Source organism: Gelidibacter sp. (assembly GCF_039916245.1).
Classification (GTDB): domain Bacteria; phylum Bacteroidota; class Bacteroidia; order Flavobacteriales; family Flavobacteriaceae; genus Gelidibacter.
On the sequence record NZ_JBDSLS010000173.1, the window covers coordinates 1 to 52,145 of the forward strand.

A 52,145-nucleotide genomic window follows, 5' to 3' on the forward strand; every position below is an offset into this window, starting at 1 on the left:
TAACCGCAAAGCCCTTTTCTTTTAAGATGGCCATGATTTTATCGCGATAATCGCCTTGAATCACTATTTTATCATCTTTAAAACTCCCACCAACACTGAGTTTGGTTTTGAGTTCCTTTGCTAAAATTTTGAAATCTTCAGTAGCTCCCGTATAGCCTTCTAAAATGGTCATCGGTTTTCCTTTTCGTTTTTCATACTTGCAAATAATAGGTTCGTCTTGCAACCAGATATTTGAACTTTCAACTTCAGGAGTTTCTTCAGGGATATGTTCTGGGAATAAATTTTTGAGCTGGTCTTTTAAATCCATTTTTTTCGCAGTCTTCAGTTTTCAGTCTGCAGTCTTCAGAATGAGTTGCATGACTGCCAACTGCCAACTGAAGACTGCCAACTGAATCCTATTTCTTAATCAATCCTAATTCCAATAAGCGTTCATGTAAAAATTCACCAGCTGTAATATCTTCATATAACTTAGGATGGTCTTCATCAATACAGCTTTCTAAAACATTCAGTTTCATTTCACTGACTGGATGCATGAAAAATGGAATAGAATAACGTGAGGTTCCCCATAATTCTTTCGGCGGGTTGACCACGCGATGGATGGTAGATTTTAACTTATTATTGGTGTGACGCGATAACATATCGCCAACATTGATCATCAATTCCTCAGGCTCTGCAATAGCGTCAATCCATTCACCTTTATGATTTTGCACTTGCAAACCACGTCCTTGAGCGCCCATTAAAAGCGTAATCAAATTGATATCGCCATGTGCTGCGGCACGAACGGCCTCTTTAGGTTCGTCTTTAATTGGGGGATAATGGATAGGTCTTAAAATAGAATTGCCATTATGGATATAATTATCAAAATATGTTTCTTCTAAATTTAAATGCAAAGCCAAAGCTCTTAACACATATTTTGCGGTTTTTTCAAGCATGGCATAAGCTTCTTTACCCACAGCATTAAACTTTGGTAATTCAGAAACCATCACATTTTCAGGATATTCTTTAGCGCGAACAGGATCATCTTCAACATACTGACCAAAGTGCCAGAACTCTTTTAAATCGCCTTGCTTTTGACCTTTCGCACTCTCTTTCCCAAAGGATACATAGCCACGTTGGCCGCCAATACCAGGGATTTCATATTTCTGCTTGGTTTCTAAAGGTAATGAGAAAAAATTCTTTACTTCACTATAAAGATCATCTACTAATTTTTCATCTAAAAAATGGCCTTTAAGAGCCACAAAGCCAATTTCCTCATAGGCTTTACCAATTTCATCAATAAATTTCTGCTTTCTTACTGGATCACCAGAAACAAAATCCTGAAGATTTACACTCGGTATCACATTCATCTTTATACGTACGTTTTTATTGTTAACTGTCTTTATTACAAAAGTAGCGAAAATAGTGATGATTGTAATTGCTTTATTACGCTAAAAAAAATACGGTTTTGCTCCAATCTCTCTAATTTTATCTACATTTGAGTTTTAAATTTAAAACCTTATGTTGACATCTACCAAGAGCCCTATTCAATACGACAAAAAAAACCTTGACGACAGGACCCTTCTTCAGCTTTATAAAAACATGTTAAAGCCGCGATTGATTGAAGAAAAAATGCTCATTCTTTTGCGTCAGGGCAAAGTTTCCAAGTGGTTTTCTGGGATCGGCCAGGAAGCTATTTCGGTGGGTGTTACCATGGCTTTGCAAAACAATGAATACATCCTACCAATGCACCGAAATTTAGGTGTTTTTACCACTCGGGACATTCCGTTAAGTAGGTTATTCAGTCAGTGGCAAGGAAAAGCAAATGGCTTTACAAAAGGTCGCGATCGATCTTTCCATTTTGGTACTCAAGATTATCATATTGTAGGCATGATTTCACATTTAGGTCCGCAATTGGGGGTCGCTGATGGAATTGCACTAGCAAGCAAACTTCAAAACAAAGGTCAGGTCACCGCAGTTTTTACAGGAGAAGGTGGAACTAGTGAAGGCGATTTCCACGAGGCATTAAACGTTGCAGCGGTTTGGCAATTACCGGTTATTTTTTGCATTGAAAATAACGGTTATGGCTTATCAACACCTACGCATGAGCAATATTACTGTAAAGACTTAGCCGATAGAGGCAAGGGCTATGGTATAGATTCTTTTATTTTGGACGGTAATAACATTCTGGAGGTTTATGAAAAAGTACTAAAGCTGGCAGAAAGTATGCGTAAACGTCCACGTCCAATTTTAATCGAGTTCAAAACATTTAGAATGCGCGGTCACGAAGAAGCCAGCGGCACTAAATACGTTCCGAATGAATTAATGGCCGAATGGGAAGTGAAAGACCCGATCAATAACTATAGAAATTATCTGCTCAAACTAGGCGTATTAACTGCAGCCAAAGATGAGGAATTACATCAAACCATAAAGACTGAAATTGATGAAGCTTTACAAACGGCAGGAGCAGAGGAAGCGATAGTTGCCAATGAAAGCACTGAGTTAAATGATGTATATAAACCTTTTCAATACCAACATTTTGAGTCAAAGTCAAAACCAGAAGAAATCCGTTTCATTGACGCCATTTCTCAAGGATTAAGACAAAGTATGCAACGTCACAAAGACCTCGTTATTATGGGTCAGGACATCGCCGAATATGGAGGTGTTTTTAAAATTACCGAAGGCTTTGTAGAAGAATTTGGAAACCAACGTGTGCGCAATACGCCTATTTGTGAATCGGCCATTGTTGAAACAGGCATGGGCTTATCTATTGCAGGCATGAAAGCTGTAGTTGAGATGCAGTTTGCCGATTTTGCAAGTTCAGGTTTTAATCCGATTGTCAATTATTTAGCAAAATCCTATTACCGTTGGAATCAAAAGGCCGACGTCGTCATCCGAATGCCTTGTGGCGCCGGAGTTGCAGCGGGACCTTTCCACTCGCAGACCAATGAAGCGTGGTTTACAAAAACGCCAGGGTTAAAAGTGGTCTATCCTGCATTTCCTTATGATGCAAAAGGGTTGCTGGCAACTGCCATCAATGATCCAAATCCGGTAATGTATTTCGAGCATAAAGCGTTGTATAGAAGCATACGTCAGGAAGTGCCATCTGATTATTTTACGATTCCTTTCGGAGAAGCATCGCTTTTAAAAGAAGGTAAAGCGGTTAGCATCATAACTTATGGTGCCGGAGTGCACTGGGCCTTAGAGATTTTAGCAAAAAACGAAGATATCGATGCCGATCTTATCGATTTAAGAACCTTGCAACCCTTAGATACTGAAGCTATTTATAAATCGGTTCAGAAAACAGGTCGTGCAATCATTTTGCAAGAAGACTCCATGTTTGGCGGCATTGGCAGTGATTTGAGCGCCTTAATCATGGAAAACTGTTTTGAATATTTGGATGCACCTGTAAAACGTGTGGCAAGTATGGAAACACCAATTCCATTTATCAATCAGTTGGAAGATCAGTATTTGGCGAAAGGGAAATTTGAAGCGGCTTTAAGAGAAGTTTTGGAGTATTGATCCTTAGTTAGAAACAACCTTACGAAAGACCAATTCATAAATAATTTTTTTTTGAATGCTACTGTTAGTGGAAAACACCAACAGTAGCATTATTTTTTTTATGAACTAAAGCTAAACTCCTATTTAAAAACTCCTTTATCCTGACCTTTATCAATATTATTCTTAACTTAGAGAGATAAACCTTCATTTTAAAAACAGAACATTATGAGCGATTACAAAATATATTCAGGAACCTCTCAAATCAGAGCCATGGAAATCAAAAACATCCTAGAAAGCGAAGGCATTGAATATTATGAATTGAATAAATTAGATTCTTCCTATACAGGCATCCTTGGCGAATTGCAACTCTATGTTTCGGAGGCTGATTCCGAAAAAGCACAACAATTAATGGAAAGCATCGAAGATGAATAAAAATGTTTACTATAAATAGAAAAAGTCCGCATATCGCGGACTTTTTTAATACCAATCATTACGAAATTTAACTCGCCATTTTCTTAGCTACCTCTTGAACATTATCTAAAACACGCAACAAATTGCCGCTCCAAAGCTTTCCAATTTGCTCTTCGGTATAACCGCGTTTCACAAGCTCTAAGGTCACATTAAAAGTTTCGGAAGCATCATTCCAACCTTCAATACCACCGCCGCCGTCAAAATCACTGCTGATCCCCACATGGTCAATTCCTATTTTGTTGACCATATAATCAATATGATCTACAAAATCCGCCACGTTCACTTGTCCTGGAGCATCTTTAATAGTCTTTAATTTGGCGTCAACAATAGGGCTAACCTTTTTTATCACATCAGAATAAGCTTTACGTTCCGTTTCGTTTAACTTTTGACGGTCATTCCAATCCAAGAAAGCAACATTCATGGAATCCATAACAGTTAAGGTAACCTCTTTTTTAAAATCTCCGTATTTTTTGCTCTTCTCAGTGTTTAAATACGCGGGAAATGCAACTGCCTGCGCAACACCGCCGCTTTTCTTGATCCATTCTAACTGTTCATCATCCAAGTTTCTACTGTGATCGCACAAAGCTCTTGCTGATGAATGCGAAGCAATTAGTGGCGCTTCCGATATTTCCATCATATCACGCATCGCTTCTTTACTAGGATGTGACACATCAACCATCATTCCCAAACGATTCATTTCTTTGATGACTTTTTTGCCCAATTCACTCAATCCATTATGCAACCAGATAGAATCTCCTTCACCTGTGTTACTGTCACTCAATTGGCTATGGCCATTGTGAGCTAAGGACATATAACGTCCGCCCAAATTATAGAACTTTTCAACGTTGGAAATATCCTTTCCAACAGGGTATCCATTTTCAATACCAATCATGGCCACTTTTTTCCCTGATTTAACAATACGTCGTACATCATCTGAAGTAAGTGCTAATTCAATTTGATCTGGTGCGATTTTTTCGACCAATTTGTGGATGGCAGTAAATTTATTCATCGCCTCTTGATAAGCTTTCTTAAAACCTGCATCAGTCAACTCTTCCTGTCCTGTATAAGCAATAAACCAAGCCACATCCAAGCCACCTGCATTCATTTTTGGCAAGGTTACCTGAGATCCTAAATCCTGAGTGTAGTTGACCGCATCTGTGAAGTTTTCTACATCAATATCACAATGTGTGTCCAACGTGATCACACGCTCATGAATGCCTCGTGCTCGCTCTATGAGCGCTATCGAATCTTGTTTTGGATCGTTTTCTGTCATTGGTTTTTTGTCGTTTTTACAGCTCATAAAAAGCGCTAGTAAACTTAGGGAAAGCATAGTTTTATTCATTATAAGGTATAGTTTTAGTTTGGACAAGTTACAAAAATGAATTAATGTTGCTTTAAATTGTATATTTATTTTATGCATTCACATTTTTTAATCGCGCTCTTGCTGTTGACGAGCTGTAAAGAAGAACCGAAAGAGGACTCTGATTTTTTTTGGGATTCCGTTACGGTCACGGCAAGCGCCTATAACTCAACACCGCGGCAAACTAGTGCCAATCCGCAAATCACTGCTTTTGGCGATACCTTAAAACCAGGCATGAGATATATTGCCGTGTCTCGCGACTTATTACGAAAAGGACTTAAATACAACACGCCCGTGGTCATTGAAGGTTTTGAGGGCTATTTTTTGGTCAAGGACAAAATGCATAGGAAATGGAAGAATCATATTGATATTTATATGGGCATTGATGTGGATTCAGCAAAACAATGGGGCAGAAGAAAGGTCTGTATTGATTATAGATTGCCTGAAGAGGCCTATGATTATTAAAACACGAAGCGACCTCGATTAGACGGCTTCGTGTCTCAATAGTTTTACTTTATTTGAGCTTCCGAAGGAACAAAAGGATAAGCTTCCTTGATTTCTTTGATTTCAATCGCATTTAATTGGTCTGGCGATTTTCCAAAAACGGCAGAAACATAAACTTCTCTAAGTTCATAGTAAGCTTTAGAAAGCTCATGCTGAACGGCCATAATGGTGGCCTAACAGGTAAAAATATAAGATGTGTTTAACACTTTTTAACTGTCAAGCCGTTAGTTCTAAGTAGATTAAAATGTCAAAACGGCATATTTGACGTAAAAAATGTCATAAATGCCGGCACTTTCCACTTTGGTATTTATTTTGAAATGTATCCATCGAAATAATAGTCTAACTTAAAAATTTGATACACAATGAGTACATTAGCAACCATGCCAAATAACGGCAACGACGTTTCAACAAAAAGAAACACTTCTACATTACCAGGTTTATCATCTTGGGTTGATAATTTGTTTGAAAGCGGAATGGGAACAGGATTCTTATCTAATTTCAACACTGGCATGACACTTCCAGCGGTAAACATTAAAGAAAATTCGGATGAATTCTATTTAGAAATCGCTGTCCCTGGAATGAAGAAATCAGATTTTAATATTGATTTAGATAATAAAATCCTTTCCATTTCTTCAGAAACAAAAGAGGAACATGAAGAAAAAAAAGATAATTACACCCGACGTGAATTTGGTTATTCTTCATTCAAGAGAACCTTTACCTTACCAGACACTATTGAAGCTGATAAAATCAAAGCAGAATATAAAGATGGTATTTTAACGGTTCATTTACCAAAAAGAGAAGAGGCTAAGGAAAAACCTGCAAAACGTATTAGCGTTTCTTAAGAAAGAAGAAACCGAAAAGTCAAAAAGAGAAACCTGAACAGTTTCTCTTTTTTTTATTAGTATGAAACATGCATGAAATTAATTTAAGTATCAGAAAATCATCATATAAAACAGTGGGGCTATTAATTTTTATCAACAATAGCCAACATTAACTTTTATAAAACCTTAACTTTGGGAAAATTTTTTTGACGAGCCCTTTTTATGACAGAAATAGTAGAGCAATTTAGCAATCCAAAAGCCAAAAAGGATCTTTATGATTATCAGCTAGCTGATCTCAATAAGATTTTTGAGGTGATTGACACCGCTCCGGATAATTTTAATTTACTGTACCAACTTCCGACAGGAGGAGGGAAGACGGTGATATTTTCTGAGATTGTCCGACGCTATATTAAAAAACATAATAAGAAAGTAGTTATTCTTACCCATAGGATAGAGCTGTGCAAACAAACCTCAAAAATGTTGACGAGTTTTGATGTGCATAACAAAATCATCAACAGCCATGTCAAGGAACTTCCAGACCAAGATCAATATCAATGTTTTGTGGCCATGGTGGAGACCTTAAACAACCGTCTCAATGATAAAAAATTACGGTTGGAGGATATCGGCTTGGTTATTATTGATGAGGCCCATTACAATTCGTTCCGAAAGCTTTTTAAATTCTTTGAAAACTGTTTTATACTCGGCGTTACGGCAACCCCGTTAAGTTCGAACATCAAATTGCCGATGAAGGACAATTACCAGAAACTTATTGTGGGTGATGACATTTCGACCTTGATAAAAAATGGGTTTTTGGCTGAAGCAGACTTGTACAACTTTGATGTGGAATTAAACACGTTGAAGATTGGGATCAATGGCGATTATACCGTTAAATCATCAGAAACGCTCTACACAAATTCTTATATGTTAGGCAAGCTTGTATTTGCTTATGAAGAGATGTGCAAAGGCAAAAAAACTTTGATTTTTAATAACGGAATTAACACCTCGAAAGAAGTTTATTACGCCTTCCAGCGCGCAGGTTATAACGTCAAGCATTTGGACAATACGTGCACCAAGCAGGAGCGAAAGGATATTTTGAAATGGTTTAAAAACACCCCTGATGGTATCTTGACCTCTGTAAGTATTTTAACCACAGGATTTGATGAACCAACAGTGGAATCGGTTATTTTAAATCGTGCCACACGTTCGTTGACCCTGTATTTTCAAATGATAGGAAGAGGTTCACGTATTTTAAAAGACAAGAAATCATTCTTGGTTTTGGATTTAGGGAATAACGCGGTTCGTTTTGGTCCGTGGAATCAATCGGTAGATTGGCAACACATTTTTAAATACCCAGACCTTTATCTTGAGAACATCCGAAATGACGAAGATATTGAGCGCGATTTTGTTTATGTGATGCCAAATTCAACTAGGGAACGATTCGGTAAATCTGATAGTGTCGATTTTGATATGAAAGCAGAATACGAAAAAGCAATTTTAGAAGGCAGAAAATCAATTACAGCCATTGAGCGCTCTATTGAACAGCATTCTCAAATGTGCATAACCAACGCTGAAACTATTTTTGAAGCCAGGGATTTGACTAAATTCCTGCACGACGATATTTCATACAGAATCAAACAGTATTCTTATTGTATGATGAACAGTACTCAGAATTACAAAGATTGGCTCATGGAAGAGTATATAAGAAAACTCCGCATAAGTTTTAATGGCAAGTTTTAACGTTTCCTTTAAAATTATAGTCAGAATTAATTGGTAGTTTCGCTAATAGGTATGGTTCTTGATTCTCAGAATCCAAATCAGTTTTAAGCTTATGAAATTTTTCAAATATAAACTTTTAGGCGTTTTTTTTCTTGTGACTATGTTTAAGGTAGAGGCGCAGGAAATCCCGATTAGGAGCATTCCGATTCCTGCCGTTGAAAAGAAAGACGAAAAGAAAGAGCCCGCACCTACGCCTGTCAAAATCGAGCCTGTAAGCAAAGAAGAGCAACCTACTACTGAAAGTCCCATCACATTTAAAAAAAAGAACACTGAGTTTTCAATGTTTGACGATAGCACCTTACGTGACCCTGGAGAAATCTTTGATCAAAAATGGAACAAGAAAGCTGTGGAGCAAGGTTTTAAGATGCCAACCATGGAGGACCAGTTTTTGGGCAACTTCGCAATCACAGGACTTAAAGCCAATATCAGATGTAGAGACCACGAATATCCAGATGGCGACCGCGTTCGGGTTTTTGTCAATGGCGTCGTTTTTATAGTCGATTTATTATTGACAGGAAATTTCAAGAGTTTTGCTGTGCCTTTGGTGGAGGGGATCAATAAGATAGAATTTGTCGCGCTCAACCAAGGCGAATCTGGCCCCAATACAGCGGAGTTTGAAGTGTATGACGATAATGGCATCCTTGTTTCTTCAAAAAAATGGAATCTTTTAACGGGTGTTACGGCAAGTATTATTCTTATTAAGGATAAGTGATTTACTAAAATAAGGGGAAGAAAGGTCCTTTAGCAATCACATGATAATTCCATTCATTGGCGGCACTCTGTATTTCGCTCACCTTCACAACGCGATCGGTATGGACGGTAAACTCTAAAGGGAAAGTATCTGCAAAAATCACTTTTACCACACCTTGAACTTTTAAAATTGCAGCTTCCAATTTTGTTTTTTCAGAGGCTTCATTTACATCGGTTGTAAATGTTTTACCGTGATTGCCAGGGATTATATTATCAGTGATATAGGTCATAGTATGAAGTGATTTTAATAAGGTTATTAATATAAATTTAGATAATTAATTGCACTTCACCTAATTGAAATATTCTAAATATTATGTTTTGATACCTGACGATGTTAACTTCTTAATTTAAAGTTTTTTGTAGCGTCTATATAAATAAATTGCCTCTTTAGGCTGAACAATCAATAAGCTGTCAGAAAACATGTTGTGATTATTAACGAAAACACCCTATAATTGCAAGAATAGTAGTTTGGTAGACAATATTTGAAATCTATCTCTTATATTTGTAAGATGGATATGAAATTAATGACTAAATTCTTAAATTCATAAACCCTATTTTAAGTACTTCCTTAGGCTTTGGACATTTACAATTCTAAAAAATTGAATATTCAAAGAATTTTTAGTATTTTCAATATTAACCTTTAAAACATATTTAAAAAAAAGAATGGCTAAGTCGCAACAGACCTTTAACAAAATTGAAAAAGAAAAAGCACGTGCTAAGAAACGTGACGAAAAGAAAAAGAAAAAAGAAGCCCGTAGAGCGGAAGGTGGAACCGATGGGATCCAGTTTGCTTACGTAGATGCTTACGGTAATTTAACAGATACCCCACAGGATCCTGCAGATAGAATCATTGTAGATGCTGAAGACATTGTTTTAGGTGTTCCTAAGAAAGAAGAAGGTGAAGAAGAAGATCCTGTAAGACAGGGTAAAGTTTCTTTTTATGACAATTCTAAAGGCTTCGGGTTTATTATTGATATCGAAAACAATGAAAAATACTTTTGTCATGTGAGCGGACTCTTAGATGATATCGCTGAAAACGACAAAGTGACTTTTGAGTTGGAACGTGGTATGAAAGGTATGAACGCGGTGAAAGTAAAGCGCGTTTAATCTACATTTAATTCCTCAACCTTAATAACTTCTCCAGGTTGCATTTTGTTCAAATAAATGTGACCTACACGAACACGCACCAATCTCAAGGTAGGAAAACCAACGGCAGACGTCATTTTACGTACTTGTCTAAACTTTCCTTCATTTATTGTAATGGAAATCCATGAGGTTGGTCCATGACGTGGATCTCTAATACTTTTTGAGCGTTCTGAAAACTCAGGAAGTTGCTCCAATTTAAAGACCTTACAAGCTTGGGTGTCATATTTGATGCCCTCAAAACCTATGGTTACACCTTCTTGAAGTTGAGCTAGTGCAGCTGCGGTAATGTCGCCATCCACCTGTGCATAATATTCTTTTTCAATAGCACTACTACAAATGGTATTGCTTAAAAATCCATCTGTAGTCAACAATATAAGTCCTTCTGAATTTTTGTCCAAACGGCCAATAGGCATAACACCTTCTGGAAATTCAAAAAGCTCACCTAAGAACTTTTTATTGCGTTCATGCCTGGCATTACTCATAAATTGACTAAGGTATCCAAAAGGTTTATTGAGCAGAAAATGTACGTGTGTCAATGGTTTAGATGTCTCCATTTAAAATGCTGTAAACCAATTCTTTGCTCATTTTTTTTCCTTCAGATTTTCTTCGCACATCATCAAAAGTAAATCGAAAGTCGCAGCCTTCTTTAAAATGGCTGCAACCATAAGCGGTTTTTCCTTTTATGACGGTTCCTTTCTTGCATTTTGGACAAGTCAAGCTGTCTGGAACTACTTTTTTAGCCGATTTTTTTGGCTCCAATACCAATTGGAAGTTGTCATCAAACCTCACCAGGCCTTCAACTTCTCCAACCTCAGTTTTAAATCCTTTAAGATTGACGGTGGAGCCTTTTTGCAGCAGTCGGATAAATTGTTTTTCCGAAATGGTTTTATCACTAAATTTAAAAGGCAAAACGAAACGACAGCCATTTTTAAAATCGCTACAGCCATAAGCGGATTTACCTTTAATCAAGTGTCCTTTTTTACACTTCGGACAGATTTCTGAGGTTATTCCTTCCTTTTTCTTGATTTCTTTTTTAATGATGGCCTTTTCTTCTGTTTTTTCATGGGAGATATTGGCGCGCTGGGTTTCACTGCGTACTTCATAAACCAAAGCATCCACCATTCTTTTCATATTGGCGATGAACTGGGCGGCGCTATAGGTGCCTTTCTCAATATCTTTCAATTGCTTTTCCCACATTCCGGTCAATTCGGCCGACTTCAATAACTCATTTTGAATGGTATCAATCAGTTGAATGCCTATTTGCGTTGGTAGAACTTGCTTTTTATTACGCTCAATATATTTACGTTTAAATAAAGTCTCGATAATATTGGCGCGTGTTGAAGGTCGGCCAATCCCATTTTCTTTCATCAGTTCGCGCATCTCATCATCATCTACCTGTTTGCCGGCAGTTTCCATCGCACGTAGGAGGGAAGCTTCTGTAAATTGATTGGGCGGTTTGGTCTGCTTTTCTAAAAATGAAGGTTCGTGTGGTCCTTTTTCACCCTTAATAAACGATGGCAGTAAATTTTCTTTTGCACCACTATGCCCTGTGGAAGTTTCAAATACTACACGCCAGCCTTTACTTAAAACCTCTTTTCCGGTCGCTTTAAAGTTTACATCGGCAGCTTTTCCAATCACTGTGGTATTGGATACCGTAGAATCCTCATAAAACACAGCTATAAAACGTCTGGTTATGATGTCATAAACCTGCTGCTGATTGTATTGCAAACTGCTTTCAACACCTGTAGGAATTATAGCGTGATGGTCCGTGACCTTTTTGTCATTAAAGACCTTAGGCGATTTTTTAATCTTTTTGCCTAAAAGTGGCGCGGTTAAAGGCGCATATTTTGACAGGTTTTGTAAAATTCCGGATACTTTCGGGTAAATGTCGTTAGGTAGAAAAGTGGTGTCCACTCTTGGATAGGTCACAACTTTTTGTTCATATAATTTCTGAACAATCTTGAGAGTTTCATCTGCTGAAAATCCAAATTTCGTATTGCAGTAAACCTGAAGTCCAGTTAAATCAAATAACTTTGGAGCGTAATCTTTTCCTTTTTTCTTGGTAATGGAGACGATCTCAAATTCGTGCTCTTTAACTTTATTGGCCAAGACCTCGCCATCTTCCATCTTGGTAAAACGGCCTTCCTCATAACTGAACAAGGTGTCTCGATACAATGTTTGCAATTCCCAATAGGGTTGGGGAACGAAATTTTCAATCTCCTTAAATCGGTTGACCACCATGGCCAAAGTTGGCGTTTGTACGCGCCCTACCGACAATACCTGTTTATAGCCACCATGTTTTAGGGTGTATAAACGTGTGGCATTCATTCCTAAAAGCCAATCTCCAATAGCGCGAGAAAAGCCCGCATAAAAGAGATTGTCATACTGTTCTGACGGTTTTAAGTTGTCAAAACCTTCTTTTATCGCTTCTGCGGTCAAGGAAGAAATCCATAAACGCTGCACTTTTCCTTTATAATTGGCCTGAGATAAAACCCAGCGCTGAATCAGTTCCCCTTCTTGACCAGCATCCCCGCAATTGATGACGACATCAGCTTTATCAAATAATCTTTTAACGATATTAAATTGCTTTTGAATACCAGCATTGTCTACCACTTTCGTTTGGAACTTTTCCGGAAGCATGGGCAGATTATTCAAATCCCAACTTTTCCAGTGTGGTTTATAATCGTTGGGCTCCATCAGCGTGCACAGATGCCCAAAAGTGTAGGTCACTGCATAGCCATTGCCTTCATAGTAACCATCATGTTTACTATTAGCTCCTAAAATAATAGCAATCTCGCGTGCTACACTGGGTTTTTCGGCAATACAGACTTTCAAAATTCGGGATTTGTTTTTTAAAATTTGAGTTTGCAAAGTAAAACTTTTTTGAGGACATAACGTAAGGATTATGATGAAACACTTAGGATAAACGCATTGAACATCTTACGACATGAACCTGCTACTCGTTGAGACGGGATACGCTGATTTAAACAGATATTTATTGATTTTTTAACACGAATTTACACGGATTGAGATGTGCTATTACACAGAGATCCCAGAGATTTCACTGAGTTTCACAGAGAATAATTGATTTTACAAAGCATAGATTAACAACTCACAACTTTGCGCCTTCGCGGCTCTACGAGAGAATTTTTAATTTCTTAATACTTAAATCTCAATACTTATTACTACAAATACATTACCACCACACCACAAAGAATTTGCGCAGCACCTCATTGTCCTTTAGCCAACACAAGGGTGCCATTTCATTATTGAGCCAAGTTGTCACTTCAGAGTTAAACTCTTCAAAATTCAACCAGATGACGTCCTTATCAACGGCCATCAGCCAATTGATTTTTTCTGGGATATAAAATTGTTCTGTTTTGAATTGGTGGAGATCCTCTTTCTTAATGTAGAATCCGTGGACACATTCAGGATTCAAGGAGAAAAATACTTTCTTTTGATAGTTGAGCGGCAAAAACAATTGTGCCTTGAACAATACTTGCTGTTTAATTTCCTCGAGATTGAGTTCTAAATCTTTAAGTAGGGATTGAGTTTTAGGATGATAGAGGAGCGGCAATTGCTTGTTTTTCAGTTTGTCCAATTTCTGAAGTAAACTGTCCTTTCTATTCGGACCGATCCAATGCGACAATTCGTCATTGCCTTCATTGGGATCATACAAATAAAATTTAAAAATGATTTCCAAATGAACGGGACCATTTTGAGTCATTAAAAGTGCGTCCAATTCGCCAATAGTTCTTTTATGATCTTGTATCTGTACATTTTCGGCCAAAATTTCCCAAGACATATCCTCGACCAATTGATGGAATACAAAACGCTCTACCAACTTTCCCAAACGGAGGTGTTCGGTCAATTTTTTTGTAAAGGGTTGCGGTATTGAACTCTCTAAAAAACACTGTTGTAGGTCATAAACTTGAGCTCCATGCCACAATAAAGAGCTGTTTAAATAGCCTTCAAAATTCCGTTGTAAATTTTCTGTATCCATAAATTTCTATGGCAAATTACAAATATCTTTTAAACTTATAATTGCAAGACCACGCTAATACTCATATCTTTGCACTTCTTATTAAGATATAACCCGCTTTAGCACTACAATAGAATGTCTGTAAAAACAGTTTCAGAAAACTTAGAACGTCAAACAGGAAAAGATTTATATAACTATCAAAAGAAAGCCATTGACAAGGTATTTAAGGCTTTTGATGAAGCTCCTGATGATTATCATTTACTTTATCAGCTGCCAACAGGTGGTGGAAAAACGGTTATTTTCTCTGAAATCGTGAGACAGTATTTAAAGAATCACGATAAAAAAGTAGTCATCTTAACCCACCGTATTGAATTGTTGAAACAAACGTCCAAGATGTTGACGGAATTCAGCGTATCGAACAAAGTGATAGACAGTAAGGCGAATTTGGACGATCAGGAAGACTACAGCTGCTTTGTGGCGATGGTGGAAACCTTGAACAACCGTCTGCAAGAGGACATGTTGGATATTTCAAATGTCGGTTTGCTGATTATTGATGAGGCGCATTACAACTCGTTTACCAAGCTTTTCAAATATTTTGAAAACTCTTTTATCCTAGGTGTTACTGCAACTCCATTGAGTTCCAACAAGGATTTGCCAATGAAGGATAATTATAATGAACTCATTACGGGCGAAACTATTGAGTCACTTGTTGAAAATAAATTCCTTTCCTCGGCTGAAACCTATCAATATAATGTAGGTTTGACATCCTTGGAAGTCGGTTCCAACGGCGATTATACCGTGAAATCCTCTGAAGATTTATATACCAATACAGACATGCTTAGAAAAGTGGTATATGCTTATGAGCAACATTCACTGGGCAAGAAAACCTTGATTTTCAACAATGGTATCAACACGTCTTTGCATATCTATGATACTTTTAAAAGAGCGGGATATACGATTGCGCATTTGGACAATACCGCGACTAAAAAAGAGCGTAAAGCCATTTTAAAATGGTTTAAGGAAACGCCGAGCGCCATTTTAACTTCCGTAAGTATTTTGACCACTGGATTTGATGAACCTTCCGTAGATACCATCATTCTTAACAGAGCGACTAAATCTCTAGCCCTGTATTACCAAATGGTAGGGCGTGGATCTCGTATCTATAAGGATAAGGAAGTGTTTAAAATCATCGATTTAGGTAATAATATGCATCGTTTTGGTCCTTGGGGTGCTGATATTGACTGGCAGAAAATATTTGGTTCGCCAAATTATTATTTAGACAGCATTATCAATGACGATGACATTGAAGCCAATTTCAGATATGAAATGCCCGATGCGATCCGCCAGGAATTCGCTAATTCTGAAGAAGTCTATTTTGACATGAAACAGGCATATATCGATTCGGTCAATAAAGGCGATTCGTCTAAAGTGCTTTTAGAACAATCCATTGCGCACCACACTAAAATATGTGTTGAAAACAGCGAAGACGTTTACGATGCCTTGGGGTTGATGAAACTATTGGAAGATGATATCAACCACCGATTGGAACGCTACACACAATGTATTAGCAAGAGTACCTTCAATTTTGTAAAATGGCTACATGATGATTACCGTATGAAATTACGTGCTTACATCAGAGAAAACTTTGATGCTGTTTTTGAGGAAATTCATGGCCATCCGCCATTAGATTAAGTTTAAACGAATCTAATTTCGACTTTTCTAAGTAACACGTTGATTCACGGACAAATACGGAGGTTGGCGATTTTAAAGAACTAAGGCTCAATGCCTACCAGCTTTACAGTATATATTTTCACGATCCTTAGAGAAAATACCATAGCATAAAAAAAGACCTTATCTGTTAATCATGATAAGGTCTTTTTCGTTTGATGTCTGTTTTGATTTTGATTATGATTTTCCAGATTTAAAGTTTTTCAGATTTCTAAATTTGAAATTAAACGATGTCAGGAATAAATATTCCAAATGATTCTATTCAACAATTATTAGATAGCATTGGAGTCTAAGAATTTAACTTTTTAGTTAGGAGCTTAAATTGAAAACGACATTGCAATACAAAAGTTTCGGCACGAATGAGTCAATAAATCATTAGCTATCTTAATATGGTATAATAGTTCGCAAACTGATGGCGATAATTAAAACTAGAAGATACAATGTGAAAAAGTTTTTTTAAACTAATTTATAAGCTCAAATAATAGCAGTAAAACACACTGCAGTCATATTAATAATAAGACTGTATTGGTATCAATCGATTGTTTTTAGGCAGGCTGGCTAATTTTTAGATAAGAACCTGCTAAAATTTTGTCAGCCCCTAAGACAGCTTCTTGAGGCGTTAGGCTCAATCGAGCTACATTGTCATCACTTATTGATAAGCAATTTAATACGTCTACTTTATTTTAGTCGCCGTACCTTTCTCAATATGCTTTTGCTGGCTACCATGCTGAATGGCCAAGCTGTATTCAAAGGTATAAGAGTCCTTAGATGTGGATAAGATCTTCATATGAATCGCTTTTTCTTCACTCATATTTTTCGGATTGATATGCTTCATGATAAATTCGCAATCGTTTATCCAACGGATTGAAGCTGTATCGATCTTATTTTCATAATAATCAATGTTGGTGCTATCAGTTCTCACAAAGCGCCCTATTTTTTCAACGCCATCGGTGGTGTATTTAAACTCAAACGTACCTGTTCTAAAATCTTTACATTCGCGTTCTTTATTATAACAACTTGTCAAAAGGAGTAAGCATATAAAAGCTAAAGGTAATTTCATGTTCATTGGGTTTAGATGCAAAACTAACTAAAAGAAATTCATTCCGTAACGAAAACCCTTAAAGTTAATGAGCCCATTTAATTGATAAAATTAATTAGCCTTTCACAAATTCCTTAAAAGTACCATCCTTATAAAAGATAACAATCTTATCAATGCTCTTGTCTGCACTTTCTGACTTTAGATTAGCTGTTGGACCCGGAGTTTCTGAATTTCGTTTTATTTCCACATTAGATTCTTGAGGCTGGGAGGGAAATTTACCTTTTCCATTCAATAGCCAATAGAGTTCAACTTCGGGATAGTTGGCTAAAATTTTCAAGACAAAATCTAGGCTTGGCTTATTTCGACCAGATAAAATATGCGAAATACTTGAGCGCTGAACACCAATTTTATCAGAGAAGGAAGAAGCTGTTTCGGCGTAGTAATCGATGACTTTTTGTAGTCGCTTTGCAAAATCATCAGTGTTTATCATTGTAAACTCATGTTTCGGAATTAAGAGTGTTACAAATGTAATAAATAGAATCCTTTTATTGCTATAGGATAGTAAATATTGTTAAGCTGACTTAAATTTTAACTTTATATAAATACACACAATACACTGATTATAATTTGTTTGCATGTTTATTTAAAACGCGATCACCTTCATTGCTTTGAAGGCATGGTTTGACTTCATCTTCATAAGTCATCTGTATAGTTTTGTAAACAAAAGCGATGAGTTTTCTTGTTTACAAATGTAAATAATCAATTGTTTACATTTGTAGCACAATTAATTCATATGACTAAAGCATACATAAATATTGATTTTGAACACTTCCAAGAGCCAGCGCTTTTTGGCCGTTATATTAATGCCGATCACATAAAAAACCTTCTTGAAAAACACAATAAATATTTTGAAGTGACGGTTATTGGAAAGTCGGTTTTAAATGAAAACATTCATTTTATAAAAATCGGATCTGGTGAAAAAAGAATTTTAATGTGGTCTCAAATGCACGGAAACGAAAGCACAACCACCAAAGCAATATTTGATTTATTGAATGTTTTGGCTGACTCAAAAAACGAAACCGTTAAAAAGCTTTTGGATAAATGTACTATTGGCATTATTCCAATGTTGAGTCCGGATGGATCAAGATCTTACACCCGTCTAAATGCAAACGGAGTGGACTTAAATAGGGATGCGCAAAATTTGACGCAGCCAGAAAGCAGAGTGCTTAGAGAGTGTTTTGAGAATTTTAAACCGGATTTCTGTTTTAATCTTCATGGCCAGCGTACTATTTTTAGCGCTGGCGCATTTGATAAGCCTGCAACTGTTTCCTTTTTAGCGCCAGCTCAAGATGAGATTTGTTCGATTACGGAAACCCGTAAAAAAGCAATGGACGTTATTGTTAAGATGAATGAGCACTTGCAAAAACAAATCCCTGGTCAAGTGGGGGTATATGATGACGCATTCAATATTAATTGTGTTGGGGATACCTTTCAGGTGCTAAACGCTCCAACCATTTTGTTTGAAGCTGGACACTATCCTGGCGACTACGCTCGCGATAAGGTAAGAGGCTTGATATTCCAATCGCTATGGATTGCGGTGATCGAGATTGCTTTTAACACCATAGAGGGGATAAATGAGACTGAGTACTTGAAAATCCCGCAAAACGAAAAGCTGTTTTACGACATTATTATTCGAAACGCGAAGCTGAAAAGGGGTGTGGGCTATGAGATTTTAGATGTTGCAATTCAATACGAGGAGAAACTTGATCGAAATCAGGTCACTTTTATTCCTAAAATCGAAAAAATTTCAGATTTGGATCTCTTTTTTGGTCACAAAGAAATTGATGCCCATGAGCAATTGGTATTTAATGATGTTAATGTGAAGTTAAAAGAGGGGCTCGCAATCGATTTCGTGTTTGTGAATACTGAAAAACACTCGCTATTAGTATAAAATATCTAGGTTTCGGTGTATTATCTTCAATAAATTTCTATTATTTTTGTAAAAAATTTAATAATTCACAAAAATGGGAAAGTTCAAGTTAGATGAAATTGATCATCAGATTTTAGACATGTTAATTGATAATACACGGGTTCCGTTTACGGATATAGCTAAAAAATTAGTGATTTCGGCAGGAACGGTTCATGTTCGTGTCAAAAAAATGGAAGAGGCAGGTATTATCCAGGGCTCATCCTTAACCTTAGATTATAAAAAACTTGGTTATTCATTTATTGCTTACGTTGGGATTTTCTTGAATAATACTTCGCAAACAAAATTTGTTTTAGAGCGTATTAATGAAATTCCATTTGTTACGGTAGCGCATATTACTACAGGAAAATTTAATATTTTCTGTAAAGTAAGGGCTAAAAACACTTCACATGCCAAGGATATTATTTTTATGTTAGATGATATCGAAGGTATTTACAGAACAGAAACTATGATTTCATTAGAGGAGAGCATAAATGATAAAAAGCGCTTAATGCATTCGATTTTTAACGAGATGTAATGTTTTAGGACTTTTGATAACTATGCACCCTATTTTGAGCAATCACTAAAGGGTGTTTTTTTTTAAAAATAACAGTTAAATGCTTTTTTATGTTGAGAAGTGAGCTAGATTCAGATGACTACAATAGTTATTATCAACCCTATATTGATAAGGTCGAGGATATAGAACTATTGGATGCTTTAAAACGCAATCGTAAATCGGTAGCTTCCTTTATTAAAAGTATTGATATAAATAAACTTTCTTTTCGTTACGCTGAAGGCAAATGGAGCGTTAAAGAAATTATTTTGCATTTAATTGATACAGAGCGGGTATTTGCATATCGCGCGCTGTGCATTGCCAGAAATGATAAAACTGAGTTGCCTGGTTTTGATCAAGATGTTTTTGTTAGTCATGGTTATGCTGACAACAGAAGCATCGAAGATCTGTTGTCAGAATACGAGACTGTGAGAATGGCAACTATATCCTTATTCACTGGTTTTAATCACGAAGTGTTGGCGGCAAGAGGTATTGCTAACAATAGCAGTCTTTCTGTTAGGGCAACTGCGTTTATAATTGTGGGCCATGAAAATCATCATCTTCAAATTATAAAAGAACGGTATCTATGATTTGTAGTATTCGAAGGCCTTAATAAGCAATTCGTTTTCTACCAAACAATCTATTTTAGGTACGCCAATCTTTTCCAATAACACAAAATTGATGTTGCCATGTTCGTTCTTTTTGTCATATTTTAAAAGATCAATTATGGCATCATGATCTGAGGCTTCAATCGAAACTTTGTTGAAAATTTTAAGAAAGGTTTGTTTTATAGTTTCCATCTCATTTTTAGGAAAGTCTAATAATTCCGCAGAAATATAGGTTTCCATTATCATGCCAATAGCAATAGCTTCTCCATGAAGCAATTCTTGCTTATCTGTTTCACTTAAAAAATAAGACTCAATGGCATGGCCTAAAGTATGTCCGAAATTGAGTGTTTTACGCAAACCATGCTCAAATGGATCTTCAGTGACAATCGTTTTTTTTATTTCAACTGATTCGTGAATTAAATCATCTAAATCCCTTAAGGATAAGTTGTTTAGGTCTAAAAATTTGCTCCAGTATAGTGGGTCATAAATAAGCCCGTGTTTCAACATTTCAGCCAAACCACTTTTTAAATGATTTTGAGGAAGTGTGTCTAAAAAGCTGGTGTCCACAAGTACCATATCTCCTGAAGAAATCACACCAACCTGATTTTTAAGAGCGCCCAAATCCACGCCGGTTTTTCCTCCAACAGAAGCATCCACCATTGCCAAAAGCGAGGTAGGAACATTTATATATTTCAAACCGCGCTTAAAGGTACAAGCGACAAAGCCGCCCAAATCAGTAACAACGCCGCCACCTACATTAATGATGAGACTTTTTCGGTCGGCGCCCAATTCTGACAGTGCATTCCAGACGCCAACGCAGGTATCTATGTTTTTATTGGCTTCGCCTGCTTCAATTTCGATGATTTCGCAGTCCAAATCTGTTTCTAATTTACTCATAAAATGTGGTAAGCAATGGACATGCGTATTGTTGTCAACGATAATAAATATTTTTGAAAAACGATTGTCTTTCAGATAGTTGTTTAGTTCTTCATATCCCGTGGTATTAAAGTGAACGGCATAGGAATCAGTGATAATTGAGGTCATTTGTTTAGTAACTTTATTAAAGGTTGAAAATAAGCAGTTTTTAATTAATTAATCACAAATGAATAATTAAATTTGCTTTTATTTTTTTATAATAGCTATGTCAGAAATTTTTGAAAATACCGAAGTCGCTTTTCGTTTAAAAAGTGATTCAGAGCTGGAACGCGCTTACTTTTTGTTTAAGATGATTTCCCATCAACCTTTAGTAAGGATAGGCACCGCAGCAACAAATTTTGCCTTGAAAGCGCACTTGCCAGTAAAGGGATTAATTAGAGCGACAGTTTTTGACCATTTTTGCGGAGGCATCAATGAAGAGGATTGTTTGCCAGTTATCGATAGGATGTACGTCAACGGTGTGAGTTCCGTTTTGGACTTTTCAGTAGAAGGAAAAGAAACGGAGTCACATTTTGATGCTGCGATGGAAAAAACGATGAAGATCATCAATTTTACAGATGAGCGGAAATCTATGCCTATCTCGGTATTTAAGCCTACAGGGTTTGGTAGATCTTTTTTATATCAAAAGAAAGGAGAAGGTAAACCATTTACCCCGCAAGAACAAGAAGAGTGGGATAGAGTGGTGGCACGTTATGATAAGGTGTGTAAGTTGGCCAAAGAAAAAGATGTTGAAATTTTGATCGATGCCGAAGAAAGCTGGATGCAGGACGCTGTTGATGATTTGTGTGAAGACATGATGCGAAAGTATAATACAGGAATTCCTATTGTTTTTAATACCTTACAATTGTACAGATGGGATCGGTTAGATTACCTTAAAGCACTTCATGAACGCGCAAAAAAAGATGATTTTACCATTGGTGTAAAGATTGTGCGTGGCGCCTATATGGAGAAAGAGCGTGAGAGAGCAGAAGAAAAAGGTTATGCTTCGCCTATTTGTGCCACCAAGGAAACAACAGATTTAAATTTTGATGCCACCTTAGATTATATTCTGAGAAATCTAGACACTATTTCACTGTTTATCGGAACACATAACGAGCAAAGCTGTTACTTGGCAATGGACCTGATGCAGCAATTGCATATAGACAAAACTGACAACCGTGTATGGTTTGGGCAACTTTACGGGATGAGCGATCATATTAGCTTTAATCTGGCAGCAATAGGTTATAATGTCGCTAAATATGTGCCATTTGGGCCAGTTAGGGATGTGATGCCTTATTTGATACGACGCGCTGAAGAGAATACGTCGGTTGCGGGACAAACGAGTAGGGAGCTAATGTTGCTTAAGAAAGAGCGGAAGCGACGTAAAGAGTAGTTATTTAAATATCTTATCCGAAATTAAAAGACCTAATTTATTCGCTCGATAGAGATACTTATTAAAAGTATTTCCATTATGATATTTAAATAAATTAACAAGAAAGTAAGGGTTTTCCATATAATGATACTTTCTAGGTGTTGAAATAAAAGAAGTCATTGCAAAACGGGGAATGTTTTTATAATTTCCCGTTTCATCATTAAAATAAGGTTTATTCTTAAATGAACCGGTTGAAGCTTTGTAACCGGCTTCGATAGATAAATTAAGACTTAATTCGTTATATCCACCTCCTGGCCAGCACAAAAAATTAATATCCTTATTAAGATTTTCCTCCAGTAGCCTCTTGCTTTCAAAAAGCTCATAACGATATCTTTTTTCCATTTCCTCATCTGTTTCATATGCTCCAGGATATGTATTAAGCATTTCATTTAACTTTGCTATTAATAAGGCTTTATCTTTCAATTCTTCATTATTCGAATACATTTCAATGGCATATTTTACTAACTCGTCATCTGGAAAATAGCGTCTTAATCCTAAAGCTCTTCCAAAATCAAATATTGGACTTCCATTTGGAACATAATGTTCTTGGCTCTCTATAGCGTAAAAAGATTTTCTATTGGGTTGATTTATCCAAGCCATCCAATCATATTGTGGTTGACCGTTATATATATCTTTTATGTTATTGGAGTGGAAATAGAAATTATGACTCATACTGTGTGATTGGATATCCATTACACCGGAAGTTTGCATTTGGTGCAACTCACTCCAATTAAGAAATCCAAGAGGAGATAATTGCGTTTGCTCTATTTTCTTATCCCATACATCATTTAAATTGCTTCTAATTTCATTCGAATCATCAATAAATTCTGGATTTATAAATATGGTTCCTCGTAAATTATACTTTTTTAATATTGGGAAGGCGTAAACCCAATTATCTAAATAACCGTCATCAAATGTAATAACAATCTGATTTTTTTTAGTGGAATTATTTTTATTTTCATACCATTCATCTAAAAAGATTGTTTCGTAATTATTTTTAACCAAATATTTACAAAAATGTTCAAAATGGTCTATAGAAACAGAAAGCCAATTGCGATACCAGTTTTCATTCTCACATCCAATACTGTGAAACATTAAGACAGCCATAATAAATCTTTTAATTTAAGGATATAATTTACTTTTTTGAAAATTGATACCATTTTTTATTGGGTTCAGATCCATATCCATAACCATAGCCATAACCTTTTTTGTCAAAATTTGTTCCGTTTAATAACAAATTCATTTTTGGTAGTCTATGGTCATCAAACAGTGGTTTTGCAACAGCAACCAATTGTCTCTTGTCTATATTATCAGCACTGACAACATATATAAACATATCGGCAAATTTAGAGATGATTAGGGTGTCACTTACCAATCCCACAGCAGAGGTATCCACAATTATATAATCATATTTATCTTCGAAATAATCAAATAACTCTTGAACTCTCTCACTTATCAAAAGTTCAGAAGGGTTAGGCGGAATGGTTCCGGAGGCAATAACATCCAAAAATTCATTATCCTTAAGCTTATTCAAAATCTGACAGGGTTTCAACGTTTTATCAGCTAAAAATTCTGATAAACCAATTGAGGTTGAAGGTTTCTCTTTCAGATATTGCATTATTTTAGGCACACGAATGTCCATTTCGATTAAAAGGACGGATTTTTCTGAAAAAGAAATGGAGGATGCTAAATTAGTACTGGTGTGTGACTTTCCTTCTTCTGCTCGGGTTGAAGTTATGAATATTTTTTTTGTTTTCGCAACCTGGTCTTTTAATAAAAAATCAATATTTGACCGTAAAATTCGGAAGGCTTCCGCCTTGGCGGAGTAGTCGACTTTATTTATGAGTTTCGTTTTTTTACTAGTCATTGGAATATCTCCTATATACGGAATGGTAAGGAGTTTCATTAAGTCGTCTTTATCATGAATCTTTGTGTCTAGTAGATCGTTTATGTAAATAAAGCCAATTGGAAGCATTAATCCCAATAGTATAGCTGCTAAATATGTTATCATTTTATTTGGAGCTATGGGCAAATAAGTTGAATAGGCCGTATCAATAACTTTAGCATTAGCAGTAAACATACCTAGACTGATTGCTGATTCTTCACGTTTCTCTAACAAGTACAGGTAGAGTGACTCTTTGATGTTTTGTTGACGTTCAATATCGCGCAGTTGTCTTTGTTTTGTTGGTGCCGAATACAATTGCCCTCTAATTCTAGCATCCTCTTTAGTAAGACTAGTGAGGGTAATCTCGCTAGTCTTTTTCATGTTCTCTAAAGAACTCTCTAAATTATTTTTTAAGGCATCAATTTGATTGTTTAAGTTGATCACAACCGGGTTTTTTTCAGTTGAATTCTTCAATATTCTATCACGCTGAGCTACTAATTCATTATGACTTTTTGTAACTTGATTAACGTTTGCATCAGCAATCCCAAGATTTGATGGCAATAAATCAGAATTCTTATTCTTTTCTTTTAATTCTTGTCGTAAATAGTCTATTAATTGAATCGTATTCGCGGTGTTATTTATTTGAAATTCATTTTGTTTCTCGCTTTCTAAATAAATATTGGCTTGTGATCCGAGAGCCGTTAAGTTATTTCTTTTTTGAAGTTGCTCTGCTGTAAAGTCCACTTCTTCTAATTCTTTAAAAACCAATTCTAAGCGATTATTAATAAAATCAGAAGTTACTTTTATGACGTCTTCTTTATCTGTAATGACATCATTATTGTATTCCCTAATGACCTGATTGAGTATATCAACAGCTCTATTCGGAATATTGTCTTTTAGTGTCAATTTGATCACGCTCGATCCGTCCACTGTCGAAGTCAAAATAGCGGGCTGGTAACTATTGACCATTGAAGTCACAGGCTTTATTGAAACCTTTAAATTACTTCCTTTATGTGGAGCGAACTTTCCAATATTTGGCACTATCACTAAATCACCAAATCCTGTTTTAATCCGATCTCCAAAAGAAAATGATTTTCCTTCAGAGTCATCACGCTCTATAATAGATTTCCCATTATCTTTAAACATTAAAAATTCTGATTGGGATTTAACCTTAATAAAAAGAGTAGTATCTACTTTATGAACGATTGAATCACTTGCAAAAAAATTTAATTTTATAGGAGCATTTTCATATAACTCCATTTCCTTAATTTTTCCTTGTTCATAATATCTAATATTAAGCTTTAAGTTTTTTACGATATTTGCAATTATAGTTCTTGAAGTCATAACTTCAATTTCATCTTTTATTTTATTTGCCCCACCAGAAAAAAGACCACCACTGGTTATTTCGGCCATACTTGGCAGTTTCTGAGATTGTTGTTCATCCTTAATTTTAACAGTTGCAGAAGCTTGGTATAGATATGTAGTATATCGAAGATAACCGTATGCTAAAACTATAGCTGTAATTACAAAAAATAATATTAATTTCCATTTAGAAAGATAGATGTCTAATGTTTTTTTTAATTCATTTGTAGATGTATCCATTTTACATTTTATAAAATTTTAATATTAATAAGTTATTTAATCAAAAACACGGCTACTATTGTAGTTAACGTGCCTATCGCTGAAATGAGTACCGCATTATTTTGATTGTAATTAGCTGAGCGTATTCTGGCATTATTTTGTTCTACAATTATGACGTCGTTCTGCTGTAAATAATAGAGTGGTGAGCTTACAGTATTTACCGAAGTCAAATCAATTTTTGCAAACTTTTTTTTACCATCAACTTCACGAATGAGAAGGACATTTTTACGTTTTCCAAAAATGGTTAAATCATTGGCCAAACCGAGAGCTTCTGGTAAGGAAATACGTTCGTCCTGTATTGTAAATGTGCCTGGTCGTGAGACTTCTCCAATAACAGTTATCGTAAAGTTAACGAGCCTAACGTTTACAATAGGATCCTTCGCATATTCGCTTATTTTTTCTTTCAGCATAGCGGTAAGAGCTATTCTTGTTATTCCAGCGATATGTAAAGTGCCCAAAACAGGAAATTCAATATTTCCATTATAGTCTATTAAATATGTCTGCATTCTAGTTCGACCTGATGCATTAATTAGATCGTCGCTTTCTGAGACTATGGATAAATTGAACGGCTGTGCCGCTATAGGGTCGGCTGCAGAGACGTTGATAGTTAAAATGTCATCAGGTTTATAAATAAGTTGCTCAGGTGCGGAGTCAATATAGCCATCGCTTAATGGTCTATCCTGGAAGTACGCTATGTCCTTTCGGGAAGCGCAAGAGGTGGCCATAATTACCAAGACTGTGAGTGTAAATAAACGAATTTTCATTTGAGTAGTTTTATATGTATGGTTTAATGTAGATTATTTTTTATTATCTAAGACTTCGTATGTTGAATTATTGGAAATATATTCGGGAATTAGAGTTTTTATAAAAGACACTATTTCTAAGGGTTGAGTTAGAGAGTTTACAGTAGATAGTTTATTTATTTGTTTTTCTACATTTATAATATCTATAGGTCTTGACTTTGCTATCATTATTTTTTCATGATATGTTTTCGTGGTGTTTTCTCCATTTGCTAATAACTCTTCGTAAATCTTTTCGCCTGGCCTTAAACCAGTGATTTTGATATCTATGTCTTCAGGATAGCGCAGGCCAGATAGGATGATCATATTTGTAGCAAGATTAAAAATCTTAACGGGTTCTCCCATATCAAATACGAAAATTTCGCCACCATTACCCATAGCAGCTGCTTCTAAAACAAGCTGGCAAGCTTCAGGAATAGTCATAAAGTAACGCATAATATCTTTATGGGTCACCGTTAAAGGGCCGCCATTTTCAATTTGTTTTTTAAATAATGGGATTACGGATCCATTGGAGCCTAAGACATTTCCAAACCTTGTGGTTATGAATTTTGTATGCCCTTTTTCTTTGAGACATGTCACATAGAGCTCTGCGATGCGTTTTGTGGCTCCCATAACATTTGTTGGATTTACTGCTTTGTCTGTTGATATTAATACAAATTTATCCACAATGTGCTTCACTGATATATCCGCCACATTTGAAGTGCCTCCAATATTAACACTAACGGCTTCAAAGGGGTTATTTTCCATTAATGGCACGTGCTTGTAAGCTGCAGCATGGAAAACCACTTTGGGTTTATATTGATTAAATATTTGATCTATTCTAGTCTTGTTCCGAACATCCGCAATGATAGCTTCGATATTCTCTAATCCTCGTTGCTTAAATTCTTGTTGAAGGTCATAAAGAGCGGACTCTGCATTATCTAAAAGAATTAACTTTTTATAATTATAACGACTAACTTTTCTGGAAATTTCACTACCAATAGATCCAGCGGCACCTGTAATGAGTATTATTTTATTTTCATATTCATCAATTAGTGCCGGATTAATTATGGATATGGGGTCTCTCCCTAATAAATCCTCAATATTGACGTTTTTAATTTGGCCAATACTCAAATCACCATCGATCCAACTTTGTAGCGGAGGAACAATCTTTACAAGAAGTCCTAAATCAAATAAATACCCAGTAATTTGAAGTAAACGTGTTGGATCAATATTTTGAATTGAGACGATTACTTCTTCAATAGTATTTTTTAAAACTAGTTCAGGGGTTATTCTTTTTAGGTTGTAAACTGGTAAGAGGTTTATTTTTTTGCCAACTTTACTTTCATTATCGTCTATAAATCCAATAACTTGATAGTGGTTTTGAGGATCGTTACTAATGGCATCGTAAGTTATCATGCCAGAACTTCCAGCACCAAAAATCAAAACATTTTTAGTAGGTAAATAATCATTAGTTAGCGTGTTATAAAGAGATTTTATAAATAATTTAAAACCAATTATAAACGCTACATTAAGCAAAAGATGGATATATATGATGGATCCAGGAATATCAAACAGTTCATCATAATTGAATTTTCGACTAAAGAATGTTGAGACAATCAATATTGTCGCAAGAATATTTGCGCCGATAATAATGTTTATAATGTCCTTAAAACCGGTAAATCTCACTACCGCCCTGTGTGATCTTACAGCTAAAAAACTTATTAATGCGGCTAAAAGTACATAAGGAATTTGTTCGATGACTAGGTTGAAATTAAAACCCAATTTGAAATTGTACCTAATAAAATAAGCCAAAATGAATGTAATTACTACAATTAATAAATCGAAGAGTAGCACCAACCATTTTGGGGCATACTTTTGAGATACTTTATGCAGAAGTTTAGAGATCATATACTAAAATACGATTTAATTGTAGTAATTACCCTATCTCGTTCATTATCGGTTAAATTTGATCCACTAGGCAGGCAGAGTCCTTTTTCAAATAAGTCGTCTGAAACCCCGTTGAGATATCTTGGAGCATCTTTAAATACAGGCTGTTGGTGCATTGGCTTCCACAATGGTCTTGACTCTATGCTCTCTTTTTCAAGAGCTAGTCTTAAACCTTCTCTTGTAGATTTAGAATTTAAAAGAATACAAGATAACCAACGGTTAGAAAAATGACCTTGTGGTTCCTGTAAGAAAGTAATGTTTTCATTCTGTTTAAAAGCGTTTGCATAAAACTCGTGATTAGCGCGTCGTTTTGCTACATGACTATCTAATATGGTCATTTGTCCACGCCCAATTCCAGCAATAATATTAGACATTCTGTAATTGTATCCAATATGCGAATGGAGGTAATGTGGTGCATTATCTCGTGCCTGCGTTGCTAGGAAAACTGCTTTTTCTTTATTTTTTAATGTTTTTGATACTAAAGCACCACCTCCAGATGTAGTTATGATTTTATTACCGTTGAACGATAATATTGAGAATTCACCAAAAGTCCCACAATTCTGACCTTTATAATGACTTCCTAAAGACTCTGCACTATCTTCAACAACTGGAATCTCGTATTTTATTGCTATTTCATTAATTTCATCAACCTTATAAGGCATTCCATATAAGTGAACAGCGATAATAGCTTTGGGCTTTTTCCCTTTAGAAATTCTATCTTTAATGGCTATTTCTAGTTGTATAGGACACATATTCCAAGTGTCTCTTTCACTATCCACGAAAACTGGGTTTGCCCCTTGATAAACAATAGGATTTGCTGAAGCTGAAAAGGTCTTACTTTGACAGATGACCTCATCTCCATTTCCAACGCCTAACAAAATAAGGCTTAAATGCAAGGCAGAGGTACCGGATGCTAATGCAGAAACATGGCGATCTGCTTTAAGGTAGGATTGTAAGTCAATTTCAAAGCCAGTAACATTTGGTCCTAAAGGTGCTACCCAATTGGAATCAAAAGCTTCGTTTATGTAGGATTGCTCAGTACCACTCATATGCGGTGATGATAGCCATATTTTCGGTTTCATAAGTTAAAATTGTTAAGTAATAATTCAAATTACTGTTCAATTCCATGTCAATAGAGGTATCTGGGACACGATCTAGATTATGGGTAAATATCCATTATAATGTTCAAACTCCACTAATTAAAACGATAAGAAGTAAATATTCACGTTGTTAACAGTCATTAATATTTAAAAAATAAGTACTACAACCTGTTTTAATCGTTATAGTACGCAATGCTTATACAAAAAAAGAGATCAATAATAATTATCATGACTTTTTAATTATATGAAACTGGTAGTCAAGTTAATAAATTAATTTTAAGAATTTACGTCATGTCTTTAAAATAGATAACTTAATCTATGCTATATTTAACCTTTGTAACTAATTTTTGATAAAAAAGTAAATTTATAATCAAAATAATGAATATCTTAATTACTTCAGCAGGACGCAGAGTTTCACTCTTAAGGTCATTTCAAAAAGAATTAAAAAAAATAAATCCTTCATATAAAGTATACGCTATCGATTCGGACCCATTGCTATCTGCCGCTTGCCATGTTGCGGACGAGTATTTTAAAGCCCCAAGATTAGATGAATCAAATTATATTGATTATTTATTAAATCTTTGTAAAATTCATGACATTGGTCTAATCATTCCAACAATAGATACAGAATTACTGGAGCTTGCAAAAAACAAAGCTCGTTTTGAAGCACAAGGGATTGCTGTTGTAATTTCCTCTATTGAATTTGTGTCAAAATGCAGAGATAAAAGACTCATCCATAAATTTTTTGAGGAACATAATATAGATGCACCCAAAGAATATACTAAAGACAATTACAATATTCCAATTTTCATTAAACCTACAGATGGAAGCAGGAGTTTCGATACGTATATCATTAAGTCTAAACAATATTTAAATGAATATCATTTTGCAAATGAGAAACTCATGTTTTTAGAATACTTAGACCATGATTTGTATGACGAATACACGTGTGACTTATACTTCGGAAAAGATTATAAACTAAAGTGTGCTGTGCCTAGAAAGAGAATTGAAATTAGGGATGGTGAAGTTTATAAGGCTGTGACAAATGATAATGCTTTAGTTCCTTTTATAAGGAGAAATTTAAGCTACATCGATGGGGCAGTTGGGTGTCTTACCGCTCAGTTTTTTATGAACAAAACTGATGACGAAAAAATTTATGGGATTGAGATTAATCCGCGGTTTGGAGGAGGTTATCCCTTGACCTATTTGTCTGGCGCTAATTTTATCAAATGGATAATTGAAGAGTATATATTAGGAAAAACCATTGACGATCAATTTAATGTGTGGGAAAACAATTTATTAATGATTCGTTATGACGATGAAATTTTAGTACATGGATATAAAGGTTGATAATAATACTGTAGTTGTTTTTGATTTAGATGACACATTATATAACGAACTAGACTACTTGAAATCGGCCTATAAGTCTATAGCTCAATTATTAGAGCCAGATGAGTGGAGATTATTGTATGCCAAGATGTTTTCTTTATATAGAAGTAAAATCAACGTATTTGAGTATGCTGCCAATACTTATAATATTGAGGTCAAACTCTTGATTGAAATGTACCGGAACCATAAACCAAATATTCAATTATTCGATGGTGTTTTAGATGTCTTAGAAGCTATAAAATCAAAAAACGGAAAAATTGGTATAATAACCGACGGAAGATCAAAGACACAACGAGCAAAAATTGAGAGCTTAGGTATTTTGAATTATATTGATAAAATTATTATTTCTGATGAGATTGGTTTTGAAAAGCCTTGTTTTGCAAATTTTCAAGCTATCGAAAAATCACTGACTGGCACGATTTATTATTATATCTCAGATAATTTAAAGAAGGATTTTATAGCACCTAATTCTCTGGGTTGGAAAAGCGTGGCTTTAATTGATAATGGTAAAAATATACATTTTGAAACTCATAAGGATATGACCCTTCAAAAATTACCCCATGAATTTGTTATCGATTTCAAAGACTTTAATATTATTTAAAAAGAACTGTTAATTTAGCTGTTTTTTGAGCCTTGGAACTCTGACATATTAACACTTTCTGAACTATTAATGTCTTTTCGATAAATTACTTTATTTATAGTTTTTAGAATAATTAAAAAATCAAGTACAAAAGACTGGTGATCAACATAGAAAACATCATAATCAAATTTTTGTTCCCAACTGATTGCATTTCTACCATTTACTTGTGCCCAACCTGTAATTCCTGGTAATACCTCGTGTCTTCTACTCTGTCTTTCATTATAGCGCGATAAATATTGGGGCAGGAGCGGACGAGGACCGATTAAGCTCATGTCACCTTTTAGAACATTTAATAATTGTGGTAGTTCATCCAAGGATAATTTTCTGCACAAATTCCCAACCGATGTGACACGCTCCAAAGCTGGCAATAAGTTCCCATCCAGATCTGTTTTGTCATTCATAGTTTTAAACTTAATGATTGTAAATATCCTTCCATTTTTTCCAGTACGTGCTTGATAGAAAAAAGGTTTACCGTTGTTAAGTATAAATAGAGATATAACAAGGAATAAAAGTATTGGGGAAAGAATTAAAATTCCAAAAAGTGCTGCGAAAAAGTCGATAATAAGTTTGACGAATGAACGGTATATATTCATAATTTAATTATATTTTAAGAACGCTGGTTATCAACTTCAATAAGTCAGCGTTAATAATATTTACATCAAATCGTTCCTCTGCATATTTTCTACTATTTATGCCCATCTCTTTAATTTTATGAGGATTGATAATAAAAAATTCCATTGCACTTACTAAAGCCTCTAGGTTTTTCGGCTCAATTAGAAAACCATTTTCTCCTTCTCTAACAGCTTCTCGGCAACCAACGGAATCAGTTGTAATAATTGGATTACCACATGCGCAAGCTTCCAGTGTTGTTCTTGGCAAGCCTTCTCTATAGTAACTTGGTAGAACAAAGACATCTCTTTTATGTAAATGCTCTTCAATATTTGGCTGCTTGCCATGAAAAACAATTACTTCTTCTTTGTGTAAAAGATTGAGATAATCTTCATTAATTGCAGATGGAGATGTTTCTGAAGAACCTATTAAATGGAATTCTGCATTAGGATATTTAGCTTTCAATAATTTTGATGCATCCAAGTATAGCGTAATCCCTTTTTCCTCAATCAATCTTGCAACTACAAGAAAAGATATTTTGTCAGAAACGTTTTTTTCTTTAAACCTAAATTGATTAAGATTAACTCCGGACCCACCCACGAAAGTTACAATTTGTTTTTTTGATATTACTTTTCGGTGTATAAACAGATTATAATCATCCCTATTTTGAAATACAATTACCTTATTTTTTCTAATAGATAATTTATAGAGTGTTTCATTAAATAGTTGTAAAATTCTCGCTTTGGTGGACAGTCCCGTAAAAGTATAGCCTAAACCTGTTATTAAGGAAATTACAGGTACTTTACTCATGTTGGCGGCCATTGATCCGTATATTACAGGTTTTACTGTGTAAGGAAACACTAAATCTATTTTATTTTCTTTTATAATGGATTTTAACTCTTTTATAGATTTAAAATCTTTCAATGGGTTAAGTCCCGTTCTTTGCAAATTAAATTCAATAGGAGTTGCTCCAATGGAGCGAATTATTTGGAAATCATCATTATTAGAAGGTGGTGATGCAGTAAAAACATCAAAACCATTATGAATTAAAGTCTTAATAAAGTCTCCTCTAAACCTAATGAGAGATCCCGCCAAAGAAGCAATAATTAATATTCTTTTTTTATCCCTCATTTTAATTTTGTTTAAGAAAAGTATACTTATACCATTTTTGGAAACAATAATAAGACCACACCCTAAAAGTACTATCTTTTTTACCTTCCAGATGCTCTTTAACTAGTTTAGAAATTACTTCCAAATTAAAAATCCCTTGTGACTTAAGTAACTCTGGTTCAATATAACTCTCCAGTTCTTTTCTAAGACTTTGTCTTAACCAATCTCCTGTTGGACTCCCAAATCCACTTTTGCTCTTTTCTAAAAACTGTTCTGGAAATTGATCTTTAAACGCTTCTTTTAAGATGTGTTTTTTATTCCACCCTTTCATTAAATAATTTTCTGGCAAGGTATTAGCAAATTCCCAAATTTCTTTATTTAAGAAAGGAGCTCTACATTCCAAAGATGACATCATACTTGTTCTATCCACCTTAGGTAACATGCCACCTTCTAAACTCAAAATTTTATCTACAAGTCTAAAGTCAGTGAGAGTTTCTATTTTTTGATTGTTTAATACGTCTTTATATTCTTGGAAAATATTTTGTTCTAAATACTCTGGAGACATAATCTCGGCTAATTGATTGCTTGTATTGGCTAAGGAAATAATATTCCAATAAAAATCACCATCATAGTCTATTGCATTTATTAATTTATAAATTTGAAATTTTCTACCTCTAGCATCATCTTTACTTATAAGATGTTTATTACTCAACCCTGAAATAATCTTATGAAGACGTCTAGGTATTAAACTTGTATAGCGTTTATTCATTTTACCAATGTAGTATTTGTTGTAACCCCCAAATACTTCATCGCCACCATCTCCAGTTAGTGCCACAGTGACATGTTCTCTTGTTTTTTGAGACAATAGGTGAGTGGGTAGACTAGCGGTATCCGAAAAGGGCTCGTCAAAATTGATTAAAATTTCATGAATATTATTTTTAAGATCATCTTCATCAATTATGAACTCATGATGATTACTTTTTATCATTTTGGCTACAACTCTTGACTTGTCAGTTTCGTCATATGATGCTTTTTTGAATCCAATTGAAAATGTATTGATTCTTTTATTGGTGGCCTGTGATAAACATAGTGAGATTATAGAGGAGTCGACACCTCCAGATAGAAATGTACCTAATCCTACATCTGCAATAGATCGGCTATCAACACTTTTGTAAACAAGATCCTTGGTTTTAGCTTTTGCATCATCAAATGAAATGTTAGTCGGCTTTGGTTTAGGTTCATTATTAATTTTATGAATTTTTGTTTGATGCGAATGGAAATCATATTCGATATAATGATTGGCCTCCAACTTGAAAATGTTTTCGTAAATAGTATGCGGTGCAGGAATGTACGTAAGTCTAAAGTAAAGGTTCAATCCTTTTTTTGAAATGTTAGGCGTAAAATCAATCGTCTTAATGATAGACTTTAATTCTGATGCCCAAATGAATTCTTTTTCATTGTGGGTATAATACAATGGTTTCTCACCAAAAAAGTCCCGAGCAATAAATAGCTTATTAATATTTTTATCATAAATGCTAAAAGCGTACATTCCGTCTAGCCAACGAAAAGATTCTATACCATGTTTCTCATAGGCTTTTAAGATCACTTCTGTATCACTAGAAGTTTTGAAAGTAACGCCTTCAACTTCTAATTTTGATTTTAAAACTTTATAATTATAAATTTCTCCATTAAAAACGATAACGATTTGTTTATTGTCTGAAAATATAGGTTGTTTACCAGAAGATAAATCGATAATTGATAATCTTCTCATTCCCATACCAACACTAAAATTTTCGTTTTCTTCAGAAAACAAACCATCATCATCTGGTCCTCTGTGAATAATTAAATTATTCATGGTGTTTAGGAGAGCCGTTATATCGTCTTTATTTCGATTGGTTTTGGTTATGATGCCGTTAATTCCACACATATTTTAATTGGTATTATCCAATAAGTTTAGTTAATAGTATTGATTAGATCAATATATTCTTTTAGAATGTTGTTCTTATCAAAGTCTTTTATACGACTTTGACCATTTATTCGGCAGATTTCTTTATAATTTTTATTATTTACAAAATAACGAATACCCTTAGCCATTAAATTAACATTTTTAATAGGTACTAAAATTCCGTAATCCGTTATCATTAAATCATCTTTTGTTGTTGTAAGTTCCATAATTTCACTTGGACCAGACTGACAATTCGTTGTTAAAATCGGTAACCCACAAGCCATAGCTTCTAACAAAACATTTGGAAATCCTTCATGGTTAGATCCAAAGATAAATAAATCGGCAGCTTTAAGGTATTGGTAAGGATTGGCATCAAATCCCATTAAGAAAACCTGTGCGTTTAGATTGAGTTGATCTATAAGATGCTCTAGATGTTCTTGCATATTTCCAACACCGAAAATATATAATCGCAGGTCATCGTTGTGCAATTGATGTAAAGCTCTAATTAACAATTCATGATTTTTACCTATATCTAATCGACCTAGTGTAATAATATTGATTTTGTTAGAATCAAAAAAAAATCGAATTGCATTTACTTTTTTAATATTATCCAAATCAATTGGATTATGTATAACCTTCATTTTCTTGGAGGGTACTTCAAAATTATCTAATAAATCCTTGGCATTTCCGTAAGAATTTGCGATAACTAAGTCTGATTTTTTATAAAGTGACTTAATCATAGTTTTGTTAAAGGTAGATTGTAGGCCTTCATAACTATATTGTAGGCTTGGGAATGCTCTTTCATTGGTTATAACGATAAATTTGTAAAATGTCAATTTATTTGCAATAATGTTAATGAACGAAGGTCTAGTTAAAAAACTTAAACTATGGGTTATTTTTAGACTTTTCACCAACTTTGCGTATTTAAAAGCTAGCATTGGAATTTTTATAGTTTTTAAAATGCCACTTTCATCATGTTTTGACTTCTCAATATAATGAACTTTTAATCCTTTTGGTAACTCGTATTTAATATTAATATTCATTAATACTAAATGAACTTCAATATTATTTTTATCACAATAGGAGGCAAGGTATGAGACCATGCGTTCTGCTCCTCCACCAGATAATGAATATATTAAAACAGCAAGTCTCATTTGTTTAATTTTTCATAATGTTTATAAACAACTTTTCGTATTGCCTAATAATTGTTTCCTTATTAAACTTTTCATAAACAGAGTTTCTTATTTTTTCAGGATTCCATTCTCTTGTTTCTTTGAGTTTTTCTAGAAAATCGTCTTCATTTTCAACTAAAAAACCATTCACCCCTTCTATAATGATTTCTTTTGTGCCTCCAGGCACGTTGAAAGCTATAACAGGTGTTCCAACAACGCAACTTTCTAATAATGCGTTAGGAAACCCTTCAACATATGAACCTTGTAAAAACATATCGTGCTCCGCAATGTAGTCATTAACTTTGTTTGTAAAGGGAACATGAATTATGCAGTCGTAAATCCCCAAGGATTTCGCTTTTGCAAAGACCTCATCTTTAAGGCTTCCATCTCCAATAATTGTATAATTGAATTGTTGGTTTAGTTTAGATAGAATTTCTAAAATTCGGAAATGTCCCTTTACCTCTGTAAGCCTTCCAACTGTAATAAACTTTTTGATTTCCGTAAAAGGTTTTGCTGGTTTTATTTTGGGTAAGCTAGAAATAGGATTGTTTATAACGTGAATCTGGGTTTTAGGAATGTTAAAATTATTAATAATATCTTCAGCCATGTCTTGAGATTGACAAATTAAAGCATCTAGATTTTTAAACTGATTAGGTAAAAGGCGAAAAGGAGACCATTTTCTTATTTTTTTTTCGTTAGAACGTTTGCTTAACACAGTTGATTCTCTTCCTATAAATTTCGTTTTTCTAAAAAATGGTGAGAGCATAGCCATTGCTGTATTTAGGTGCGAAATGGAACTCACAACTATATGTGGCTGATGGATATTGATATTATTATAAATAAATGGTAAGGCAGTTAAAATTCTCGATTTATTTAAATATATAACTTCAATATCATTAATATCGTAAACATTATCTTTTTTAAAGCCAACTATAATTAAAGTTGGGTTAAATTTCTCTTTATCAATATTTTGTGAAATAAATGAAATTATGCGTTCTGAACCCCCAGCCATAAGTGATGGAAGTATAAATATTATTTTTATTCTAAATTGACTTTTCACTAACCTGTTTTATTTATTACTAAAGTGTTTTAAACCTGTAGCCCATCATGTTCTTGACCATGTAATTACCATTTCAAAAAGTAAATTTAATGTTTAAATACCTTATCCATTGATTAGCTATTAGAGATTAAAAAACTATAGGCGAAAACATATTAAATAAAAAACATTTAATGTTAAAATTTTTATGCTCATGTTTTTCTGATAAGTTTTAATTGTAAAGATGTGTTTTCAATAGTGAAATTTAAAAATTATTCTTTGAATTGCAATTTTATCATATTAAACAGTCTATAAAACAATTTAATGATGATATTTTTTATCATTGTTGTCCGATAAAAAAGGAGCCATTAAAATGGCTCCTTGAATAATAACGTAAATTAGAGTTGCAAAATTCTAGAATACGATAAGTAAAAGTACTTATTTTTCAAGTAAACCTGTTTTCGGACAGCTGATTTTTTTGATAGAAGATTCTTTGATAAAAAAAGAGGTAAAAAAATGTGATTCAGATCGCTTCATCAAGCGATTTACCACAAAAGACCATTTAATAAGTATGCTTTTTTGTTCGCTTTCAAAGTTTACATCATTTAGTGAAATTTCTTGGGGCTATGCTGGTTTTATCAGTTACAACAAGTATTTAAATTATATCTCTAAAAGGAGTGCTTTATCTTATGCGAATAAAAGAAAGGATGTTTAGGTTTTTGAAAAACATTTATCATCAATTACTAAAGTAATATGGTGATATATTTCGGACATGCGCATTACAGATATTATAAATATACATATCAAAATTTTTGACAGTTCAACAATTAGCCTTCAAAGATATTATGGGTTGTGTTGGCATAAATCCAAAAAGTGGAAAAAGAAAAGGAGGGATTTATATTGCATACAGTTATTAACAGATGGAGTGGTATTGAGTTTGGTTCAGGGAAGCTAAAATATATTAAATTAATTTTTTAGAGAAACTAAAATGCGATGAGAACACCACTTATATTTTTTACAAAGGATTACAAGGCTTTTGGGTATTTTACAGTGCAAAATACAGGATATATAACCCGAATAAAAGACAACGCTTCATATTGTAGGTAATTTAAAATAGTGTTTTAGAAGATGAAATCATTGAAATAGATGTAAAAAATGGCAAAGAAACGTCAAAATTAAGATTGAGGAAAGTGACATTCTATGACCAGTCAAACAAACTAGAATTTGAGTTTTTAACGAATTTGTTTGAATTTACGTGCCGATATGATCGCGGCTCTGTACAAAATAAGATGGCAAATCGATCTATTGTGCAAAACAACTAAAACAGAACTTTCCTTTGAAATTTTTCTTGGGAGATAATGAAAATGCAATTAAAATACAGATTTATGGTGTTTTGGTAGTTAATCTACTATTGGCCGTGGTAAAACAGAAATTAAAACGAAGTTGGGAATTTTCAAATTTGGTCAGCTTCTGTAAAATCCATCTTTTCAATCATCAATTTGATGAAATTTCTGAAAACCCAGAAAAGAATTGGATAATTGACAAAGTGGAAACAGAACAACTAGCATTTAATTTATGACCTGTTTTTTGAAAACTTAAAAAGAATAAGTCAAAGTGTTGAAAATCATTTAAATGAAAAGGAACTCAGACAGTTTTGATTTTTATCGGACATTAATGATTTCATTATAAAAATAAGATATCATTCCACTAATCAAGAATTTTTAAATCTTCATAATATAAAACAGCAAAACACATGACTCCTATTTAAAACTTGCTACTTTTACGTCTAGTTGTTAATTAATTATAGTTTTAATAAAATCTAATATGTAATTTTAATAACTAGCAGATTTCATAGTTTCTAATTAATATATGTCTAGAGTATCTAAGTCCTTAAAAAATGCTAAGGTTGGGGCAATCTTTTTCCTTGTCTCAGTTTTTGTCCAATTTTTCTCAAGAAAAATATTCTTAGAATTTTTGGGTAATGAATTTATTGGACTTGCCTCTACACTAAGGAGTGTATTGGGTTTTTTAAATTTAGCTGAATTAGGAATTGGTACTGCCATCGGCTATGCTCTTTATAAACCTATTTATGATAATAATCACTCAGAAATAAATAAGATCATAGCGCTTCTAAGTGTTCTATATAAAAAAATCGGAGTTTTTATTTTTGGAGCTGGTGTAATTGTTTCTTTTTTCTTTCCTTACTTTTTTGGTGATACTCAATTTTCATTGACATTAATATATTTTATTTTTTTCTCCTTTTTAACTTCAACATTGATAGGGTATTTCTTCAACTATCACATTACACTATTAGAGGCTGATCAGAAAGGATATGTTGTACAGGTATATTTTCAAAGTATTAACGTTGCCAGACTTCTTTTACAATCCCTTATAGCATATTATGTGCAAAGTTATTATGCTTGGGTAATTATGGAATTAACTTTCGCAATTGCATTGAGTATTATTCTTAGAAAAAAAATAAAAGATCATTATCCCTGGTTAATAATAGTTTCAAAAGAAAGAAATGGTCTAATTGAAAAATATCCAGAGATCATTAAAAAGACTAGACAACTATTTGTGCACAAAATGGGCTCATTTGTAAAAGACGGAACCGATAATGTTTTAATATATACATTAGTTAATATACAGAGTGTGGCATTTTTTGGAAATTACCAGCTTATTTTTATGAATCTCCGAAGTTTAATTAATACTGTTTTTGCAGGTACTGGAGCTGGTATTGGAAATTTGGTTGCTGAGAATAATAAAAAGAATATTGATAAAGTTTTCTGGGAAATGATGGCAATACAGTTTTTTATAGCAGGGTTTTTCAGTCTTGCTATTTATTATCTTATCAGTCCGTTTGTTACCTTATGGATTGGAGAAGAATATATTCTCCAAGACTCCATTGTCCTTCTAATGATTGGTAACTTATTTATTAGTTTGATAAAATCGCCCGTTCAACATTTTATGAATGCTTATGGTTTGTTTTCTGATACCTGGGCACCAACTTTCGAAGTTATATTTAATCTAGCAATTTCTCTTATTTTTGGAAAACTCTGGGGTATTTCAGGAATTCTATTAGGAACTTTCTCTAGTTTAATTGTAATTGCTATGATATGGAAACCTTATTTTTTATATTCTAGAGGTTTCAAAATGAGTATATGGAACTATTGGAAAGGATTTATTCCGTTATTTGTAGTTTTTATAATTTCGGCCTTGATTATCAATTTTCTATATAACAATTTTTTGCGTCATGAAAATTTAAGCTTTTTCACATGGTTGTTGAGTTCAATTAAGCTTAGTGCTATTATTATTATTATGTATGGATTATTATTGTTTATTATTTCACAAGGGTTTAGAGATTTTTTTAATAGATTACTTACCTTAATTCAAAATAGGATAAAATAAATCAAGAGTTTTCATTATAAAAAATTAGATTGAAATATGCATAAAAAAAAAATAGCGTTTGTCATCGGATCACTTTCTTCTGGAGGAGCTGAACGTGTTATATCAAATCTTAGTAATGGATTAATTGATAGGTTTGATATCGTCATTATTACCTTTGTAAACTCTAAACCTTTCTATTCTTTAGATGATCGTATAAAAGTTTTATCGTGTCTCAAATTTATTAATCAGTCCACATCAACCTATCAATCTATAAAATTAAATTATATTTTAACAAAAAAGATATATCATATAATAAAAGCAGAACAAGTTAATATAGTTATAGGATTTATAACTTCAGCTAATATTTTATCCACTATTGCTGCTAAAATGTATGGCATCCCTTGCATTATAAGTGAACGTAATAACCCAATACATAATGATCTTTCATCTTTTTGGGTAATTCTTAAAAATTTTATTTATCCTTTGGCTGATAGGATAGTACTGCAGACTCAGGGCGTAAAAAAGATTTTTGAAAAAAAAATAAAAGCAGATAAACTAATTATTTTACCAAATCCAATTTCATTAGAATTAACTAATAAAAGAGATGAAAGCACAAAAAAGGAAAATTTGATAATCACGGTCGGAACATTAAATGAAAATAAAAACCAAAAAGATATAATTGCGGCTTTCGCTTCGATAGATATTGAAAATTGGAAGTTAATTATAATTGGAGATGGTAATAAAAAAGAGGAGCTAAATGACCTTATTCAAGTCGCTAATTTAAAAGATGGAGTTGAAATTATTTCGAAAGTTAAAGATATTTATAAATATTACAATAAAGCTTCAATCTTTATATTCACTTCTAAAACAGAAGGTTTTCCTAATGCTTTATTAGAGGCGATGCACTTCGGTTTACCTTGTATATCTACAGATTGTGATTTCGGACCATCGGAGTTGATTGATGATGGTATAAATGGTTATTTAGTACCTATCAACAATTATGTAATTTTAAGAGAAAAATTAACACAACTTATGAAAAATGAGGTATTACGAGGTGAGTTTTCAAAGAAAGCTAAATCGAGCACTGATAACTTTCAGAGTACAGAAGTTATGGCAAAATGGGAAGATTTAATAAATTCTCTTATTTAATAAATCAATGCAGTAGAAAAAAATATTAATCTTTTAAATTATTCACATGAAGATTTTTAGAATATTGTTGTTATCATTAATAATGTGGAATTTACCCTCAGTAGTGCTTTTCACAATCGGCCCTACCTTAGGCGGTTTACTCAGTTATGCCACAGTTGTATTATTATTGATTTACTATTTTTTTGAAATGAAGACAACCCCCAATTGGTGGATAATAATAATAGGTTTGTTGTACTTTACTATTTCTAGTTTTCAATATTATCAAGAAACAAGTCGTTATGTGAACGAAATATTAAGGTATTTCGTTTTTGTCATAGCAGGTTACGAACTTGTTAAAAAAGTTAGTAAAGAACAATTATTTTTTTTTCTGTTATTAGGTTCATTAAGCATAGCTTTTGAGACGATTGTCTTCCCTGTTAGACAAGGTAGATATTCTGGATTCTATCTTAATCCCAATGTGGCAGGTTTTATTTGTGTTTATGGCTATGCATTAACATACGGACTAAAAAACCAGTCTTTAAAGCTTTTTAGTCAATTCACCTTCACCTTAATGGGCTTATTGACATTCTCAAGAACATTTATTGTAATATGGGTAATGTTAAATTTAATATCACTAAAAATTAGTATTAAGAACATTAAAATTCTTGGAGTAGGATTTTTAATATTTTCTTCATTATTATTGATAGATTCATTGGTTGGCTTACAAAATCCTCGTTTTAATCAATTAATAGGCATTTTGACTAATGAATCGGTGTCTAGTAAAGAGATTACTAATGATTCTCGTACAGAAACATGGGCATTATTTTATGATAAAATATATGAATCACCTATTTTCGGACATGGATATGGGGCATTTTCAGGAAAAACAGGAAGCTTAGGTGTGCATAATACTTATTTAATGATTTTAGGAGAGTCCGGAATTATCCCCTTTTTATTATTTCTAGCCTATTTTATATATTTATTCTACTGGAGTGTTCGTTTTTTTAAAGAATCCCCATATTTAATTATGCAAACAATTGCCTTGGCCTTATTCTTACTGGCTAATCATAATTTTTTCTTTTTTCATTATATTTTATTTGCGGCTATGTGGGTTCAATATCAAATAGTTGACCAAAAAAAAATAGCCGAATACAATCAGAATAAAAAATGATATGATCATAATCTACCATTTATTGTAATATCTCACAAGAAAATATTTTAAGAGAGATAAATAATAGTCAGTTTTCTATTTAAATCGATGCTGTCCGATAAAAATCTAAGGTAAAAAATAAGTCCGTTATTTTTATGAATTAGGCTCTTGTAATCAAAACAGAACTTCTAAGGGTCGAAATTGCTTAGCTATTGTAAGTTTTTGTTAGTGATTTCTTCCCATTTAGAATCTGGGTTTTGAAACTTAAATAGGTCGAAATACGTCATCGGGTGGTGTTTTATTAAGCACATCATATTGGATTACGCCCAACTTCTATGTACTTTTCTCGGATGATAAGCATAATAAGCTGGATGAGCAAACTGTCCCAGATCTATATCTCGATTGCATTTTGATTATCGCCCAAAAAGCATTTGAGAGGGAAGGATGTTGCTAATGAGCGTTATTGTTGATGAAACGACTATTTTAAGGTCTTTTATGGCGGGCTCTCTTTTCCTGCTGTGCGATAAAAACAGGTAATAGTCTTATAGAGGCCTCCGTAAATATCAGCAAAGACTGCTGAGCTCCTTCGTTTATTGGCATCCGACAATGTACTGCGTTTTGGAAAGTCCTTTAAACCCAAATGGTTGATCTTCCCTTCGAAGGCCAGCATGCCAATGACCTCGCGAAGTGAGCTACAGCCAAATATGACGGCGAATATCAATGTGACCAAATGGTCATAGGTCGTAAACTGCTTGGTGTACAGGTCGCAATTTCGTTTCTTTGATGTCCATTGAATATATTTGGAGTCAAGGAAGTATAATACTAGTTTGATAATAGTTGTCCGCTGAAATTATTCTTTTGTTCATATCTCAAGTTGTGGTAAAAACTAAGATATAAATAAAGCGGGAAATCCTTTATTGGAAATCCCGCTTTTAAAAATGTTTGTCGGATACTAATGGCTTTTTATCTATAATTTATAAATTTTATGTATTTAATTTTATTGTTTTTTATAAAGGACTTTAGCCTTAAGTTTTACAATTCTAATTTTGTAGCTATTTTCTTTAAGGTGTTAAAATTATTCTATCGACATCCAAAATCCGTAATATGGCGTATATAGAATTCGTTTCGGCGATTAAACACATTATTTTTTGTTAAAAGTGTAATTTACTTTTATTAATTATGATTTTTATTTAATATTTTGAAATGTTTAGATCATAACGATATTATTATTGAAACCAAATTAGAATAATTCATCAGTTATGAAATCCACAAAAGACCTAACAACTCACTTATTTAGCACAACAACTGTATGGTTACTTTTTTTGTTTGGCCTCCTATCGCAATACTCTAATTGTCAGCAATTAGCATTTCCAACGGCCACTGGAGCAGGTGCTTATGCAACAGGAGGTCGTGGTGGCTCCGTTTCAATTGTTACCAACCTTAATGACAGTGGATCTGGAAGCTTAAGAAGTTTTGCAAACGTTTCTAACACAACCATTTTATTTAATATCTCTGGAATTATAAAATTAAAACGACCACTTTACTTCTATGGCAATAATGTTACTATAGCAGGACAAACAGCTCCTGATGGAGGAATCACTATTGAAGGTGCAAGAGTTCTATTTGATAAAAATAAAAATTTAATTTGTAGATATATTAGATTTAGAGGAGGTTACTATGAAGAATATGACACGGTTGAAGGTTTTGATCTTGTTGATGTGATTTTTGACCACTGTTCAATTTCTTTCGGTGCAGATGAAGCGTTTTCTTCAAGTGTTGGCAAATCGTCAACTATTGGTAGAGGATTAACAATACAAAATTGTTTGATAGCAGAGAGTAAAACTGGAGGAATTATGAGAGGGGATGACAAACCTGGAAATTTAGGTGGAATCTCAATGATTGGAAATGTATTTTATAATATTACACATAGATTTCCCAACCTTAGAGGTGACTTAAGATTTGATATTATTAACAATTATATTCATAATGCTAAGTGGAGACTTATTAGAGGTGTGGGGGGGTATAAACTTAATCAGTTAGGGAATTTTTATGATTATGGGAATAGTAAGGAGACGTTAGTATGGGACTCAACAATGAATATGCATACCTGTTCGAATGGTGGTTCGAACCCATTAATTTATGCAAAAGGAAATAATATAACAGGTGTTCAAGTTTTAAGTTATGCCAATCCTGTAACAAGCTCAATTAAAGAAGTGAATTCTGAAAATTCTTTATCATGGAAATATTATTCTAATAATTCATATTGTGGGTATGGTAAAAAAAACAAGGGAGATCAATTAGAAAAAATTTTTTTCAAAACTACGCAATACTCATTAAATGGAAAAGCATCTATAATTCATAAGGCAACAGATTTGAAAAACATTATTGTTCCAAACGTTGGAGCAAGTAAAAGATTAAACGCTGATGGCTCAATTAGTGATAGCAACGATGTTTTGGATTCTCAATGGAAAAAGAACATATTGGAAGGGAAATATGTAGCTAATATGGATAGACGAAAGTATTCAACTCCTGCTATAAAATCATTGGAAAGACCCAAAGGTTATGATTCCGATAATGATGGTATGCCAGACGAATGGGAACTATTAAGATTCAATACTCTAAAGCATGATGGTAAAATTGATTCAAATGGAAACGGATACACGGATTTGGAAGAATTTTTAAATCAAGTTGACTTAGTTGGCGGTAAAAGCGTCACAGTAAAAGAAATTAAAATTTCTCCAAATAAATCAGAACTTCAAGTGAACAAAACTCTTCAGTTAACAAAAACATTTAATCCTGAAAATACCACTAATCAAATAGGTATGTGGAGCTCTAGCAACGATAAGATCACTAAAATAAACTCAGGTGGACTTATATCGTCTCTATCAGAGGGTAAAGTAATATTATCCTTTAAAAGCTCGGATGGAGGCATTGAAGGTAAATCTGAAATAACCGTTTTAAAGGAGGTTATCAACGTGAACGCAGGTCCTGATCAAACTATATATTTAGGCGAAGGCACAACCTTAACGGCAACAGGAGGATCCACTTACCATTGGAATACTGGAGCTAAGACAGCAAATATTAATATAGCTCCGAGTACGTCCAGAACTTATACTGTAACTGCCTATGATAGTAAAGGGAAGATTTCTGGTGAGGCACAGGTTTATGTCAAGGTTATTAATAAATCAAAAGCACCAGCCAGAGGGATCCAAAATTTGGATATTTGTAACAATTTAAATGTTACTTTATCGGTATCTACTAGGGATGTTGCTGATAATTATATTGATAATCAATTCGATATGCTTGAGGGGGAATTTATAACCTTAATTGCTGATGGAGCAAATATCTATAAATGGAGTAATGGCGAAACTGGGTCTAGCATCACTGTGAGCCCAAAGGAAACTACAATATTTCAAGTTATAGGGTATGAAGACAATTGCACTTCTGAAAAATCAGTTACAGTAAATGTCTATGAAAAAATTATTGCAGATGTTGGTAAGGATGTAACGATTTGCAACAACGAGAATTTTGTTTTAACTGCAAAAGGAACAGAAGACTTTAGGTATTTGTGGAGCACTGGGGAGATAAATAAAAGCATTATTGTCAACCCAAAGATAGATACTGAATATTCAGTTATTTTATATCATGCATTAGACTCTGATATAGATAATGTGATGGTATATGTTGGGAACTACGAAGGCAAAAAAGAGAACCAAGACTTGAAAAATCATTTAGGAAATGGATTTTATATTCATCCAAACCCGACTCATGGCGAGCTTCATATTAATATTTCTGGTTTGACTGGTTTATCAAGTTTACATTTATATGATCTGAATGGTAAATCGATATATAGTGAGATCATTAAGCAGAGTGATAAGCATAGTTATTTTAAAATACTCGATTTATCTGATTATGAATCAGGGATTTATTTATTAAAATTAATAGATAACCAAAAAGTGATAACAAAAAAAGTAGTGTTGAAGTAAAAATCTTTAAAATTTTGAATTGATTTACACTCAAAATGCCTGTATTTCAAAATTTATGAATTTAATAATCATTAGTGTCCGATAAACATTTTTAAAAGCGGGATTTCCAATAAGGATTTCCCGCTTTATTTATATCTTGGTTTTTACCACAAAACTTCAGATATGAACAAAAGTAAAAATTTCAGCGGACAACCCATTATCAAACAGGTTTTAAACTTCCTTGACACCAAAGATATTTATCGGACAGCAAAGAAGCACAATAGCGACAGGTATACCAAGAGTTTCACGACCTATGACCACTTGGTTACGATGATTTTCGCCGTTATCAGCGGCTGTAGCTCACTCCGCGAGGGTCACCAGCATAATGCTCGCCTGCGAGGGGAAGATCAACCATTTGGAGCTAAGGGACTTTCCAAAGCGCAGCACATTGTCGGATGCCAACAAGCGAAGGAGCTCAGAAGTCTTTGCGGATATTTACGCAGGCCTCTATAAACGATATCGCCAGTTTTTATCGGGCAGCAGGATCAGGGAACCCGCCATAAAAGATCTTAAAATAGTCGATTCATCAACAATAGCGCTCTTTAGCGATATCCTGAGAGGTGTTGGTCGAAATCCGCTCAACGGCAAAAAGAAAGGTGGTATAAAGATGCACACAATGATCAATGTGATTGAATATGTTCCCTGTTTGATAAAGTTTTCAAGTGCTGCAACGCACGATCACATATTTTTGAAGGAACTCGATCTGAAAAAAGGCTCTTTTGTTGTATTTGATAAAGGTTATGTGGATTACGAACAATACCAGCAATGGTCATTGGATGGCATCTACTTTGTGACCAGGCAAAAGAGCAATGCACGCTATTCAAGTCTTGAAGAGTTTGACATACCCTACAGCGTAGATGCTGCTGTACTGAAGGATGAAAAAATAACCCTTACCGATAAAGATGATGACCATGAGGGACAAGATATTGCTCAGAAAACGCTCGGTGATAGAGACTGTAGGCTTCCCTATTTTAGGACACCTTAAAATTCGACAAATAATTATTGTTAAGGCCAGATTTGATGAAGAATTTGAATTCTTCATCAAATCTGGGCAAAAATTCTTTAGGGGATTTGTTTCCCAAAGATTTATGAGGATGATTAAAATTATAGTCTTCTCTCCAGTTATCGCTTAATTTTTGAAGTTGATAAATGTCATTAAAATAATAGGCGTCCAATATATCTTCTCTAAAGAATCGGTTAAACCTTTCTATGTATCCGTTTTGCATTGGCTTACCTGGCTGAGTGTACTTGATTTCAATATGGTTTTTGGTACACCAGTTCATAAATGCTTTTGATGTAAACTCTGGTCCATTATCGCATCTGACATATTTTGGTGTTCCTATTTCTTCTTTAAGGTTCTCAAGTGTTTCAACTACCGCTCTGGCTGGGTATGATAATCCAGCATCGATAACAACAGCTTCACGGTTACAGTCGTCTATTACGTTGAATACACGGACTTTTCTTCCATCTGTAAGTACATCGCTCATAAAGTCCATGCTCCAGCACTCATTCAAACCTGATGGTGTTTCCAGAGGTTGCTTTACGCGCTTGATCAAACGTTTTTTGTGTTTACGCCTGAGTTTTAGATTCATATCGCGATACACTCGTAATACGCGCTTTCTGTTCCATATTAGGCCTTCACGACGCATTTTGAGATGATACTCATCAAAACCTCTTGTGGGATATGCTTCGGCCAGCTCAGTCAGTTTATCAATAACTTCGCTGTCATCTCGTTTACTCTGATAGTACCACATTGATCTACTGAGGTCAACAATATGGCATGCTCGAACAATGGGAATCGAATATTCCTTAATGAGATAGGTGGCACGAACTTTTTTGTCGGAAGGCCTTAAAACTTTTTTGACAATAGATCTTTTAGCATCTTATTGTCCAGGCTAACATCGGCATACATCTGTTTCAGCCTATTATTCTCATTTTCAAGCTCTTTTAAACGCTTGAGTTCCTGCTGGTCCATACCTCCATATTTCTTGCGCCAATAATAGAATGTGCTCTTATCAACACCCAATTCTCTTGATATATCACCAACAGATCTACCTTGTTGATTCTCCTTGAGAGCGTTTATTATCTGGCTCTCGCTAAACTTGCTTGTTTTCATTGTGACAGTTTGAATTTAAAATTAGTAAATTCGAATTAATAACTGTCCTATTTTTGGGGAAGCCTACATTAAAAACAATCTCATCTATCCAGACGATCCAATTTTCCAATGGACAACTTCAATATTTAGTAACTTCCTAATTATGATATAAACGCTAAAATGTAGTTGTTTTCTCTAAAGTGTTAAACTTATTTACTTAAACATCTGCCTATTGTATTTTGACGTATATAGAGTACGCTTTGTCGTTTACGTGATCAAAATGTAGTTTTTTTCTGTCAATTAGATATCTAATATCGAATAATAACGCATTTCATGTTTATTTGTTTATTTTATTAATTACATTTAAATAGTCGAATTAGTTCGATTTAAATTCTGAAATCCCCAAATTAGAATAATTCAAAATTATGAAATCCCTAAAGAGCCGTACAAGTTACATTTGTAACACAATATCATTGTGTTTGTTTTTTTTATTTTTTTTTCTATCACAAAACTCCAATTCTCAGCAATTAGCATTTCCAACTGCTAGCGGTGCGGGGGCTTTTTCCGTCGGTGGTCGTGGAGGATCAGTTTCATTTGTGACGACCCTTAGCGACAGTGGTCCTGGAAGTTTACGAAGCTTTGCAAACACCTCAAACACGACTATTATATTTAATATATCTGGAATTATAAACTTGAAATCTGCACTTGTATTTAAAGGAAACAATGTCACGATAGCAGGGCAGACAGCTCCGATAGGTGGGATAACCATTGAAGGAAATAGAGTTTATTTTGAAAAAAACACAAACATAATCTGTAGGTATGTAAGATTTAGAGGTGGTTATAATGTAGACAATGATTCCCTAGGTACCTATGCTTTAAAAAATGCAATATTCGATCATTGCTCTATTTCGTGGGGTGGTGATGAAGCTTTTTCTTTAACTGCTTATACTGCTAAAGATTTTGGTAAGAATATGACAGTTCAAAATTGTCTAATGGCAGAAAGTAAAACGGGAAGTCTTTTAGGTGATATAAATTATCCTGACCAATTTGGAGATGCTTCATTTTTGAATAATGTATATTATAATATAAGTCATAGATTCCCAAATGTTCAAGGTAATAGCAATTTTGATCTTATTAACAACTATATACATAATTGTAGTATAAGATTAACTAGAGGTAATAGCGGATTTAACCTTAACCAAATAGGTAATCTTTTTGATTTTGGAACTACAAAAGTTTGGGATAATCTATTGAATTTTTATGGGTGTGATTCATCTACCATTCTGCCTACCATATATACAAGTGGAAATAAAATAATTGGTATTGACGCTAATGGTAAAAAAAATCCAGTAACAAGTACAGTCGCTCAGATGAATTTAGATAATAAATTGATGTGGAGATACTTTTATGATAACAATAAATGTGGATTTGGATCAAAAGTTAGAGGAGACCAATTAGAGTCTACTTTTTTCACAAACAAAAAGCGACCATTATTAGGTAAAGAAATTACAATAAAAGATGTAAATGATTTAAAAAGTATGGTTGTACCAAATTCAGGTGCTAGTAAAAGGTTAAACGGTGACGGTTCGGAAAGTGACAACAATGATGTTCTAGATAGTATGTGGAAAAAAAACATTAAGGAAGGACAGTATATTTCTCCAATGAAACAAACAAGTTACTCAACGCCTGCAATAAATTCCGTTAAAAGAGCTAATAGTTATGACTCTGATAATGATGGTATGCCCGATGCATGGGAAATTGCCAATGGTCTTAATCCCAATGATGCCAGTGATCGAAATTCAGTTCAACCCGATGGATACACAAATCTTGAATATTATTTGAATGGGATGTCACTGCGTACAACATCTATATCTGCTAACGCGGGCCCTGATACTGACATTTGCAAAGGAACCAGCGCAACCCTCAGTGCCACCGGAGGTTCTTCCTACCTTTGGAGTACTGGAGCCAAGACCGCAAGTATCACTGTAAGCCCAAATCAAACGACAACATTCACCGTTACGGCCTTTGACCGCACAGGAAAAAATTCTGCTAAAGATGATGTTACCGTTAAGGTCAATCCAATTCCAGCAGTGAGTGCCGGAAAAGACGTTACTATAAATTTAGGAGAGAGCGCCACATTAACTGCCTCGGGAGTTAAAAACTATAAATGGAACACTGGGGACAACACTGCGAGCATTAAAGTGAGTCCTAAAACAACCACGACCTATAGTGTTCAGGGAAAGAATGATAATGATTGTGAGGGTACAGCTACTGTAAAAGTTATTGTAATTAATTCTTCAAAAGTGACCGTAGATGCCAATGCTGGCGAGGACCAGAGCATTTGCCAAGGCAACAGCGCAAGGCTTACAGCCACTGGAGGTTCTACTTATCTTTGGAGTAACGGAGCTAAAACAGCCAGTATCACCGTAAGCCCAAGTCAAACGAAAACATACACTGTTACGGCCTATGACAGCACAGGGAAAAATTCTGCTAAAGCTGAAGTTACAGTAAAAGTAAATCCTTTGCCAATAGTGAATGCGGGCAGCAATGTCACGATTAATTCAGGCGAAAGCACC

Annotated in this window: 45 protein-coding genes and 2 pseudogenes; 23 read left to right on the forward strand and 24 right to left on the reverse strand. The window is 34.1% G+C overall.

The features are described 5' to 3' along the window. Together ABIQ28_RS09195 and ABIQ28_RS09200 are read right to left on the reverse strand one after the other, a co-directional pair. Nucleotides 1-307, reverse strand: a 307-nt coding sequence (locus tag ABIQ28_RS09195; protein ID WP_348036592.1) for a translation initiation factor, incomplete at its 3' end; no start/stop codon positions are given. 88 nt (nt 308-395) lie between these two features. Further along, nucleotides 396-1,346: a 2-oxoglutarate and iron-dependent oxygenase domain-containing protein gene (locus tag ABIQ28_RS09200; protein WP_348036593.1), complete on the reverse strand. Its 951-nt coding sequence runs from the start codon at nt 1,344-1,346 to the stop codon at nt 396-398. 151 nt (nt 1,347-1,497) lie between these two features. Here ABIQ28_RS09200 and ABIQ28_RS09205 point away from each other — a divergent pair, with 151 nt between their 5' ends. Further along, a complete protein-coding gene (locus tag ABIQ28_RS09205) occupies nt 1,498-3,498 on the forward strand; it encodes a dehydrogenase E1 component subunit alpha/beta (RefSeq protein ID WP_348036594.1) in 2,001 nt (666 codons plus the stop codon). A 204-nt stretch (nt 3,499-3,702) separates the two neighbouring features. Further along, on the forward strand, nt 3,703-3,909 hold the full coding sequence (locus tag ABIQ28_RS09210; RefSeq protein ID WP_348036595.1) for a DUF2007 domain-containing protein: 207 nt from the start codon (nt 3,703-3,705) through the stop codon (nt 3,907-3,909). Nucleotides 3,910-3,976: 67 nt separating this feature from the next. Here the strand turns inward: ABIQ28_RS09210 and ABIQ28_RS09215 are convergent, their stop codons facing one another. Beyond that, complete coding sequence (locus ABIQ28_RS09215; protein ID WP_348036596.1) at nt 3,977-5,290, reverse strand: dipeptidase; 1,314 nt, start codon at nt 5,288-5,290, stop codon at nt 3,977-3,979. 72 nt (nt 5,291-5,362) lie between these two features. Here ABIQ28_RS09215 and ABIQ28_RS09220 point away from each other — a divergent pair, with 72 nt between their 5' ends. Continuing rightward, nucleotides 5,363-5,773, forward strand: coding sequence for a hypothetical protein (locus ABIQ28_RS09220; RefSeq protein WP_348036597.1), 411 nt, complete (start codon nt 5,363-5,365; stop codon nt 5,771-5,773). A 44-nt stretch (nt 5,774-5,817) separates the two neighbouring features. On the opposite strand, the gene ABIQ28_RS09225 is transcribed toward ABIQ28_RS09220, so the two are convergent. Then, nucleotides 5,818-5,976: a hypothetical protein gene (locus tag ABIQ28_RS09225; protein WP_348036598.1), complete on the reverse strand. Its 159-nt coding sequence runs from the start codon at nt 5,974-5,976 to the stop codon at nt 5,818-5,820. Between the two features lie 198 nt (nt 5,977-6,174). On the opposite strand from ABIQ28_RS09225, the gene ABIQ28_RS09230 reads away from it, so the two are divergent. From ABIQ28_RS09230 to ABIQ28_RS09240, 3 genes are all read left to right on the forward strand, one after another. Continuing rightward, nucleotides 6,175-6,654 carry an Hsp20/alpha crystallin family protein gene (locus ABIQ28_RS09230; protein ID WP_348036599.1) on the forward strand — a complete coding sequence of 160 codons (480 nt, stop codon included), beginning with the start codon at nt 6,175-6,177 and terminating at the stop codon, nt 6,652-6,654. A gap of 201 nt (nt 6,655-6,855) precedes the next feature. Further along, nucleotides 6,856-8,370 (forward strand): DEAD/DEAH box helicase family protein, encoded by a 1,515-nt coding sequence (locus tag ABIQ28_RS09235; RefSeq protein WP_348036600.1) that lies wholly within the window; start codon nt 6,856-6,858, stop codon nt 8,368-8,370. Between the two features lie 91 nt (nt 8,371-8,461). Further along, entirely contained in the window at nt 8,462-9,121 is a 660-nt protein-coding gene (locus tag ABIQ28_RS09240; protein ID WP_348036601.1) for a hypothetical protein, read from the forward strand. A 4-nt stretch (nt 9,122-9,125) separates the two neighbouring features. On the opposite strand, the gene ABIQ28_RS09245 is transcribed toward ABIQ28_RS09240, so the two are convergent. Next, nucleotides 9,126-9,389, reverse strand: a complete 264-nt coding sequence (locus tag ABIQ28_RS09245; RefSeq protein WP_348036602.1) for a heavy-metal-associated domain-containing protein — start codon at nt 9,387-9,389, stop codon at nt 9,126-9,128. A gap of 433 nt (nt 9,390-9,822) precedes the next feature. Here ABIQ28_RS09245 and ABIQ28_RS09250 point away from each other — a divergent pair, with 433 nt between their 5' ends. Beyond that, nucleotides 9,823-10,266 (forward strand): cold shock domain-containing protein, encoded by a 444-nt coding sequence (locus tag ABIQ28_RS09250; RefSeq protein ID WP_348036603.1) that lies wholly within the window; start codon nt 9,823-9,825, stop codon nt 10,264-10,266. Here the strand turns inward: ABIQ28_RS09250 and ABIQ28_RS09255 are convergent. From ABIQ28_RS09255 to ABIQ28_RS09265, 3 genes are all read right to left on the reverse strand, one after another. Continuing rightward, the gene (locus ABIQ28_RS09255; RefSeq protein WP_348036604.1) at nt 10,263-10,859 is read right to left on the reverse strand and encodes a pseudouridine synthase; all 597 of its coding nucleotides are present in this window, start codon (nt 10,857-10,859) and stop codon (nt 10,263-10,265) included. The genes ABIQ28_RS09250 and ABIQ28_RS09255 overlap by 4 nt on opposite strands. Next, on the reverse strand, nt 10,846-13,140 hold the full coding sequence (locus ABIQ28_RS09260) for a DNA topoisomerase 3 (protein WP_348036632.1): 2,295 nt from the start codon (nt 13,138-13,140) through the stop codon (nt 10,846-10,848). Before ABIQ28_RS09260 ends, ABIQ28_RS09255 begins: the two co-directional genes overlap by 14 nt. Nucleotides 13,141-13,501: 361 nt before the next feature. Continuing rightward, nucleotides 13,502-14,308, reverse strand: coding sequence for a DUF1853 family protein (locus ABIQ28_RS09265; RefSeq protein WP_348036605.1), 807 nt, complete (start codon nt 14,306-14,308; stop codon nt 13,502-13,504). 114 nt (nt 14,309-14,422) lie between these two features. Between ABIQ28_RS09265 and ABIQ28_RS09270 the strand changes: the two genes are divergently transcribed. Continuing rightward, on the forward strand, nt 14,423-15,979 hold the full coding sequence (locus tag ABIQ28_RS09270; protein WP_348036606.1) for a DEAD/DEAH box helicase: 1,557 nt from the start codon (nt 14,423-14,425) through the stop codon (nt 15,977-15,979). A gap of 709 nt (nt 15,980-16,688) precedes the next feature. Here ABIQ28_RS09270 and ABIQ28_RS09275 read toward each other — a convergent pair. Further along, nucleotides 16,689-17,075: a hypothetical protein gene (locus ABIQ28_RS09275; RefSeq protein ID WP_348036607.1), complete on the reverse strand. Its 387-nt coding sequence runs from the start codon at nt 17,073-17,075 to the stop codon at nt 16,689-16,691. Nucleotides 17,076-17,169: 94 nt separating this feature from the next. Continuing rightward, entirely contained in the window at nt 17,170-17,544 is a 375-nt protein-coding gene (locus ABIQ28_RS09280; RefSeq protein ID WP_348036608.1) for a helix-turn-helix domain-containing protein, read from the reverse strand. 303 nt (nt 17,545-17,847) lie between these two features. On the opposite strand from ABIQ28_RS09280, the gene ABIQ28_RS09285 reads away from it, so the two are divergent. The 3 genes from ABIQ28_RS09285 to ABIQ28_RS09295 all read left to right on the forward strand — a co-directional run bounded on the left by ABIQ28_RS09285 (nt 17,848) and on the right by ABIQ28_RS09295 (nt 20,163). Further along, nucleotides 17,848-19,005 carry a M14 metallopeptidase family protein gene (locus tag ABIQ28_RS09285; RefSeq protein ID WP_348036609.1) on the forward strand — a complete coding sequence of 386 codons (1,158 nt, stop codon included), beginning with the start codon at nt 17,848-17,850 and terminating at the stop codon, nt 19,003-19,005. A 73-nt stretch (nt 19,006-19,078) separates the two neighbouring features. Next, complete coding sequence (locus tag ABIQ28_RS09290; RefSeq protein WP_348036610.1) at nt 19,079-19,558, forward strand: winged helix-turn-helix transcriptional regulator; 480 nt, start codon at nt 19,079-19,081, stop codon at nt 19,556-19,558. An 89-nt stretch (nt 19,559-19,647) separates the two neighbouring features. Beyond that, the gene (locus tag ABIQ28_RS09295; protein ID WP_348036611.1) at nt 19,648-20,163 is read left to right on the forward strand and encodes a DinB family protein; all 516 of its coding nucleotides are present in this window, start codon (nt 19,648-19,650) and stop codon (nt 20,161-20,163) included. Here ABIQ28_RS09295 and aroB read toward each other — a convergent pair. Further along, a complete protein-coding gene (gene aroB, locus ABIQ28_RS09300) occupies nt 20,158-21,225 on the reverse strand; it encodes a 3-dehydroquinate synthase (RefSeq protein ID WP_348036612.1) in 1,068 nt (355 codons plus the stop codon). The two genes, ABIQ28_RS09295 and aroB, sit on opposite strands and share 6 nt — an antisense overlap. A 97-nt stretch (nt 21,226-21,322) precedes the next feature. On the opposite strand from aroB, the gene ABIQ28_RS09305 reads away from it, so the two are divergent. Beyond that, nucleotides 21,323-22,489, forward strand: coding sequence for a proline dehydrogenase family protein (locus ABIQ28_RS09305; RefSeq protein WP_348036613.1), 1,167 nt, complete (start codon nt 21,323-21,325; stop codon nt 22,487-22,489). Here ABIQ28_RS09305 and ABIQ28_RS09310 read toward each other — a convergent pair whose 3' ends face one another. From ABIQ28_RS09310 to ABIQ28_RS09330, 5 genes are read right to left on the reverse strand one after another with little or no spacing between them, the layout of a single operon-like run. Beyond that, nucleotides 22,490-23,635, reverse strand: a complete 1,146-nt coding sequence (locus ABIQ28_RS09310) for a polysaccharide deacetylase family protein (RefSeq protein WP_348036614.1) — start codon at nt 23,633-23,635, stop codon at nt 22,490-22,492. 28 nt (nt 23,636-23,663) lie between these two features. Then, nucleotides 23,664-26,015, reverse strand: coding sequence for a polysaccharide biosynthesis tyrosine autokinase (locus tag ABIQ28_RS09315; RefSeq protein WP_348036615.1), 2,352 nt, complete (start codon nt 26,013-26,015; stop codon nt 23,664-23,666). 32 nt (nt 26,016-26,047) lie between these two features. Continuing rightward, nucleotides 26,048-26,818, reverse strand: coding sequence for a polysaccharide biosynthesis/export family protein (locus tag ABIQ28_RS09320; RefSeq protein ID WP_348036616.1), 771 nt, complete (start codon nt 26,816-26,818; stop codon nt 26,048-26,050). 33 nt (nt 26,819-26,851) lie between these two features. Next, a complete protein-coding gene (locus ABIQ28_RS09325; protein ID WP_348036617.1) occupies nt 26,852-28,744 on the reverse strand; it encodes a nucleoside-diphosphate sugar epimerase/dehydratase in 1,893 nt (630 codons plus the stop codon). Then, complete coding sequence (locus ABIQ28_RS09330; RefSeq protein WP_348036618.1) at nt 28,741-29,865, reverse strand: DegT/DnrJ/EryC1/StrS family aminotransferase; 1,125 nt, start codon at nt 29,863-29,865, stop codon at nt 28,741-28,743. The genes ABIQ28_RS09325 and ABIQ28_RS09330 overlap by 4 nt, the downstream gene beginning before the upstream one ends. A 396-nt stretch (nt 29,866-30,261) precedes the next feature. Between ABIQ28_RS09330 and ABIQ28_RS09335 the strand changes: the two genes are divergently transcribed. Both ABIQ28_RS09335 and ABIQ28_RS09340 read left to right on the forward strand, forming a co-directional pair. Further along, nucleotides 30,262-31,233 (forward strand): ATP-grasp domain-containing protein, encoded by a 972-nt coding sequence (locus ABIQ28_RS09335; RefSeq protein ID WP_348036619.1) that lies wholly within the window; start codon nt 30,262-30,264, stop codon nt 31,231-31,233. Next, nucleotides 31,217-31,873: an HAD family hydrolase gene (locus tag ABIQ28_RS09340; protein WP_348036620.1), complete on the forward strand. Its 657-nt coding sequence runs from the start codon at nt 31,217-31,219 to the stop codon at nt 31,871-31,873. The genes ABIQ28_RS09335 and ABIQ28_RS09340 overlap by 17 nt, the downstream gene beginning before the upstream one ends. 14 nt (nt 31,874-31,887) lie before the next feature. On the opposite strand, the gene ABIQ28_RS09345 is transcribed toward ABIQ28_RS09340, so the two are convergent. From ABIQ28_RS09345 to ABIQ28_RS09365, 5 genes are read right to left on the reverse strand one after another with little or no spacing between them, the layout of a single operon-like run. Beyond that, entirely contained in the window at nt 31,888-32,499 is a 612-nt protein-coding gene (locus ABIQ28_RS09345; protein WP_348036633.1) for a sugar transferase, read from the reverse strand. 13 nt (nt 32,500-32,512) lie between these two features. After that, nucleotides 32,513-33,652, reverse strand: a complete 1,140-nt coding sequence (locus ABIQ28_RS09350) for a glycosyltransferase family 4 protein (protein WP_348036621.1) — start codon at nt 33,650-33,652, stop codon at nt 32,513-32,515. A 1-nt stretch (nt 33,653) separates the two neighbouring features. Beyond that, a complete protein-coding gene (gene asnB / locus ABIQ28_RS09355) occupies nt 33,654-35,558 on the reverse strand; it encodes an asparagine synthase (glutamine-hydrolyzing) (RefSeq protein ID WP_348036622.1) in 1,905 nt (634 codons plus the stop codon). Between the two features lie 26 nt (nt 35,559-35,584). Then, the gene (locus ABIQ28_RS09360; protein WP_348036623.1) at nt 35,585-36,730 is read right to left on the reverse strand and encodes a glycosyltransferase; all 1,146 of its coding nucleotides are present in this window, start codon (nt 36,728-36,730) and stop codon (nt 35,585-35,587) included. A gap of 4 nt (nt 36,731-36,734) precedes the next feature. Next, a complete protein-coding gene (locus ABIQ28_RS09365) occupies nt 36,735-37,808 on the reverse strand; it encodes a glycosyltransferase (protein WP_348036624.1) in 1,074 nt (357 codons plus the stop codon). Nucleotides 37,809-38,208: 400 nt separating this feature from the next. Here ABIQ28_RS09365 and ABIQ28_RS09370 point away from each other — a divergent pair, with 400 nt between their 5' ends. From ABIQ28_RS09370 to ABIQ28_RS09390, 5 genes are all read left to right on the forward strand, one after another. Continuing rightward, complete coding sequence (locus tag ABIQ28_RS09370; RefSeq protein WP_348036634.1) at nt 38,209-38,499, forward strand: DUF4372 domain-containing protein; 291 nt, start codon at nt 38,209-38,211, stop codon at nt 38,497-38,499. A gap of 621 nt (nt 38,500-39,120) precedes the next feature. Then, a complete protein-coding gene (locus ABIQ28_RS09375) occupies nt 39,121-39,363 on the forward strand; it encodes a hypothetical protein (protein ID WP_348036625.1) in 243 nt (80 codons plus the stop codon). A gap of 290 nt (nt 39,364-39,653) precedes the next feature. Beyond that, nucleotides 39,654-41,192, forward strand: a complete 1,539-nt coding sequence (locus ABIQ28_RS09380) for a hypothetical protein (RefSeq protein WP_348036626.1) — start codon at nt 39,654-39,656, stop codon at nt 41,190-41,192. Nucleotides 41,193-41,228: 36 nt separating this feature from the next. After that, nucleotides 41,229-42,320, forward strand: a complete 1,092-nt coding sequence (locus ABIQ28_RS09385; RefSeq protein WP_348036627.1) for a glycosyltransferase family 4 protein — start codon at nt 41,229-41,231, stop codon at nt 42,318-42,320. 46 nt (nt 42,321-42,366) lie between these two features. After that, nucleotides 42,367-43,470, forward strand: a complete 1,104-nt coding sequence (locus tag ABIQ28_RS09390) for an O-antigen ligase family protein (RefSeq protein ID WP_348036628.1) — start codon at nt 42,367-42,369, stop codon at nt 43,468-43,470. Between the two features lie 472 nt (nt 43,471-43,942). Here the strand turns inward: ABIQ28_RS09390 and ABIQ28_RS09395 are convergent, their stop codons facing one another. Beyond that, nucleotides 43,943-44,284, reverse strand: coding sequence for a DUF4372 domain-containing protein (locus tag ABIQ28_RS09395; RefSeq protein WP_348036635.1), 342 nt, complete (start codon nt 44,282-44,284; stop codon nt 43,943-43,945). 424 nt (nt 44,285-44,708) lie between these two features. Between ABIQ28_RS09395 and ABIQ28_RS09400 the strand changes: the two genes are divergently transcribed. The 3 genes and pseudogenes from ABIQ28_RS09400 to ABIQ28_RS09410 all read left to right on the forward strand — a co-directional run bounded on the left by ABIQ28_RS09400 (nt 44,709) and on the right by ABIQ28_RS09410 (nt 48,459). Further along, a complete protein-coding gene (locus ABIQ28_RS09400) occupies nt 44,709-47,435 on the forward strand; it encodes a T9SS type A sorting domain-containing protein (RefSeq protein WP_348036629.1) in 2,727 nt (908 codons plus the stop codon). A 162-nt stretch (nt 47,436-47,597) separates the two neighbouring features. Next, nucleotides 47,598-47,726 (forward strand): annotated as a pseudogene (locus tag ABIQ28_RS09405) (DUF4372 domain-containing protein); the annotation flags it as partial. A 73-nt stretch (nt 47,727-47,799) separates the two neighbouring features. Then, a complete protein-coding gene (locus ABIQ28_RS09410) occupies nt 47,800-48,459 on the forward strand; it encodes a transposase (RefSeq protein ID WP_348036630.1) in 660 nt (219 codons plus the stop codon). On the opposite strand, the gene ABIQ28_RS09415 is transcribed toward ABIQ28_RS09410, so the two are convergent. Continuing rightward, a complete protein-coding gene (locus tag ABIQ28_RS09415) occupies nt 48,446-49,342 on the reverse strand; it encodes an IS3 family transposase (RefSeq protein ID WP_348036636.1) in 897 nt (298 codons plus the stop codon). The two genes, ABIQ28_RS09410 and ABIQ28_RS09415, sit on opposite strands and share 14 nt — an antisense overlap. Continuing rightward, complete coding sequence (locus ABIQ28_RS09420; RefSeq protein ID WP_348036631.1) at nt 49,324-49,590, reverse strand: transposase; 267 nt, start codon at nt 49,588-49,590, stop codon at nt 49,324-49,326. The genes ABIQ28_RS09415 and ABIQ28_RS09420 overlap by 19 nt, the downstream gene beginning before the upstream one ends. A 404-nt stretch (nt 49,591-49,994) precedes the next feature. Here ABIQ28_RS09420 and ABIQ28_RS09425 point away from each other — a divergent pair. After that, nucleotides 49,995-52,145 (forward strand): annotated as a pseudogene (locus tag ABIQ28_RS09425) (hypothetical protein); the annotation flags it as partial.

Excerpts from the sequence above, each read along its gene's own strand:
- ABIQ28_RS09200 (WP_348036593.1), bottom strand. The coding sequence starts at position 1,346 with ATGAATGTGATACCGAGTGTAAATCTTCAGGATTTTGTTTCTGGTGAT.
- ABIQ28_RS09205 (WP_348036594.1), top strand. The coding sequence starts at position 1,498 with ATGTTGACATCTACCAAGAGCCCTATTCAATACGACAAAAAAAACCTT.
- ABIQ28_RS09210 (WP_348036595.1), top strand. The coding sequence starts at position 3,703 with ATGAGCGATTACAAAATATATTCAGGAACCTCTCAAATCAGAGCCATG.
- ABIQ28_RS09215 (WP_348036596.1), bottom strand. The coding sequence starts at position 5,290 with ATGAATAAAACTATGCTTTCCCTAAGTTTACTAGCGCTTTTTATGAGC.
- ABIQ28_RS09220 (WP_348036597.1), top strand. The coding sequence starts at position 5,363 with ATGCATTCACATTTTTTAATCGCGCTCTTGCTGTTGACGAGCTGTAAA.
- ABIQ28_RS09225 (WP_348036598.1), bottom strand. The coding sequence starts at position 5,976 with ATGGCCGTTCAGCATGAGCTTTCTAAAGCTTACTATGAACTTAGAGAA.
- ABIQ28_RS09230 (WP_348036599.1), top strand. The coding sequence starts at position 6,175 with ATGAGTACATTAGCAACCATGCCAAATAACGGCAACGACGTTTCAACA.
- ABIQ28_RS09235 (WP_348036600.1), top strand. The coding sequence starts at position 6,856 with ATGACAGAAATAGTAGAGCAATTTAGCAATCCAAAAGCCAAAAAGGAT.
- ABIQ28_RS09240 (WP_348036601.1), top strand. The coding sequence starts at position 8,462 with ATGAAATTTTTCAAATATAAACTTTTAGGCGTTTTTTTTCTTGTGACT.
- ABIQ28_RS09245 (WP_348036602.1), bottom strand. The coding sequence starts at position 9,389 with ATGACCTATATCACTGATAATATAATCCCTGGCAATCACGGTAAAACA.
- ABIQ28_RS09250 (WP_348036603.1), top strand. The coding sequence starts at position 9,823 with ATGGCTAAGTCGCAACAGACCTTTAACAAAATTGAAAAAGAAAAAGCA.
- ABIQ28_RS09255 (WP_348036604.1), bottom strand. The coding sequence starts at position 10,859 with ATGGAGACATCTAAACCATTGACACACGTACATTTTCTGCTCAATAAA.
- ABIQ28_RS09265 (WP_348036605.1), bottom strand. The coding sequence starts at position 14,308 with ATGGATACAGAAAATTTACAACGGAATTTTGAAGGCTATTTAAACAGC.
- ABIQ28_RS09270 (WP_348036606.1), top strand. The coding sequence starts at position 14,423 with ATGTCTGTAAAAACAGTTTCAGAAAACTTAGAACGTCAAACAGGAAAA.
- ABIQ28_RS09275 (WP_348036607.1), bottom strand. The coding sequence starts at position 17,075 with ATGAAATTACCTTTAGCTTTTATATGCTTACTCCTTTTGACAAGTTGT.
- ABIQ28_RS09280 (WP_348036608.1), bottom strand. The coding sequence starts at position 17,544 with ATGATAAACACTGATGATTTTGCAAAGCGACTACAAAAAGTCATCGAT.
- ABIQ28_RS09285 (WP_348036609.1), top strand. The coding sequence starts at position 17,848 with ATGACTAAAGCATACATAAATATTGATTTTGAACACTTCCAAGAGCCA.
- ABIQ28_RS09290 (WP_348036610.1), top strand. The coding sequence starts at position 19,079 with ATGGGAAAGTTCAAGTTAGATGAAATTGATCATCAGATTTTAGACATG.
- ABIQ28_RS09295 (WP_348036611.1), top strand. The coding sequence starts at position 19,648 with ATGTTGAGAAGTGAGCTAGATTCAGATGACTACAATAGTTATTATCAA.
- aroB (WP_348036612.1), bottom strand. The coding sequence starts at position 21,225 with ATGACCTCAATTATCACTGATTCCTATGCCGTTCACTTTAATACCACG.
- ABIQ28_RS09305 (WP_348036613.1), top strand. The coding sequence starts at position 21,323 with ATGTCAGAAATTTTTGAAAATACCGAAGTCGCTTTTCGTTTAAAAAGT.
- ABIQ28_RS09310 (WP_348036614.1), bottom strand. The coding sequence starts at position 23,635 with ATGGCTGTCTTAATGTTTCACAGTATTGGATGTGAGAATGAAAACTGG.
- ABIQ28_RS09315 (WP_348036615.1), bottom strand. The coding sequence starts at position 26,015 with ATGGATACATCTACAAATGAATTAAAAAAAACATTAGACATCTATCTT.
- ABIQ28_RS09320 (WP_348036616.1), bottom strand. The coding sequence starts at position 26,818 with ATGAAAATTCGTTTATTTACACTCACAGTCTTGGTAATTATGGCCACC.
- ABIQ28_RS09325 (WP_348036617.1), bottom strand. The coding sequence starts at position 28,744 with ATGATCTCTAAACTTCTGCATAAAGTATCTCAAAAGTATGCCCCAAAA.
- ABIQ28_RS09330 (WP_348036618.1), bottom strand. The coding sequence starts at position 29,865 with ATGAAACCGAAAATATGGCTATCATCACCGCATATGAGTGGTACTGAG.
- ABIQ28_RS09335 (WP_348036619.1), top strand. The coding sequence starts at position 30,262 with ATGAATATCTTAATTACTTCAGCAGGACGCAGAGTTTCACTCTTAAGG.
- ABIQ28_RS09340 (WP_348036620.1), top strand. The coding sequence starts at position 31,217 with ATGGATATAAAGGTTGATAATAATACTGTAGTTGTTTTTGATTTAGAT.
- ABIQ28_RS09350 (WP_348036621.1), bottom strand. The coding sequence starts at position 33,652 with ATGAGGGATAAAAAAAGAATATTAATTATTGCTTCTTTGGCGGGATCT.
- asnB (WP_348036622.1), bottom strand. The coding sequence starts at position 35,558 with ATGTGTGGAATTAACGGCATCATAACCAAAACCAATCGAAATAAAGAC.
- ABIQ28_RS09360 (WP_348036623.1), bottom strand. The coding sequence starts at position 36,730 with ATGAGACTTGCTGTTTTAATATATTCATTATCTGGTGGAGGAGCAGAA.
- ABIQ28_RS09380 (WP_348036626.1), top strand. The coding sequence starts at position 39,654 with ATGTCTAGAGTATCTAAGTCCTTAAAAAATGCTAAGGTTGGGGCAATC.
- ABIQ28_RS09385 (WP_348036627.1), top strand. The coding sequence starts at position 41,229 with ATGCATAAAAAAAAAATAGCGTTTGTCATCGGATCACTTTCTTCTGGA.
- ABIQ28_RS09390 (WP_348036628.1), top strand. The coding sequence starts at position 42,367 with ATGAAGATTTTTAGAATATTGTTGTTATCATTAATAATGTGGAATTTA.
- ABIQ28_RS09400 (WP_348036629.1), top strand. The coding sequence starts at position 44,709 with ATGAAATCCACAAAAGACCTAACAACTCACTTATTTAGCACAACAACT.
- ABIQ28_RS09410 (WP_348036630.1), top strand. The coding sequence starts at position 47,800 with ATGCTCGCCTGCGAGGGGAAGATCAACCATTTGGAGCTAAGGGACTTT.
- ABIQ28_RS09420 (WP_348036631.1), bottom strand. The coding sequence starts at position 49,590 with ATGAAAACAAGCAAGTTTAGCGAGAGCCAGATAATAAACGCTCTCAAG.